Source organism: Rhodanobacter sp. FW106-HT46G03, from assembly GCF_058789895.1.
In genome coordinates this window covers 54,077-109,146 of record NZ_JBYTCC010000002.1, presented here as the reverse complement: position 1 = coordinate 109,146, position 55,070 = coordinate 54,077, and the positions used below count along the sequence as shown (strand labels likewise).

At 62.1% G+C, this 55,070-nt stretch carries 64 protein-coding genes and 1 pseudogene (2 of these 65 running past the window's edge); 49 read left to right on the top strand and 16 right to left on the bottom strand.

The window, feature by feature from the left end:
- From AC3WP6_RS16660 to cydB, 5 genes are all read left to right on the top strand, one after another.
- Positions 1-254, top strand: the final stretch of a protein-coding gene (locus tag AC3WP6_RS16660; RefSeq protein WP_008211455.1) for a superoxide dismutase. The gene continues 397 nt to the left of window position 1, outside the view; the window shows 254 of its 651 coding nt (coding positions 398-651); the start codon falls outside the window, past its left edge; the stop codon is at positions 252-254.
- 123 nt (positions 255-377) lie between these two features.
- Positions 378-533 (top strand): hypothetical protein, encoded by a 156-nt coding sequence (locus AC3WP6_RS16655; protein ID WP_008211453.1) that lies wholly within the window; start codon positions 378-380, stop codon positions 531-533.
- Positions 534-823: 290 nt separating this feature from the next.
- Positions 824-2,797 carry a heme lyase CcmF/NrfE family subunit gene (locus AC3WP6_RS16650; protein ID WP_369501243.1) on the top strand — a complete coding sequence of 658 codons (1,974 nt, stop codon included), beginning with the start codon at positions 824-826 and terminating at the stop codon, positions 2,795-2,797.
- A gap of 113 nt (positions 2,798-2,910) precedes the next feature.
- Positions 2,911-4,347 (top strand): cytochrome ubiquinol oxidase subunit I, encoded by a 1,437-nt coding sequence (locus tag AC3WP6_RS16645; RefSeq protein ID WP_008211449.1) that lies wholly within the window; start codon positions 2,911-2,913, stop codon positions 4,345-4,347.
- A gap of 1 nt (position 4,348) precedes the next feature.
- Entirely contained in the window at positions 4,349-5,374 is a 1,026-nt protein-coding gene (gene cydB / locus AC3WP6_RS16640; RefSeq protein WP_369501245.1) for a cytochrome d ubiquinol oxidase subunit II, read from the top strand.
- An 80-nt stretch (positions 5,375-5,454) separates the two neighbouring features.
- Here the strand turns inward: cydB and AC3WP6_RS16635 are convergent, their stop codons facing one another.
- From AC3WP6_RS16635 to merR, 6 genes and pseudogenes are all read right to left on the bottom strand, one after another.
- Positions 5,455-6,255 carry a hypothetical protein gene (locus tag AC3WP6_RS16635; RefSeq protein WP_492628823.1) on the bottom strand — a complete coding sequence of 267 codons (801 nt, stop codon included), beginning with the start codon at positions 6,253-6,255 and terminating at the stop codon, positions 5,455-5,457.
- Between the two features lie 60 nt (positions 6,256-6,315).
- On the bottom strand, positions 6,316-7,179 hold the full coding sequence (locus AC3WP6_RS16630; protein ID WP_369501246.1) for an FTR1 family iron permease: 864 nt from the start codon (positions 7,177-7,179) through the stop codon (positions 6,316-6,318).
- A 4-nt stretch (positions 7,180-7,183) separates the two neighbouring features.
- The gene (locus AC3WP6_RS16625) at positions 7,184-7,516 is read right to left on the bottom strand and encodes a cupredoxin domain-containing protein (protein WP_008211444.1); all 333 of its coding nucleotides are present in this window, start codon (positions 7,514-7,516) and stop codon (positions 7,184-7,186) included.
- 395 nt (positions 7,517-7,911) lie between these two features.
- On the bottom strand, positions 7,912-8,193 hold the full coding sequence (locus AC3WP6_RS16620) for a DUF4158 domain-containing protein (protein WP_008211442.1): 282 nt from the start codon (positions 8,191-8,193) through the stop codon (positions 7,912-7,914).
- 31 nt (positions 8,194-8,224) lie between these two features.
- Positions 8,225-9,172: pseudogene (locus AC3WP6_RS16615) on the bottom strand (site-specific integrase); the annotation flags it as partial.
- Between the two features lies 1 nt (position 9,173).
- Positions 9,174-9,581: a mercury resistance transcriptional regulator MerR gene (gene merR / locus AC3WP6_RS16610; RefSeq protein ID WP_008211439.1), complete on the bottom strand. Its 408-nt coding sequence runs from the start codon at positions 9,579-9,581 to the stop codon at positions 9,174-9,176.
- A 65-nt stretch (positions 9,582-9,646) separates the two neighbouring features.
- Between merR and AC3WP6_RS16605 the strand changes: the two genes are divergently transcribed.
- The 26 genes from AC3WP6_RS16605 (at position 9,647) to AC3WP6_RS16480 (ending at position 28,858) form a co-directional block, all read left to right on the top strand.
- Positions 9,647-10,246, top strand: coding sequence for a hypothetical protein (locus AC3WP6_RS16605; protein ID WP_369501247.1), 600 nt, complete (start codon positions 9,647-9,649; stop codon positions 10,244-10,246).
- Positions 10,247-10,369: 123 nt separating this feature from the next.
- Positions 10,370-10,591, top strand: coding sequence for a (2Fe-2S)-binding protein (locus tag AC3WP6_RS16600; protein ID WP_008208779.1), 222 nt, complete (start codon positions 10,370-10,372; stop codon positions 10,589-10,591).
- A gap of 214 nt (positions 10,592-10,805) precedes the next feature.
- A complete protein-coding gene (locus AC3WP6_RS16595) occupies positions 10,806-11,090 on the top strand; it encodes a BufA1 family periplasmic bufferin-type metallophore (protein ID WP_037098559.1) in 285 nt (94 codons plus the stop codon).
- 8 nt (positions 11,091-11,098) lie between these two features.
- Positions 11,099-11,974 (top strand): MNIO family bufferin maturase, encoded by an 876-nt coding sequence (gene bufB / locus AC3WP6_RS16590; protein ID WP_492628822.1) that lies wholly within the window; start codon positions 11,099-11,101, stop codon positions 11,972-11,974.
- Positions 11,949-12,698 carry an HvfC/BufC family peptide modification chaperone gene (locus AC3WP6_RS16585; RefSeq protein WP_369501030.1) on the top strand — a complete coding sequence of 250 codons (750 nt, stop codon included), beginning with the start codon at positions 11,949-11,951 and terminating at the stop codon, positions 12,696-12,698. Before bufB ends, AC3WP6_RS16585 begins: the two co-directional genes overlap by 26 nt.
- 143 nt (positions 12,699-12,841) lie before the next feature.
- Complete coding sequence (gene merT, locus AC3WP6_RS16580) at positions 12,842-13,204, top strand: mercuric ion transporter MerT (protein WP_369501029.1); 363 nt, start codon at positions 12,842-12,844, stop codon at positions 13,202-13,204.
- 19 nt (positions 13,205-13,223) lie between these two features.
- A complete protein-coding gene (merP, locus tag AC3WP6_RS16575; RefSeq protein ID WP_369501028.1) occupies positions 13,224-13,502 on the top strand; it encodes a mercury resistance system periplasmic binding protein MerP in 279 nt (92 codons plus the stop codon).
- The gene (gene merC / locus AC3WP6_RS16570; protein WP_439822714.1) at positions 13,471-13,950 is read left to right on the top strand and encodes an organomercurial transporter MerC; all 480 of its coding nucleotides are present in this window, start codon (positions 13,471-13,473) and stop codon (positions 13,948-13,950) included. Before merP ends, merC begins: the two co-directional genes overlap by 32 nt.
- A gap of 303 nt (positions 13,951-14,253) precedes the next feature.
- Complete coding sequence (gene merA / locus AC3WP6_RS16565) at positions 14,254-15,975, top strand: mercury(II) reductase (protein WP_369501027.1); 1,722 nt, start codon at positions 14,254-14,256, stop codon at positions 15,973-15,975.
- Positions 15,976-16,185: 210 nt separating this feature from the next.
- The gene (merD, locus tag AC3WP6_RS16560; RefSeq protein WP_008217379.1) at positions 16,186-16,557 is read left to right on the top strand and encodes a mercuric resistance transcriptional repressor MerD; all 372 of its coding nucleotides are present in this window, start codon (positions 16,186-16,188) and stop codon (positions 16,555-16,557) included.
- Positions 16,550-16,786, top strand: a complete 237-nt coding sequence (merE, locus tag AC3WP6_RS16555) for a broad-spectrum mercury transporter MerE (RefSeq protein ID WP_008217380.1) — start codon at positions 16,550-16,552, stop codon at positions 16,784-16,786. The genes merD and merE overlap by 8 nt, the downstream gene beginning before the upstream one ends.
- A 59-nt stretch (positions 16,787-16,845) precedes the next feature.
- Positions 16,846-17,058 (top strand): DUF3330 domain-containing protein, encoded by a 213-nt coding sequence (locus AC3WP6_RS16550; RefSeq protein ID WP_157618250.1) that lies wholly within the window; start codon positions 16,846-16,848, stop codon positions 17,056-17,058.
- A 14-nt stretch (positions 17,059-17,072) separates the two neighbouring features.
- Complete coding sequence (locus AC3WP6_RS16545; RefSeq protein WP_050984413.1) at positions 17,073-18,080, top strand: CBASS cGAMP-activated phospholipase; 1,008 nt, start codon at positions 17,073-17,075, stop codon at positions 18,078-18,080.
- 204 nt (positions 18,081-18,284) lie between these two features.
- Positions 18,285-18,512, top strand: coding sequence for a heavy-metal-associated domain-containing protein (locus AC3WP6_RS16540; protein ID WP_008217383.1), 228 nt, complete (start codon positions 18,285-18,287; stop codon positions 18,510-18,512).
- Positions 18,509-20,986 (top strand): heavy metal translocating P-type ATPase, encoded by a 2,478-nt coding sequence (locus tag AC3WP6_RS16535; RefSeq protein ID WP_008217384.1) that lies wholly within the window; start codon positions 18,509-18,511, stop codon positions 20,984-20,986. Before AC3WP6_RS16540 ends, AC3WP6_RS16535 begins: the two co-directional genes overlap by 4 nt.
- Before the next feature lie 45 nt (positions 20,987-21,031).
- Positions 21,032-21,259, top strand: coding sequence for a heavy-metal-associated domain-containing protein (locus AC3WP6_RS16530; RefSeq protein WP_008217385.1), 228 nt, complete (start codon positions 21,032-21,034; stop codon positions 21,257-21,259).
- A gap of 198 nt (positions 21,260-21,457) precedes the next feature.
- On the top strand, positions 21,458-21,880 hold the full coding sequence (locus AC3WP6_RS16525; protein WP_008217386.1) for a heavy metal-responsive transcriptional regulator: 423 nt from the start codon (positions 21,458-21,460) through the stop codon (positions 21,878-21,880).
- Positions 21,881-21,895: 15 nt separating this feature from the next.
- Complete coding sequence (locus AC3WP6_RS16520; RefSeq protein ID WP_008217387.1) at positions 21,896-22,165, top strand: thioredoxin family protein; 270 nt, start codon at positions 21,896-21,898, stop codon at positions 22,163-22,165.
- Between the two features lie 83 nt (positions 22,166-22,248).
- Positions 22,249-22,944 (top strand): cytochrome c biogenesis CcdA family protein, encoded by a 696-nt coding sequence (locus AC3WP6_RS16515; RefSeq protein ID WP_008217388.1) that lies wholly within the window; start codon positions 22,249-22,251, stop codon positions 22,942-22,944.
- Positions 22,945-22,980: 36 nt separating this feature from the next.
- On the top strand, positions 22,981-24,210 hold the full coding sequence (locus AC3WP6_RS16510; protein ID WP_008217390.1) for an MFS transporter: 1,230 nt from the start codon (positions 22,981-22,983) through the stop codon (positions 24,208-24,210).
- Between the two features lie 345 nt (positions 24,211-24,555).
- On the top strand, positions 24,556-25,635 hold the full coding sequence (locus AC3WP6_RS16505) for a DNA-binding protein (protein WP_008217391.1): 1,080 nt from the start codon (positions 24,556-24,558) through the stop codon (positions 25,633-25,635).
- A gap of 644 nt (positions 25,636-26,279) precedes the next feature.
- A complete protein-coding gene (locus AC3WP6_RS16500; RefSeq protein ID WP_492628821.1) occupies positions 26,280-27,206 on the top strand; it encodes a hypothetical protein in 927 nt (308 codons plus the stop codon).
- Positions 27,203-27,409, top strand: a complete 207-nt coding sequence (locus tag AC3WP6_RS16495) for a hypothetical protein (protein ID WP_492628820.1) — start codon at positions 27,203-27,205, stop codon at positions 27,407-27,409. Before AC3WP6_RS16500 ends, AC3WP6_RS16495 begins: the two co-directional genes overlap by 4 nt.
- Before the next feature lie 20 nt (positions 27,410-27,429).
- The gene (locus AC3WP6_RS16490; protein ID WP_492628819.1) at positions 27,430-27,735 is read left to right on the top strand and encodes a hypothetical protein; all 306 of its coding nucleotides are present in this window, start codon (positions 27,430-27,432) and stop codon (positions 27,733-27,735) included.
- Between the two features lie 18 nt (positions 27,736-27,753).
- Positions 27,754-28,587 (top strand): hypothetical protein, encoded by an 834-nt coding sequence (locus AC3WP6_RS16485; RefSeq protein ID WP_492628818.1) that lies wholly within the window; start codon positions 27,754-27,756, stop codon positions 28,585-28,587.
- A gap of 61 nt (positions 28,588-28,648) precedes the next feature.
- Positions 28,649-28,858, top strand: coding sequence for a hypothetical protein (locus AC3WP6_RS16480; RefSeq protein ID WP_492628817.1), 210 nt, complete (start codon positions 28,649-28,651; stop codon positions 28,856-28,858).
- A 30-nt stretch (positions 28,859-28,888) separates the two neighbouring features.
- Here the strand turns inward: AC3WP6_RS16480 and AC3WP6_RS16475 are convergent, their stop codons facing one another.
- Entirely contained in the window at positions 28,889-29,788 is a 900-nt protein-coding gene (locus AC3WP6_RS16475) for a DUF6036 family nucleotidyltransferase (protein ID WP_492628816.1), read from the bottom strand.
- Between the two features lie 4 nt (positions 29,789-29,792).
- Positions 29,793-30,080, bottom strand: a complete 288-nt coding sequence (locus AC3WP6_RS16470; RefSeq protein WP_492628815.1) for a hypothetical protein — start codon at positions 30,078-30,080, stop codon at positions 29,793-29,795.
- A gap of 278 nt (positions 30,081-30,358) precedes the next feature.
- Here AC3WP6_RS16470 and AC3WP6_RS16465 point away from each other — a divergent pair, with 278 nt between their 5' ends.
- From AC3WP6_RS16465 to AC3WP6_RS16405, 13 genes are all read left to right on the top strand, one after another.
- A complete protein-coding gene (locus tag AC3WP6_RS16465) occupies positions 30,359-30,694 on the top strand; it encodes a DUF4031 domain-containing protein (protein WP_492628814.1) in 336 nt (111 codons plus the stop codon).
- Positions 30,691-31,065 (top strand): hypothetical protein, encoded by a 375-nt coding sequence (locus AC3WP6_RS16460; protein WP_492628813.1) that lies wholly within the window; start codon positions 30,691-30,693, stop codon positions 31,063-31,065. The genes AC3WP6_RS16465 and AC3WP6_RS16460 overlap by 4 nt, the downstream gene beginning before the upstream one ends.
- Positions 31,062-32,783 carry an SNF2-related protein gene (locus AC3WP6_RS16455; protein ID WP_492628812.1) on the top strand — a complete coding sequence of 574 codons (1,722 nt, stop codon included), beginning with the start codon at positions 31,062-31,064 and terminating at the stop codon, positions 32,781-32,783. Before AC3WP6_RS16460 ends, AC3WP6_RS16455 begins: the two co-directional genes overlap by 4 nt.
- A gap of 31 nt (positions 32,784-32,814) precedes the next feature.
- Positions 32,815-33,732 carry a recombination-associated protein RdgC gene (locus tag AC3WP6_RS16450; protein ID WP_492628811.1) on the top strand — a complete coding sequence of 306 codons (918 nt, stop codon included), beginning with the start codon at positions 32,815-32,817 and terminating at the stop codon, positions 33,730-33,732.
- 1 nt (position 33,733) lies between these two features.
- Positions 33,734-33,919, top strand: a complete 186-nt coding sequence (locus AC3WP6_RS16445) for a hypothetical protein (RefSeq protein WP_492628810.1) — start codon at positions 33,734-33,736, stop codon at positions 33,917-33,919.
- Complete coding sequence (locus tag AC3WP6_RS16440; RefSeq protein WP_492628809.1) at positions 33,916-34,437, top strand: hypothetical protein; 522 nt, start codon at positions 33,916-33,918, stop codon at positions 34,435-34,437. The genes AC3WP6_RS16445 and AC3WP6_RS16440 overlap by 4 nt, the downstream gene beginning before the upstream one ends.
- 57 nt (positions 34,438-34,494) lie before the next feature.
- A complete protein-coding gene (locus tag AC3WP6_RS16435; protein ID WP_492628808.1) occupies positions 34,495-34,686 on the top strand; it encodes a hypothetical protein in 192 nt (63 codons plus the stop codon).
- Between the two features lie 11 nt (positions 34,687-34,697).
- Positions 34,698-35,405 (top strand): DUF7168 domain-containing protein, encoded by a 708-nt coding sequence (locus AC3WP6_RS16430; protein WP_492628807.1) that lies wholly within the window; start codon positions 34,698-34,700, stop codon positions 35,403-35,405.
- Positions 35,402-35,917, top strand: a complete 516-nt coding sequence (locus AC3WP6_RS16425; protein WP_492628806.1) for a DUF6283 family protein — start codon at positions 35,402-35,404, stop codon at positions 35,915-35,917. Before AC3WP6_RS16430 ends, AC3WP6_RS16425 begins: the two co-directional genes overlap by 4 nt.
- 55 nt (positions 35,918-35,972) lie before the next feature.
- Positions 35,973-37,118 carry a tyrosine-type recombinase/integrase gene (locus tag AC3WP6_RS16420; protein WP_492628805.1) on the top strand — a complete coding sequence of 382 codons (1,146 nt, stop codon included), beginning with the start codon at positions 35,973-35,975 and terminating at the stop codon, positions 37,116-37,118.
- Position 37,119: 1 nt separating this feature from the next.
- A complete protein-coding gene (locus AC3WP6_RS16415; RefSeq protein ID WP_492628804.1) occupies positions 37,120-37,647 on the top strand; it encodes a hypothetical protein in 528 nt (175 codons plus the stop codon).
- Between the two features lie 301 nt (positions 37,648-37,948).
- Positions 37,949-39,337 carry a hypothetical protein gene (locus AC3WP6_RS16410; protein WP_492628803.1) on the top strand — a complete coding sequence of 463 codons (1,389 nt, stop codon included), beginning with the start codon at positions 37,949-37,951 and terminating at the stop codon, positions 39,335-39,337.
- Complete coding sequence (locus AC3WP6_RS16405) at positions 39,330-40,751, top strand: hypothetical protein (protein WP_492628802.1); 1,422 nt, start codon at positions 39,330-39,332, stop codon at positions 40,749-40,751. The genes AC3WP6_RS16410 and AC3WP6_RS16405 overlap by 8 nt, the downstream gene beginning before the upstream one ends.
- 110 nt (positions 40,752-40,861) lie before the next feature.
- Here the strand turns inward: AC3WP6_RS16405 and AC3WP6_RS16400 are convergent, their stop codons facing one another.
- On the bottom strand, positions 40,862-43,294 hold the full coding sequence (locus tag AC3WP6_RS16400) for an ATP-binding protein (protein ID WP_492628801.1): 2,433 nt from the start codon (positions 43,292-43,294) through the stop codon (positions 40,862-40,864).
- A gap of 155 nt (positions 43,295-43,449) precedes the next feature.
- The gene (locus AC3WP6_RS16395) at positions 43,450-44,442 is read right to left on the bottom strand and encodes a hypothetical protein (RefSeq protein ID WP_492628800.1); all 993 of its coding nucleotides are present in this window, start codon (positions 44,440-44,442) and stop codon (positions 43,450-43,452) included.
- 225 nt (positions 44,443-44,667) lie between these two features.
- On the opposite strand from AC3WP6_RS16395, the gene AC3WP6_RS16390 reads away from it, so the two are divergent.
- Both AC3WP6_RS16390 and AC3WP6_RS16385 read left to right on the top strand, forming a co-directional pair.
- A complete protein-coding gene (locus tag AC3WP6_RS16390) occupies positions 44,668-45,279 on the top strand; it encodes a hypothetical protein (protein ID WP_492628799.1) in 612 nt (203 codons plus the stop codon).
- A 36-nt stretch (positions 45,280-45,315) separates the two neighbouring features.
- A complete protein-coding gene (locus AC3WP6_RS16385) occupies positions 45,316-46,110 on the top strand; it encodes a FliH/SctL family protein (RefSeq protein ID WP_492628798.1) in 795 nt (264 codons plus the stop codon).
- An 85-nt stretch (positions 46,111-46,195) separates the two neighbouring features.
- On the opposite strand, the gene AC3WP6_RS16380 is transcribed toward AC3WP6_RS16385, so the two are convergent.
- Positions 46,196-49,006, bottom strand: a complete 2,811-nt coding sequence (locus AC3WP6_RS16380) for a DotA/TraY family protein (protein WP_492628797.1) — start codon at positions 49,004-49,006, stop codon at positions 46,196-46,198.
- 300 nt (positions 49,007-49,306) lie between these two features.
- Between AC3WP6_RS16380 and AC3WP6_RS16375 the strand changes: the two genes are divergently transcribed.
- The 3 genes from AC3WP6_RS16375 (at position 49,307) to AC3WP6_RS16365 (ending at position 51,256) form a co-directional block, all read left to right on the top strand.
- Positions 49,307-49,894: a hypothetical protein gene (locus AC3WP6_RS16375; protein WP_492628796.1), complete on the top strand. Its 588-nt coding sequence runs from the start codon at positions 49,307-49,309 to the stop codon at positions 49,892-49,894.
- Between the two features lie 10 nt (positions 49,895-49,904).
- A complete protein-coding gene (locus tag AC3WP6_RS16370) occupies positions 49,905-50,258 on the top strand; it encodes a hypothetical protein (protein ID WP_492628795.1) in 354 nt (117 codons plus the stop codon).
- Between the two features lie 71 nt (positions 50,259-50,329).
- Positions 50,330-51,256, top strand: a complete 927-nt coding sequence (locus AC3WP6_RS16365; RefSeq protein WP_492628794.1) for a hypothetical protein — start codon at positions 50,330-50,332, stop codon at positions 51,254-51,256.
- Positions 51,257-51,396: 140 nt separating this feature from the next.
- On the opposite strand, the gene AC3WP6_RS16360 is transcribed toward AC3WP6_RS16365, so the two are convergent.
- From AC3WP6_RS16360 to AC3WP6_RS16340, 5 genes are all read right to left on the bottom strand, one after another.
- Entirely contained in the window at positions 51,397-52,320 is a 924-nt protein-coding gene (locus AC3WP6_RS16360; protein WP_492628793.1) for a nucleotidyl transferase AbiEii/AbiGii toxin family protein, read from the bottom strand.
- Between the two features lie 32 nt (positions 52,321-52,352).
- Positions 52,353-53,447, bottom strand: a complete 1,095-nt coding sequence (locus tag AC3WP6_RS16355; protein ID WP_492628792.1) for a hypothetical protein — start codon at positions 53,445-53,447, stop codon at positions 52,353-52,355.
- Positions 53,447-54,013: a type IV toxin-antitoxin system AbiEi family antitoxin gene (gene abiEi, locus AC3WP6_RS16350; RefSeq protein WP_492628791.1), complete on the bottom strand. Its 567-nt coding sequence runs from the start codon at positions 54,011-54,013 to the stop codon at positions 53,447-53,449. Before abiEi ends, AC3WP6_RS16355 begins: the two co-directional genes overlap by 1 nt.
- 81 nt (positions 54,014-54,094) lie before the next feature.
- Positions 54,095-54,535 carry an H-NS histone family protein gene (locus AC3WP6_RS16345; RefSeq protein ID WP_492628790.1) on the bottom strand — a complete coding sequence of 147 codons (441 nt, stop codon included), beginning with the start codon at positions 54,533-54,535 and terminating at the stop codon, positions 54,095-54,097.
- 90 nt (positions 54,536-54,625) lie between these two features.
- On the bottom strand, positions 54,626-55,070 hold the 3' portion of the coding sequence (locus AC3WP6_RS16340) for a hypothetical protein (RefSeq protein WP_492628789.1). The gene runs 122 nt beyond the window's last position; the window shows 445 of its 567 coding nt (coding positions 123-567); the start codon falls outside the window, past its right edge; its stop codon occupies positions 54,626-54,628.

Genomic DNA, 55,070 nt, shown 5'->3' with positions numbered 1-55,070 from the left:
CGATCCTGGCATTCGAACTGATGACGGGTGAACTACGCACGGTTTGGTCGGGCCATCACACACAGGTACTCGAAACTGCGCTGCCGCTGTTGGTCATGGACATGTACGAGCACTCCTACCAAATGGACTACGGCGCCGCAGCGCTGAATTACATCGATGCGTTCTTTGCCAACGTGCAGTGGGACGAAGTCAACCACCGCTTCGCGCAAGCGCAGACATTGCACCGCACACTCGTCAAGGAAGCGGGTTCTTGATACCCGAAGCGATCGATGTCGCCTCCATCCCACGCGTCAGCCTCGCGCAAGCCACCCGGGTGTGGGCGAAGATCGGATGGCTGAGTTTTAGCGGCCTCGCTGGTCAGATCGCGGTGATGCATCTTGATCCAGGTGGACATCCCGCGATGGAGCAGGCTGAACCCTGCGGTCCTGCTGCTGGCCGCAGGCGCCCTGATCGCCATGCTGCGCTTCCGCATCGGCATGGTGTGGACGCTCGGCATCTGCGCCGGCCTCGGTGCTGTGATTCGATTCCTATGAGCTGATCCAGTTGTTTGAGACGCCAATAAGCCAATCCATGATGTACCGCTTTCAGAGACCTGACTTGATTCTCATGACCAGAACAGATGAAACCTATATGCCCGAAGAGCTGAATGACGCCACAGCCAAGGCGGCCGCCAACAATAAGATCAACGAAACGGGGAGCGAGGGATGGGAAATCACTAAGACTGTCATCTCTGATCGCCTTTGGTTCGCTGGATCTAGGCCATGCTGATGACCTTGTACTACATCGTTACACGTCACCCATTCCACGCACCCGGCGCGCCCGCATGATCCCCGAACTCGGCCAACTCGCACTGATCCTTGCTCTGCTGCTGGCGCTCGCGCAGGGCGTTTTGCCGCTGATCGGTGCCTGGCGCGGCAATCGCGCGCTGATGGCGGTGGCGCGCCCTGCGGCGGCGGGCCAGGCGGTATTCGTGGCGATGGCGTTCGGCATCCTGGTGTGGGCGTTCCTGCATTTCGACTTCTCGGTGCGCTACGTCGCCGAGAACTCGAACCTGGAGCTGCCGTGGTATTACCGCATCGCGGCGGTGTGGGGCGCGCACGAGGGTTCGCTGCTGCTGTGGATCCTGATCCTCAACGTGTGGACGGTGGCGCTGGCGGCGTTCAGCACCAAGCTGCCCGAGGTGTTCGCCGCGCGCGTGATGGCGGTGATGGGCCTGATTGCGGTGGGCTTTCTCGCCTTCACCATCTTCACCTCCGATCCGTTCGGGCGGCTGCTGCCGATGCCCGGCGACGGCGCGGACCTGAACCCGGTACTGCAGGACCCCGGCATGACCTTCCACCCGCCGGTGCTGTACATGGGCTACGTCGGTTTCTCGGTGGCGTTCGCGTTCTCGATCGCCGGACTGCTCGGCGGCGAGATGGAGCAGGCCTGGGTGCGCTGGGCGCGGCCGTGGACGAATATCGCGTGGGGCTTTCTCACCTGCGGCATCGTGGCCGGCAGCTGGTGGGCCTACGCGGAGCTGGGCTGGGGCGGCTGGTGGTTCTGGGACCCGGTGGAAAATGCCAGCTTCATGCCGTGGCTGGTGGGGCTGGCGCTGATCCACGCGCAGGCGGTCACCGAGAAGCGCGGCAGCCTGCGCGCGTGGACGATACTGCTATCGATCTTCGCGTTTTCGCTGAGCCTGCTGGGCACGTTCCTGGTGCGTTCGGGCGTGCTCACCTCGGTGCACGCGTTTGCCTCGGACCCGCGCCGCGGCGTGTTCATCCTCGCCTTCCTGACCATCGTGGTGGGCGGCTCGCTGCTGCTGTACGCGCTGCGCGCGCCGAAGGTGGCCGGCGGCAAGCCGTTTGCGCTGCTGTCGCGCGAGACCGTGCTGCTGATCGGCAACCTGATGTTTGCAGTAGCCGCCGCGATGGTGCTGCTGGGCACGCTGTTTCCGCTGATCGGCGATGCCATGCACCTGGGTCGCATCTCGGTCGGGCCGCCGTACTTCGGCTTCCTGTTTCCGCTGCTGATGCTGCCGGTGGTGCTGCTGCTGCCGTTCGGTCCGTTCCTGCGCTGGGGCAAGGGCGAGGCATCGCTGCTCAAGCCGGTGCTGCTGCGCGCCGGCATCGCCGCCGCAGCCTGCGCGATCGTGGCGGCGTTCTTCGTGGATGGCAAGCTCAAGGCGATCGCCGGCGTGGCCGCGCTGGTGTGGCTGGGCGTCGGCGTGCTGCTGTATGCGCTCAAGCGCTGGCGCGAAATGCCGCGCGGCAAGCGCTATCCGGCCGAGCTGGCCGGCATGCTGCTGGCGCACCTGGGCGTGGGCGTGTTCGTGGCCGGCGTGCTGCTGACCGAGGCGCTCGGCGTGACCAGCGACGTGCGCATGGCGCCGGGCCAGACCCAGCACATCGGCGGCTACGACTTCCGCTTCGACGGCGTGCAGCGCACCACCGGGCCCAACTGGCGCGCCGACCAGGGCACCATCACGGTGACCCGCGACGGCCACGCGGTGGCGGTGATGACGCCGCAGAAGCGCACCTACCCGCGCGGCCAGGTGCAGACCGAATCGGCGGTGGACGCCGGCTTCTTCCGCGACCTGTATGTGGCGCTGGGCGAGCCGATGGATGCCGGCAACATCGAGGGTGCGTGGTCGTTGCGGCTGTACTACAAACCGTTCGTGCGCTGGATCTGGGGCGGCGGCCTGCTGATGATGCTGGGCGGCTTCACCTGCGCCGCGGACAAGCGCTTCCGGCTCAAGCGGATCGCCGAAGGCGAGCCGCTCAGCGCGTTGCAGCTGCAGGAAACCCGCGCATGAACCGGCTGTAGGCCGCGAACGTCCAGGTCATCCTGCCGCGCACAGCCGGCAGCCCGACCAGCGGCAGTTTGCGCAGGCCGCCAATGATCCACTGCATCCATCGGAGGTCCGTCGTGGACTGGTTGCATGACTCGGAAATGCTTTCTCGCGTGCAGTTTGGCGTCAATGCCGTGTTCCACATCCTATGGCCACCGCTGACGATAGGTCTGGCGCTGGTGCTGCTGGGTACCGAAACGGCGTGGGTCAAGACGCGCAATGTTTTCTATTATCACCACACAAGATTCTGGACCAAGATCTTTCTGATCAACTTTGGTGTTGGCGTAGTCACCGGCATCCCGATGGAGTTTGCCTTCGGCACCAACTGGGCGCCGTTTTCCACCTCATCAGGCGACTTCATGGGCAACATCCTCGGCTTCGAAACGGCGATGGCGTTCATGCTCGAAGCGGGCTTCCTCGGCATCATGCTGTTCGGTTGGCGCCGGGTTGGCCCCAAGACGCATCTGTTTGCCACCAGCATGGTGGCGTTCGGCAGCTCGCTGTCGGCGTTCTGGATCATGGTGGCCAACTCATGGATGCAGACGCCGGCGGGCGTCAAACTGGTCAACGGCAAGTTCGTGATCACCGACTGGTTCGCGGCGGTGTTCAACCCCGACCTGCCGCACGGCTTCGGGCACATGTTCATGGCCTGCATCGAGCTGAGCCTGGTGGTGATGGCCGGCGTCAGCGCGTATTACCTGCTGGCCGGGCGGCACAAGGAATTTTTCCAGCCCGCGTTCAAGTGGGTGGTGCTGGCGTTGTTCTTCGTGGCCCCGCTGCAGATCATTATCGGTGACTCCGCCGGCGGCGCGCTGGAACAAACCCAGCCGGCCAAGCTGGCTGCCATCGAGGCCCACTGGAAGACCAATGCCGCGGGCACCAGTGCGCCGTGGGCGTTGCTCGCGTGGCCCAATCGGGCGCAGCAGAAGAACGACTGGGAAGTGAGTATTCCCGATGCGCTGAGCCTGGTGGTCACGCACACGCTGCACGGCAAGGTGATCGGCCTGGACGACATCCCGCGTGCGGATCAGCCGCCGGTGATGGTGCCGTTCTACGCATTCCGGGTGATGGTGGCGGCCGGCGTGTTTGTCGTGCTGATGGCGTTCTGGACGCTGTGGCGGCTGTGGCGCAAGCGCGAGAGCATGAGCGCCGCCCGCATCGGCGAAAACAAATGGCTGCTGCGCGGCTGGATGCTGGCCATTCCGGCGATCTATACCGCGCTGGAGGCCGGCTGGCTGACGCGCGAGGTAGGCCGCCAGCCATGGATCGCGTACGGCATGATGCGCACCAGCCAGGGCGTCAGCAAGCTTCCCGCCGACGCGGTGCTGTGGTCGCTGGTGATGTACCTGCTGTTTTACGGCGTAATCGGCTTTACCGCACTCAAGTTCATGCGACGCACGCTGCAACATGGGCCGAGTTTTGATCCACCACCGACCCTGCTCAGCTCGGTCTCAGGCCAGCAACCGCCCAAGCGCAGCGCAGCGGACAGCGCGAAACTCAAGAGAGACCATTGACATGGATTTCAGCGATCCGGCCGCCCTGCACCACGTACTGGCCACCGTATGGTTTCTGATCATCGGCCTGTTCCTGGTGTTCTACGTGATGCTCGACGGCTTTGATCTGGGTGTCGGTGTGCTCTCGCTGTTCGTCGGTGATCGCCGCCGTAAGGTGATGATGTCCAGCCTGGGGAGCATCTGGGACGCTAACGAAACCTGGCTGGTAGTGATTGGCGGCACGCTGTTTGGCGCCTTTCCGCTGGTATACGGCACCGTGCTACAGGGGCTGTACATTCCGATCATGCTGATGCTGTTGGGCTTCATGCTGCGCGGGGTGTCGTTCGAGTTTCACGAACTGTCCGAACGCAAGTCGTTCTGGGGCGCCATGTTCGGCGTCGGCAGCCTGCTGGCGGCCGTGGCGCAGGGCTTTGCGCTGGGCGGACTGCTCAACGGCGTCAAAGTGGTCAACGGTGAATTCGCCGGCGGCGTCTGGGACTGGCTGTCACCGTTCAGCGCCATTGTCGTGCTGGGTGTGGCATCCGGTTACAGCATGCTGGGCTCGGCCTATCTGATCATCAAGACCACGGGCGAGATGCAGGACGGATTCTATCGTCGCGGGCAATGGCTGGCGTGGTTGATGCTGGCGGTGGCCGGGGTAGTCACCGTGGTCACACCGCTGCACTATCCGGCCATATTCAAACGCTGGTTCAGCACGCCCGACATCTATTATTTCGCGACGCTGCCGGCCCTATCGATACTCAGTTTCTTCATGTTGCTGCGGGCACTAAAGCGTCAGTACGAACTGGCGCCGTTCGTATGGACCATGATGATTTTTCTGTTCTCGTTCGCGGGGCTGGCCGCCACCTGGTTCCCGTACATCGTGCCGGGCTACGTGACCATCGACGCGGGCGGCGCGGACAGCAGCACGCTGGTGTTCATGTTGATAGGCATCGGCATGCTGATCCCCGTGATGATTACCTACAACGTCTACCAGTACATCGTCTTTCGCGGCAAGATCGATCCCGACGCCGAGCATCTGTACTGACCGCTGACCCGATGGGCTGGCGGCGATCGCAGCGGTCGCATATAGAGGATCGACACTTATACGCCGCTATTCAATCGTGATCAGAAGAACTCGTATTCCACCTGGGCCAGCCACGTTCGCCGCGGCGCCGTGGCATTGAGACCGAGCACCACGCCGAAACGGTATTCGAGGCTGCTGGTGGTACCGGGGACATGCCATTCGCCGGCAACGATGGGACCGGCCTGATACGCACGATCCGCAGGCCGCGCATAGGCTTCGATGCCGGGGCGAAAAGCGGCGGAAACTGCATAGGTGCCCGAATAGCTGTAGCGAAACTCGTACTTGCCAGCGGCGCCCGCGCCGACCTGCTTCTCCCAGATGGCATTGAACCGGTGGGTGAACCGCCCCACCGTTTTCTCAACCAGCGGTCCAAACTCGACGGCGTCGGGTTTGCCGGCAATGATCTGGTGCTCGTACGAGGCCAGAAACCCGAAGTCGGCCCAATATTCACCCGGCTGTGTGAACTGGAACGTGTTCTCGAACTCGTAGCCCAGCAAGCGCCCGCGGCTTCCTGGTGCCCGCTCATACCGCGCAAGATAGATCTCCGGCTTCCACCAATCGGTGAACGCGTGGGAAATCGATAGTTCGGCCGCGCGGCCACCGTTGAAGTCGGCGCGTGGATCGCCATAGCTATAACCGCGCAGCTCGATCTCCGACTGGGTGGCGAGGACGTGCGGCGAATAAACGATGAAGTCGTCTGCCCGGACGACGCCAGTGGCGAGCAGGAGGATGGCCACCACGCCCAGGGTGCGTGAATGCCGAGCGCGGCCGTGACGTCGCAGGGCCGGAGATTTCCGAGCGAAGGATGTATACACGGGATGGTTCCTTGGCTGATGGTTCAAGACACACGCTCCCGTCCGGCGGCAGCTGCCGGACGGGAGCGTGCAACAAAAGGGGATGGGTTAGCGCAACGACTCGGAAGCCGGATCCGGGAGCAGTGAACGCGTCCGTGAAGAGGGGGTTGGCGCGGCGCGGTTCAGCCACTGCATGCCACCAGCCAACAGCAGCAACGTGGTCGCGTAGAAGACCAGCTGGATCCCCGCCGGGCTGGCGTCATAGCCGACGAGGATGCCCAGTGTCTGGCCGCCCAGCGAACCGTTCGACAACAGCCAGGAGGTATCCCACACCTGGGTCCCCCAGGACGGCAGCAGATCGCCCTGCACGAAGAAGCGCGCGGCTGTGGAGGCCAGCCCCGACGCCAACAACACCAGCATCCAGTTGGTGACCTGGAAGAAATGCTTCATCGGTATCCGCAACAGGCCGAAGTACAGCGCGAAACCGAGCAGCGCACCGCCGCCGACGCCCAGCGCCATGCCGCCAGTCAATCCGACCGTGCCGATGCCGCCGATCGCCATGCCATACAGAAACAGCACGATCTCCGAGCCTTCGCGCAGCACCGCAATCGCCACCACCGCCAGCAGCAGCGTCAGCGAGCTCGAGCCCGCCTTGACGGCGCTGCCGACCGCGTTCATCTGCTGCGCCAGTTCGCGACCGTGGCTGGACATCCATACCACGTGCCAGCCGATCATCAGCACGGCCGACAACAACACGCAGGCGTTGAAGACCTCCTGACCAGAACCACTCGCGAGGCGAGAGATGAGGGAAGCTCCCATCGCCACCAGCAGGGCGCCGGCGATGCCAAGCCCGATGCCCGTAGCCACATACAGCCCGCGTCGCGCCACACCGCGTGTGGCGGCACAGACAATAGAGACGATCAGTGCCGCCTCCATCACTTCACGAAACACCAGCAAGGCTACGCCAGGCATCGCGTCACTCCACGATCAGCCGGCCTTGGGCCGTGCTTTGATGGAAGTCGCCGAAGAAGCCGTAATTGCCCGCGCGCAACGGCCCGACATAGACGGTGATGCTGCTGTTCGGCAGCACGATTTTCTCGCGATTGAAATCCGTGCTCTCGAATTCTTCCGGCGTGGCGTCCTGGTTGTTCACGATGAGCCTGAACTTGGTGCCGGCCGGCACCTTGAGCTTGCTGGGCTGATAGACGTGATTCTTGATGACCAGCGTGTATTCCGGCAGGTCGTTGGCTGCCGCCGTGCCGGCGAGAGCCAGCAGCATCGGTGCCGCGACAAGAAAGGGATGCTTCATGGGAAGGGCTCCGCGGAGAGTTTGCAAACGATAACTATTCCCATTTGACATGTCAAACGTATGCTTTGATCTGGGTGGGGTAAGCCCAATCACTAGCGGCAGGTGGTGATTCCTAGCTTCGGTCAGCATCGCTCCCGAATACGGGCGACCATTGCAGACGAAAGGCCTGATTCGCCGTCGCCCTACTGCCTATCGCGTTACATCCAGCCTGGCCGCTTGCCAACAGGGATGGCACGTCACTTATTTCTGCAGCGAGGCATCGGCTCGCGTTTTCGTTGTACTGGCGTGGCGCGCGTCCTCTTCCGCATGCAAGTCCGCTTCCGTTTGCACGCGGAATTTCCCGCTGTTGACGTAGGCGATCGCGCGACGGAAGCGATGATAGGCCTCGCCGCAGTTCAGTGCTTTCTGCCCGGGAAATGCCGTGTGAGAATGTGCAGCACATCCCCACGGACGTCGTCCCGCTCAACATCGAAGAATTGCCGTTTGGCCTTGAAGTAACCCAGCTGCAGCACCAAGTACACGCCGGTCGAACCACGGAGCGCCGCGACCGCGGCCTGTTCGGAGGCATTCAGGTCGAAATACAGCAGGCGCTCGTCGTCGGTGAAACGCGGCCGTCCGTAGAGATCGTCGATCTCTTCGCTGGTCAGGATCGCCAGGCGATGGGTATTAGCCGTCATCGTGTCTCACGTGCAAGGTAACTATGTCGGCCAGCCCACGTTCTATGCGACCCTGCGCGAACGGATCGTTTCCGTCGATGTAGCGCATGGCCGAGTGCACATCTTTCCAACCGACGTATTCCATCAGCGCTTTCACATCCCAGCCGTTGGTATTGGCCCAGCCGGCAAAGCCCCGGCGCAACGAGTGACCGCTGTAGAGGTCCGGGGCGGACAGGCCAGCCAAAGTGAATAAGCGTCGCAACAGCGGAATGATGCTGTTGGCGTGTAGCGGGCGTTCCGGCACGTGTCCCCAGCGATCGACCTGGCGAAATAACGGCCCCTGGATGAGCTGCGCGGCGGCAATCCACTCCATCGTGGCCGTGACCGGGCACCAGCGCGACAGCGCCGGAACGCGAAACGTGGTGCCCGCGTGCTGACGATCGCCCTTCGTGCGTGGAAGGAAGCAGGTCATGCCCTGACCCGGCACGAGCTGAAGATGCTCGACCTGCAGGCCAATCAGCTCGTCGCTGCGGAAGCCTCGCCAGAAGCCGAGCAGAATCAGGGCGCGGTCACGCCGGTACCGAAGAGCGGCGGCACCGTCGCTCCGTCCAAGCGCACCTTCGATGACCAGGTCGAGCCAATCGACAACCTTGGCCAGTTGGGTCAGTTGCAGAGGCTCAGCCCGCTTTTCCATCGCTGGATGCAGGGCCTGGATTCCCTTGAGCACCTGTTTCACGACGGGTGCGCCAGTCGGATCGACAAAGCCCTGCGCAGTGTGCCATTGCGCAAGTGCAGCGAGGCGCTGCTTGAGCGTATTGATCGACAGCGTGCCGGCATAGGCGGCCAGATAGCGCGCCACGTTGTCGGCAGTGGCCGGCAAGTGGCCACCCCAGGTAACTTCGAAATGACGCACCGCCGACGCATAGCTGCGTCGCGTATTGGCGCGCGTGGCGGCCGCGAGGTACCGATCGATCGACGGCGGTGGCGGAGAAGCACTCATCTCAGCCACTGTGCAGTGAGGCAATCAGGGGACAGGCAATCGTGCCGTGATGCGAGTCGCACTGAGCCACCAGTCGGGACAGAACCGTCTCCATGCGCTTGAAGTCTTTCAGGCGCGCGCGCACGTCGACCAGATGCCGCGCGGCGAACTCCGCCGCCTCGCTGCAATGGGTGCCATCCTCCAACGTGAGCAGCTGCGCGATTTCGTCGAGGCTGAAACCCAGCCGTTGCGCGGATTTGATGAATTTCACCCGGGCGACATCCACACCACCATAACGCCGAATGCTGCCATACGGTTTATCCGGTTCCGGGAGCAGGCCCTTGCGTTGGTAGAACCGAATGGTTTCCAGGTTGACCCCGGCGGCTTTGGCAAACGAGCCAATGGTCAATGGCTCTGAACTGCTTCCCATACCGGTTGACTCCGTATATGACTACGGAAGTAGCTTACGCCCGGTTCATCCCTTTGGAGAAGCCCATGTCCGTGTCCGTTGGCATCTACTCGGTGCCGCTTGTGTGCGAGGCGGTGCCGCAGATCGGTTGCGGGTGCCTTGCCAAACCCGTTTTGGCACGCCTAGAGGTTCACCCTGATATTGCAGAGGCTTGGCTGCACCATCGCGGTGACGTGATCGCGATCAAATGGCTGCGTGAGCTTGGGGTCAACCAGCAGGTCGGTCTCCTGCGTGCTGCCCTCGGCGGTGACAGCCAGGTGGCTTTGGTAGCTGCCGCGGCGTCGTCGACGTTGCTTGCCACATTTCCGAACCCTTCGTACTGGTACCAGCGCGAGACGGTCGATCAGCTCAGTCAGGAAGAGGCGCACACCATCGCCGCCCGTCTCATCCAGCGGCTGTCGCAAGCACGCGTTCCGTTGCCCGATGGGGCTGCGCTGCAATGCGATCTCGCGTGTGCGCTGCAAGAGGTTCTTGTGGCGGACGAAGCCATGCCCATCGACGCCCGGCTTGCTCGGCTACTCGGGGTGGCGCGAAACACATTCCAGCAGCATCTCGGATCACAGGCATGGTCGCGGCTGGATGCGTGGTTGACGCCCGCTGCGCTCCTCCCCGAGGGCGCGGGTTGACGTGCCGACTTCGCGCCGTAGATCGTGGATACGACTCCGTGCTTCAGGCTAATGCGGGGCCGACGTCTGCGATCCGCTGCGTCTCAGGTTACGACAGGACGGCTCCGCCACGCGAGCTGGATCATGAATGACATTTGCGTGTGCAACAGCGTGACCGAGGAGGACATTCGCCACGCGGTGGTGGCAGGGGTGCGCAGTTTCGAAGCATTGCAGTGGCTCACCGGTTGCTCGGGTGGCTGCGGAGGCTGCGAACAGGAAGCACGCCGGCTGCTAAGCGACATCATCACGGAAATCGCATGCGCATATCCGACCTTCCATCTCATGCCGGGTCAAGATGGACAGTAGGCATCGGCCAAGGCTCCCGTGGGTCCTGGAATCCACGCTTGATGTCGTACCAAAGTACGGGAGTAGGCTCTGTACCCATAGCGGGCATTGACCGGTCGCGCGATTCGAAGATGAGGATGTCGCTGGTCGACATGGGAAATGTTTCCGCATGAGTTCCGCGTGTCACCTTCTAAGAAGGCCGGAGTGTTTCTGGCCACGTACTGGAGAGTTGAGAATGAACACCGCATCGATTCTGAAATCCGTTCTGGCGGGAGGACTCACGTTGGGTCTGACCACAGTCGCATCGGCTGCAGCCATGCAGAGCAAAACGATGTCGATGAGTCATATGGAGAAGTGCTACGGCATCAACGCGGCGCAGAAGAACGACTGCAAAGCAGCAGGCCACTCTTGCGCCGGCCAGGACACCAAAGCCCGCGATCCAAACTCTTTCGTCGCGGTACCCAAGGGCCTGTGCGAGAAGATCGACGGCGGCAAACTCGAACCGGCACTGAAGGGCTAAGCAACGCGATGATGCACGACGCGAGAACGCTCGCGGCGCGACCGATCTCGGCTCCTTCTGGAGTCGGGATCGGTCTGCGTGCGCCACACCTGCAGCGGGTGTTGAGCGAACGTCCGCGCGTGGCGTGGTTCGAGGTGCACAGTGAGAATTTGTTTGCCGACGGCGGAGCACTGCATGCGGCAATCGAGCATGTGCGCGCCGACTATCCGCTGAGCCTTCACGGTGTCGGCCTCTCGCTGGGATCGGCCGACACCTTTGACGACGAGCATCTGGCGACGCTGTGTGCGCTGGTGCAACGCTTCGAACCGGGGCTGGTTTCCGATCACATCTGCTGGGGCGCGATCGGCGGCATCCACCTCAACGACCTGCTGCCGCTACCGTTCACCCGGGAGGCGCTGGACCTGATGGTGACGCGCGTGCAGCAGGTGCAGGACGCGCTGGGCCGGGAGTTCCTGGTCGAGAACGTCTCCAGCTATCTCACGTTCCAACACGCCGAGATGAGCGAGTGGGAGTTCGTCGCCGAACTGATACGCCGTAGCGGCTGCGGCCTGCTGCTCGACGTCAACAATGTCTACGTCAACAGCGTCAATCACGGCTTCGACGCGCATGCCTATCTGCGTGCGATGCCGCGCGCGGCGGTGCGCGAGATCCACCTCGCTGGCTTCACCCGCAAGACCGATCTCGCGGCACCGTTGTTGATCGACAGCCACAGCCGACCGGTGGATGCCGAAGTCTGGGCACTCTACGCCGAGGCGCTGGACCTGGTCGGCCCCGTGCCCACCCTGATCGAGTGGGATCAGGACATCCCTGAACTGGAGGTGTTGCTGGCGGAAGCCGACCGCGCCGAGGCCCTGCTCAATGGTCACCGCACCCACACTGCTTGAGCTGCAACGCGGTTTCGCCGACGCCATGCTCGATCGTGGCGGCGACCTCGCGCAGTGGGTCGTCGGTGCCGCCCTCACGCCTGCTGCGCGGTTGCAGGTCTACAGCAACGCCATCGCCAGTACGCAGATCGAAACGCTGTGCGCCACATACCCCGCGGTGCGGGCCCTGGTCGGCGAGGCCTTCTTCGAGGCCGCAGCGATGCGCTATCGCCTGCACCATCCGTCGGCGCGCGGCAACCTGCAGACGTTCGGCGGCGCCTTCGCCGCGTTTCTGGCCACGATGCCCGAAGCGGCAGCACTTGCCTATTTGCCTGATGTGGCGCAATTGGAGTGGCTACGCCAGCAGTCCGCACTGGCCGCTGAAGCATCGCCACTGGCCCCGGCCACGCTCGATGACACGCTATCGTTGCCCGTGCGGTTGCATCCCAGCTTGCACCTGCTGACCAGTGCGCATCCGGTGCTGACGATCTGGCGTTACGCCACCGCGCCCGAGGGCGCGCGGCTGCAATTGGATGGTCGCGGTGAACAGGTCGCGCTTTGGCGCGACGGCAATGAGGTGGCGATGGCAGCGTTGGACGCGGCGAGCTTCACCTGCATCGCCACACTGATCGATACGCGCGACTTGGAGACCGCGCATGTGGCGGCGCTGGCCATCGACGCGACATTCGACCTCGCGGTGTGTCTACGTAGTTTGCTGACACATCAGCTGATCGTAACGGGTTGATGTGTGTTCAGACAGAACCCTTTGGCAGGAATCAGTGCAGGCCACAGCGCGGAGGTCACCCACTGAAACCCAGACGCTTGACTCTGTACCTAAGTACGCGAATAGAGTGCTCCCATAGCGTCCCCCTCCATGCAGAGCCCTCCATGAAAAATACCCAAGGCATCCAGAAAACAGGTTCCGGCGCTCTTCTGGCCGGGGGTATCACCGCACTACTGGCGTCGACCTGTTGCCTTGGTCCGCTGGTCTTGGTCGCCCTTGGGTTCAGTGGCGCCTGGATCGGCAACCTGACTGTGCTTGAGCCGTACCGCCCGTACTTTATTGGCGCTGCGCTGATCGCGATGATCTTCGCCTGGCGACGCATCTACCGGCCTGCCACGGCTTGCGCGCCTGGTGACGTCTGCGCTGTGCCACAGGTCAGGACCACCTACAAAGTCTTGTTCTGGATCGTCGCAGCCCTGGTGCTCGTGGCGCTGATCTTTCCCTATCTCGCCCCGCTGTTTTACTGACCCGTCGGAGGATCCACCCATGAAGAAACTTGCCGCTCTCATCGTCCTTGCCACCGCCATTTCCGCGCCTGCCTGGGCGGCTACGAAGACCGCCACCCTGTCGGTGTCTGGTATGACGTGTGCCGCGTGTCCGATCACCGTCAAAAAAGCGCTGTCCAAGGTTCCCGGTGTCGAAAAGACCGAGATCCTGTTTGACACGAAGGAAGCCGTTGTGACCTTCGATGATGCCAAGACCAGCACCCAGGCACTCGTCAGCGCCACGACGGATGCGGGCTACCCCTCCACCGTTAAGCACTGAAGCGTCCAAGGCCATTCCCATGTCCCTTCCTAATCCTCTAACGCGCACGGCCGACAAAGCCGGCGTGATCGGCGCCATCGTCACAGCGATGGGCTGCGCGGCGTGCTTTCCCGCCCTCGCCAGCCTGGGTGCCGCCATCGGGCTGGGCTTTTTGAGCCAGTACGAGGGCGTGTTCATCCGTTACCTGCTGCCGCTGTTCGCCGTCATCGCCTTGCTGGCCAATGTGATCGGCGGACTTCGTCATCGGCAATGGCCACGGATGATCCTTGGCATGATCGGTCCCGTCCTGGTGCTGGCGGCCGCCTTGCTCATGAGCACCATGGGGTTGCCCACGGCGTGGTTGCTCTATCCCGGTCTGGTGTTGATGGTCGCGGTATCGATCTGGGATCTGGTATCCCCGCCGGGAAAAGGTCACGGCGGAGCGAACCGAGACCCCAGCTGTTGCTGAGTGGCCGCCATGACCTTCCACTGGCGGGTTCTTGGATCACGCCCGCGAATAGCCAGCGACCAGCCCCCTCGGCATGACATCCGGAGATGAAACACATGAAGGTGTGGCTGATTGCCAAGAAAACCGACCTCATCACAGCGGCGATCGTCATCGGCATCGTGCTTCTGTTGATCGTCGTAGTGCCCTATTGCTGCTGATCGGGCCATACCGCGACTGCGATGTTGGTATGACCTTTCTATCGATTCAACGGTGGGCCGCTTTGCTCGAAACCGAAGCGGCACACCCCTATCTGCCAGGAACATCATGAACGAACAAACCCTTTCCGTGACCGGCATGACGTGCGCGGATTGTGCTCGGCATGTCGAGAAGGCGCTCAAGACGCTCACTGACATCGTCGTGGCCGACGTCGCCTACCCACAAGGTGTGGCGCATATCCGCAGCATCCAGCCATTGAGTCTGGAGCAACTCAACGCGACCTTGCCGAAAAACTACCGGGTCGCCGCAGCTCCATCAGCGCACGCCGACACACCTGCGGCCAAGCCGTCCAGGCTCAACCAGGCGCTGGACTCGTTGGGCGGTCTGTTCAAGTCCCGCAGCGATGTCGGCACCAAGCCCACCGATGCCGAGCAGCGTCTGCGTATCGCTGTCATCGGCACCGGCGGCGCGGCCATGGCTTCCGCTCTAAAGGCCGCGGAACTTGGCGCTCAGGTGACGATCATCGAGCGCGGCACCATCGGCGGTACCTGCGTCAATATCGGTTGCGTGCCCTCAAAGATCATGATCCGTGCCGCGCACGTGGCGCACCTGCGCCGGACCAGTCCGTTCGATGACGGCATCTCCAGTACGGCGCCAGTGGTTCGGCGTGACCGACTGCTCGCCCAACAGCAAGGTCGTGTCGACGAATTGCGGCACGCCAAGTACGAGGGCATTCTCGACACCAGCCCCAACATCCAACTGCTGCGTGGTGAAGCGCGTTTCAAGGACGCACACACGCTGGTCGTCAAATCGACGGCAGGAGATGAGACGGAGGGTTCCTTCGATCGCTGCCTGATCGCCACCGGTGCCAGCCCGGCGGTTCCGCCCATCCCGGGTTTGAAGGAAACGCCATACTGGACGTCCACCGAAGCACTGGTGAGCGGTGCCATTCCACCAAGGCTCGCTGTCATCGGCTCGTCAGTGGTTGCGGTGGAGCTGGCGCAAGCGTTTGCTCGGTTGGGCAGTCGCGTGACGATCCTGGCGCGCAGCACGCTGTTTTTCCGTGAAGATCCAGCCATCGGCGAGACCATCACGGCCGCGTTCCGCGCCGAAGGCATTGAGGTGTTGGAGCACACGCAGGCGAACCAGGTTGCGCACGTGAACGGCGAATTCGTGCTCACTACCGGGCACGGTGAAGTGCGTGCCGATCAGCTGCTGGTGGCGACCGGTCGGACCGCCAATACGCGCGGTCTCGCGCTGGATGCCGCGGGTATTGCCGTCAATGCCCAGAACGCCATCGTGATCGACCGCAGTATGCAAACCAGTGCGACGCACATCTACGCCGCAGGTGATTGCACCGACCAGCCGCAGTTCGTCTACGTGGCGGCCGCCGCCGGTACGCGTGCCGCCATCAACATGATGGGGGGCGAGGCGGCCCTGGATCTCACGACCATGCCGGCGGTGGTGTTCACCGAGCCCCAGGTCGCAACCGTGGGCCTAAGCGAAGCGGAGGCTCACCTGAAAGGTATCGAGACGGATAGCCGCACGCTTTCACTGGACAATGTGCCACGGGCGCTCGTCAACTTCGACACCCACGGGTTTATCAAGCTGGTCGCCGAGGCCGGCAGCGGCCGGCTCATCGGGGTGCAGGCGGTCACGCCGGAAGCGGGTGAGATCATCCAGGCTGCCGCACTGGCCATCCGGGCACGCATGACGGTGCAGGAGCTCGCCGATCAGTTGTTCCCGTACCTGACGATGGTCGAGGGCTTGAAGCTGGCGGCGCAGACCTTCACCAAGGATGTAAAACAGCTGTCGTGCTGCGCGGGATAGCCGAAAGGAAGGTAGAGCCATGAGCTGTTGCAGCCTGCCAGTGGTCGAGTGCGTTGTTTGCGGTACGTGGATTCCTTACGACTCGGCGTTCGCGTTTGAGGACGGACAGGATTCCGAACCGGTTTGCAGCACGGCATGCCGCGCTGCCTTCCTGAAGCCGCGTTCCTTCAACGAGGAACGCGGCAAGGCGTGTATCGAAGCGAGACGACCGTGACCGCCTACACGATATCCAAACTGGCGCAGGACGCTGGCGTGAGCGTTCACGTAGTGCGCGACTACGTGCTGCGTGGCTTGGTCCACCCAGCGTGGCGCACAGAGAGTGGCTATGGCATCTTTGACGGCCCAGCCTTGGCGCGGCTGCGCTGTGTGCGCATGGCCTTCGAGGCCGGCATCGGCCTGGATGAATTGGTTCGCCTGTGTCACGCGCTGGACCGCGGTACCACCGATGTCGAGGGATGCCTGGCACGCCTACATTTGTGGATTGCGGCGCGACGCGAGACGCTGGCGCTGCTGGACCGGCAGTTGGTGACGATGGTGACTGCTCAGTCTTCGCGTGCTGAAGCGGAAGGCACCCATGCGTAATACCGATCTCAACGGAACAACACACACCTCGCATGGGCGAGCCTACGCCTGGGGTGTGCTCGCCTTGCTGACGTGCCCTTGCCACCTTCCGCTGTTGGCACTCCTCCTGTCAGGGACAGCTGCGGGTGCTGCGCTCAGCAACCACTTCGGTGTTGCCATCCTCGGGTTAGCCACACTATTCATTCTGTCGTTGACGAGCGCGTTGCGCGCCTTGCGGAAGCGGCCATGACCGTGTCACCGGCCGACGGTGCGCTGATCACGAGACCTCGACCGCAGGGGGACCTCCCCATGAATACGCTCCACGCCCCCACCGTCAATTGCGCGATCTGTTGCACAGAGATCCCGCTGAGCGCCGCGCTGACGCCGGAAGGCATGGCCTACGTCGCGCACTTCTGCGGCCCGGCGTGCTTGCAGCGTTTCTCGGCGCGCGCCGAGCACGAAACGGTGCCGGCGGCGACACCTTCTTCGGAAAGTAACAAGACGGATCAGGCTCAGAGCTAAACGCCCTGTCACCCATGAATCCCGTGCCGCCCCCAACGCCACATGCTGATACCGCAACTCCGTTGTTTTCGGTGCTGACGCTGGATGGCGGTGGCGCCCGCGGATACCTGACCCTCAAGATTCTCGAACGTGTCGAGGGGTATCTGAATACGCTGACTGGCGTCGTGCTTCCTTTGAGTGCTCGGTTCGACCTGATCTGCGGCACCTCGACCGGCGGGATCATCGCGCTGGCCCTGGCGCTCGGCCGACCGGTGAGCGAGATATCGGTATTGTACGAGGCACATCTGCCACGCATTTTCGGCTCAGCGATTCGGCGCTTCGGGTGGATCGGGAACTTCCGCCCCCGTTACCGTAGCGATGCGTTACGTGAGGCCATGCAAGCCTTTTTCGGCGACCTGACGCTAGCTGAGGTGCAGACCGATGTCTGCGTTACTGCCGTCTCGCTGATCAACGCTCGACCTCATCTGTTTCGGAGCGACTATGTCAAGCCAGGGGTATGGCACGACGATGATCGCCTCGCCGAACTGGCGCTGGCCACGTCCGCTGCGCCGACCTTCTTCGCTGCCCATTCGATGGAACATCTGACCGACCTCGTCGACGGTGGGCTGTATGCCAACAATCCCGCACTGCTGGGTGTGGTCGAGGCGTTCCGGTTCGGCCGCCCGAGTCGTCGCGGCATCGCACCGCCTTACGATCTTGGCACCACCTGTCTGGAACAACTGGCCGTGCTGTCGGTGGGCACCGGCGAACAATGCGCTATGCCCTACGACCCGGATCGCTTGCGTAGCGGTGGGCGCCTGGCTTGGGGCGCGCATTTCCACAGCGTCGTCAACGAAAGCCAGTCGCAGTACATCAATCTGTTGGCGGCAGGCCTGCTCGGCTCGGCCTACCACCGCATCAATCCTCACCTGGATTTTCCGATGGCCATGGATGAGGTACGCCACCTGCCAGCACTGAAGAACTTGGCGGAACTGTCCGAACTGGATGAGACATTCCTACGCACCCGAATCGCTGCGTTCTGAAGCATGAATGGCCTTCACGCGTTACGGGCAACGATCCCCTTATCGTTAGTTCGATTTCTCTTGACTTTGGAGTTAACCCCAAGGTTTAGCATGGGCATACCGTCATCCAGCTGGCCTTTTGGCCTGCTCCGATTCAAGCGAAGGGGATTTCGATAGAGAGCCTACCCGACGGTCGAACTCAAGCCAAACTGGAAGGAGGATTTGATGACAGAGCGGATTGATTTCACCGTAACCGGTGACGAGAAAATCCACTGCAGCGGCTGCGAGACGCGAATTCGTTTCGCGCTGCAGCGCCTGCCAGGCGTCCAGCACGTGACCGCCGACGCCGGCACGCAGCGCGTGGTGGTCGCGTTTGACCAGGTACTGCTCACCGCCAGCCAGATCCGCGAGAGGCTGAATGAGCTGGGCTTCCATGTCGAGGTGTTGTCATGACTACTGCAACGTCCATTGAATCGGCTCCGCGCTTCTGGAGTGAAGAGCCTTCCAGCCTGCCAGGCCGGCGGCGCATCCGGGCGCGCATCGGTGGCCTGCACTGTTCGCTGTGTACGGGCACGATCGAAAAGGCACTGGGTAAGCGACCCGGCGTCGACAAGGTCGCCGTCAGCCTGACCCATGAACAGGCATTGATCGAGTATGACCCCCAAGTCGCAGACGCCGCGGACTTGCTGCAGACGCTCAAGGACATTGGCTACACGGTTTCCGATCCACGCAAGCTGCGTCCGTACGATGAAGAAGAACGCGCGCTGGTGCGCGAGCGTGGCCGCTTCCTGACCGCCCTGACGGCCAGCATCGCCTCGATGGGTCTGGTCGGCTATCCGGTCGACAGCGCCTGGTTTGTGCTTTGCGTGTTTTCTCTCGTCAGTCTGGTCGCCTTTGCCTTCGTCGTGTTGCGTGGCTACGGGCTGCAGCGGGCGATCGTCGGTACGACCCTGCTCGCAGCGTTCGGCGCGGGCATCTATTATTTCAAGCTGCGCGGCGTGTTCGGCGCGGCCGTCCCGTGGCTGACCGGCGCACTCGCCCTGACGCTCATCTTCGGGGTGGGCCAGCACATTGTGAGAATGGCCTTCATGGCGCTGCGGCGCGGCATCCTCAACCAGCATGTGCTGGTGGAATTCGGGGCGTTCGCGGGCCTCGCCGGCGGGGCGATTGGCCTGGCGCTTCATCCGGTCGCTTATCCGACGGAAGCGTTTTTCGCCGTGACCGTGATGGTGCTCAGTTATCACATCTTTTCCGAATGGCTGTCGCTGATCGTCAAGACCCGCAGTTCGCAGGCGGTCAAGAAGCTGCTGGACCTTGAGCCTGACGTCGCGTATCTCGTCCGGGATGGTCAAGAACACGAGGTGCCGCTCGAACAGGTGCGCGTCGGCGACTTGGTGCGTATCCGCCCGGGCGGTCGCGTGCCAGTTGACGGCAAGGTCGAATCGGGCGAATCGGACGTGGACGAATCACTCGTCACCGGCGAGCCGCTAGCCGTCGACAAACGCAGCGGAGACCGGGTCGTGAGTGGCGCGCTGAACGGACACGGCACGCTGCTCGTGCGTGTCAGTGTGGTCGGGGAAGACAGCTTTCTCAGGCAGGTGATTCGCAGCGTCGAGGACGCCCGCGCCCTCAAACCCGGCCTGCTGCATCTGGTGGATCGCGTGCTGCGCGTGTACACACCGCTCGTGCTGTTCATCGCCGCTGCCGCGGCCCTGTTCTGGCTCGTCGGCCCCCTGCTGGTCGGCGCCTCGCCGGATCTGCAACGGGCGGTGTTTGCTGGGCTCAGCGTGCTGGTGATGGGGTATCCGTGCGCGGTGGGGATTTCGGCCCCGTTGTCGATCGTGCGCGGAGCGGGCGAAGCGGCCGAACGCGGCGTTCTGATGCGCACCGGTGAAGCGTTTCAGGCGCTGCGACGCGTGAACCGCGTGGTGTTCGACAAGACCGGCACGCTGACCGAAGGCCGCCCCGCGTTGCGGCAGATCGTCGCTACGGTCGGCACCGAGGACGAACTGCTCGCGCTTGCCGCAGCGGTAGAGGCCTTTTCTGAGCACCCGCTCGCGCGGGCGGTGGTGGAGGAAGCGTTTAAACGTGATCTTGCGCTGCCCGAAGTCGAGGGATTCCGGGCCATCACCGGCCAGGGCGTCCGCGCGCAGCTGGGCAGCACGACGCTGATGGTCGGCAGCCCGTCGTTTCTCGCGGCCGAAGCCGTGGATCTCGCGGACCACGACGAACGCATCAATGAACTGGAAGCGCGCGGATTGACCGTGATCGGTGTTGCGCGCGACGGCGTTCTGCTCGGTGTACTGGCGCTCGGCGATGCGCTGCGGCCTGACGCGGCCGATACCGTGCGCCGCCTGCACGCGCTTGGCATTCGCACCAGCCTGATCACCGGTGATAACGAGCAGGCGGCACACCATTTTGCACATGCCGCCGGGATAGAGGAAGTGCATGCCCGTGTGCTACCGGCCGGGAAAGCGGCGCTGGTCCGGCAACTGCAGCAGGGCGCACGGGTGGCGATGGTCGGCGACGGCATCAACGACGCACCGGCACTGATGCAAGCCGATGTTGGCATCGCCTTCGGGAGTGGCGCTGACATCGCGATCGAGTCGGCCGACGTGATCATCCTCAACCAGCGGCTCGGCGCAGTACTCGAGGCCTATGCAGTCAGTCGCAACAGCTATCGCAAGATCGTGCAAAACGTCTCGCTTGCCTTCCTGTTCAATGGCATCGGGATTCCCGCGGCCGCGACGGGACTGATTTATCCGATATGGGGCATGGTCGCGATGGCCGCAAGCGTGACCGCGATCTTTATCAACTCGTTATGGGGTCGGGGTGACTATTTCTTCGAAGCCATCCGGGCGGTTGGGCACCCGCCCCAGAGGCCATCCGATGCGGTCGCATCCTTGAAGAAAACCAGTCACGCGTAAAAGCGTCAAGCGGCGCGTGCCCCACCATTACTGGAGATTTTAGCGATGTTCAAGTCCATCACATTCGAGGTCATCGGCGACCAGCGCCTGAACTGCGAGAAATGCGAGCAGCGTGTCACGCGTCTGCTCACGCCGCTGGGAGGCGTACGGCAGGTGCATGCACAGGCCCATGACCAGCGTATCAACGTCCTGTTTGACACGACGGCGGTCGAACCGGCCGCACTCGCCGCATGCCTGGGCGAGGCCGGTTACGAGACCCGGGTCGTCGGTTGAACGGCCGGTCCGCGGCATTTTATTGAACCGGGTATACAGCCTGGAATCGCCGCCACTGGAGAACCATACGTGCGAACACCCATCAATTCGAGCAAGCGAGACCTTGCTGGTGCGAAGGCATCTCCAGAAGGAAGTCCGGCACCCGAGCCTCGGCGCCGGACCGACCCGCGTGGCGAGGTAACTCGGGCGCGCGCCGGAATGACCATCGGGAAGCTGGCGAAGCTTGCCGACGTCAGCACCGATACCCTCCGCTTCTATGAGGATGAACGCCTGCTGATCCCCGCAAAAAAGAGCGAAGCCGGCTATCGACTGTATGGCGAGGACGCGGTGCGCCGCCTGGACTTCATCAGACACGCCCAGCACTGCGGCATGACGCTATCGGAAATCCGCCAACTGCTTGAGATGAAGGCCGACGACCGCTCGTGCTGCAGTGACGTACGCAGCCTTGCGATCCGCAAGAAGCTTCAGCTCGAACAGAAGATCAAGACGATGCAAGCGATGTCCCAGGCGTTGAGCGAGCTGATCGAGATCTGCACGGACGAAGGCAAGCCGGTGGACGACTGCCCCATTCTGGCAGCACTGGAGTCCAGCATGGCAAACCAGCAGCACGAGCCACACTAATTCGGAACGCGAACCATGAGCATCAGGATTGAAGTGTTTTCGACATCGGGCTGCAGCCACTGCGAGCGCAGCCGAGATAGCCTCAAAGCCATCGCCCAGGCGTTCGCGCAGCGGGTGACGTGGCGCGACGTGAACCTGCTCGATGAACTGGATTACGCCGTGCGACTCGGGGTGTTGACCCCACCGTCGATGGCGATTGACGGCGAGCTCGTGTTCCCGAAACTGCCCAGCGCCGCCCAGCTTCATGACGAACTGGCGCGGCGACTTGAACGTGAACGCATGTGAGTCATTGCCACCGCAACGATGACGCGCGAGGTCGGCGTGACAACGGCCCGGGATAGAACCGGAACACCTTCTGGGAGCACCACATGAATATTGAGTCACTGCGTGCGACGCTTGAGCAGGCAAGCCTGGCGTCGCTCGGGATCGGCTTTCTGCTGGGATTTGTGTTCACCTTCAATCCGGTCGCACTGGCCTCCATTCCGGTTTCGCTCGCCTACGTCACGAAGTCGCGCGAACCGAGAACAGCAATCCTCTACGGCGGCCTGTTCGTTCTGGGGATGGTGGTCATCCAGACGTTACTGGGGCTGATTGCCGGCTTTGGGGGACAGTGGGTAGCACACTTGGTTGACCGGAAGTGGGGCCTCGTCCTGGGGCCCGCACTGATTCTGCTGGGGTTGATGTGGCCTGGATGGATCAGGCTGCCGTTGCCATCGATTTCGCTTCGCGGAAAACGGGCCAGCAGTGGCTGGGGGGCTGCCGCATTGGGCGCCGCCTTTTCCGTCGCGGTCTGCCCGTTTTGCACGCCTGCGCTTGTGGTGCTGCTCGGTGTCGCGGCGGGTATCGGATCGCCCCTGTTCGGCGCGACACTCTTGTTTGCGTTTGCGATGGGGCGGGCAGTCCCCGTCATCCTGGGCGCCGCAGCGGTGGGCTGGCTGGAGAGTCTCGCGATACTTCAGCGTTACCAGAAGGCATTCGAGGTGGCTGGTGCGATCACGCTGGTGCTGGCCGGGTTGTACATGCTGAACGCGTATTTTTTTGTCATTCCCCAACTGGCGGGTTAGGCCAAGCTGACCGATTGACGTAGCAAGGAATTCAACGTGAAACATGACACCACCGCCCGGGGCCCCGACCATCACGAACGGGAGCGCCTGCTGCGGATGCTCGCGGCCGCCACGTTCATTATTTTTTTCCAGGCTTACATGGTCGCGCCGATCATCCCAGCACTCTCAAGTGCTTTCGGTACGTCGGTGCAAGCGGTCGGTCTCGTGGTACCGGCTTACCTGATTCCTTACGGCGTTGCCACCCTGGTCTATGGCCTGCTGGCTGATCGAGTGGGCGTTAATCGTGTCATGTTCGCCTCCCTGGCGGCTTTCGCGATCTTGACAGCGTTGACGGCGACCGCGACATCCGTCAGTCAGATCGCGCTATGGCGTGTGCTGACAGGTGTGGGTGCCAGTGGCGTCGTGCCACTCGCGTTGGTTCTCGTCAGCAAGCTGTTTCCTTACGAGCAGCGCGGCCGCCCCCTCGGCTGGCTGTTCGGCGCGATGGCGGGAGGCATGGCCTTCGGCTCGCCACTGGGCGCGATGCTGGTGCCATTCATCGGCTGGCGTGGACTTTTCCTGCTGGCCGGGATCGCAGGGGGAGTTGTCCTTGGTCTGTTTCTGCCCTATCGCCGCATGATCGCCGGGGCGATGCAGCCAATCGGCGGCTCGGTCGGTGAGCTCTTTCGGGGCTACCTGACTCTGCTTGAGACAGCGCGAGGGCGGCGTACGTATGGCTACGTCTTCGTGAATTCGATGTTCCATTCCGGCGTCTTCACCTGGCTCGGTGTGTATCTCCAGCGACACTACGGCCTTGGGCCTATGGGTATTGGCCTTGCGTTGCTGGGTTACGGCGTGCCGGGATTTCTGCTCGGACCGGTCATCGGCCGCGCGGCGGACAGGTGGGGGCGTGCGAAGTTATTGCCGATCGGGCTCGTATTCAGCGCGCTCGCCGCTGCCGCGCTGCTCGTCGGGTTCCCGCTGCTGCTTGCGCCACTCGTGGCGGCGGTGCTGTCATTGGGCTACGACATGACCCAGCCTCTCTTCGCCGGCATTGTGACAACACTCGGCGGCAAGCGTCCGGGACAGGCGATGGGCCTGAACGTATTCACACTGTTCGTGGGCTTCGGCCTGGGGAGTCTCATTTTCGGCGAGGTGTTGCATTTCGGCTTCGGCGCGGCATTGGGCGTATTTTCAGCCGTTGAGCTGACAGCTGCCGTATGCTCCCGCTGGCTATTTCGTACCGAAATTCCTTCTACACCAACAGGCCTGTCATCCGGGGGTTAGTGTTCGACCGGGAAGTGCATCGTTTGCTCGCGCTCGTCGCCGAGCGTCGGCTCTCACTTCTGAAGAAGGGGTGATTACTTTCGAATCTTGAAGACACTGACGAGGTGCGCCGCCAGCTCGCGCGTCTGCTAAACCTTCAAGTAGTCGTCGCACTCGGCGATGAGCTGCCGCACTGCCGAGCCGTTCTGGCTAGACGCTCAATGTCAGGCATCTGTACGGGCGTCGGGCGCCTTTTTCGCGTCTAAGCGGCATCAGGCGTGATAATCCAACATTATCCCGCCTGAGAAATAGCGTGTTTCTGTGGCGTCTTGTGTGATTGATCGGTATGTAATTACATGGTATGTAATGCATTATGAAATCCATCGAGAGACCGATATGGCACGTGGTGGCTTGTACAAGACCGAGGTCCAGAAGGCGCGGAACAGTCTGTTGGCGCAGGGAAAGCATCCTTCGGTCGACGCCTTACGGGTGGCCTTGGGCAATACCGGCTCCAAGACCACCATCCACCGCTATCTGAAGGAGCTGGAGGCCGAGGACGGGCCACGTGTCGGTGCGACGGTGGCGATCAGCGATGCCTTACAGGATCTAGTCGGCCGGCTGGCCGAACGCCTGCACGAGGAGGCCGAGGTCCGGATCACCGCGGCGCAAGAACGCTTCACGGCGGAACGCCAAGCGCTGACTGCCACCGTGGAACAGCACCGCCAAGAAGCCACGGCGCTCAGCACGCAGCTGCAGCGTACCGATATCGCCCTGCAAGACGAAAAGGCTGCCCATGAACAGGCCCAACAAGGGCTTCGTGATCGCGCGTTGCTCGTCCAGCAGTTGGAGGAGCGGGTCGCCGGCATGACCACTCGGCTGACTGAGCACGAAGCGCACATTCAGTCGCTGGAAGACAAACACCAGCATGCCCGCGATGCCTTGGAGCACTATCGGACGGCAGTCAAGGAACAGCGCGACCAAGAGCAGCGCCGGCACGAACACCAGGTGCAGGGACTGCAGGTCGAGTTGCGACAAGCCAACGACACCATCACGAGCAAGAATCACGAGCTACTGCAGCTCAACCGCGATAATGCCCGGATGACCGAGCATATCAATCAGCTCGACAAGGAGTTTCGCCAGTTCCGCACCGAGCATCAGAAACTGCAACACGCCTACGACGCGAATCTGCCGCTGGCCAAGGAGCATCCAACCTTGCAGATGCGTTTGGCCCAGGCCGAACAGGGGCAGGCACATCTGCAAACCCAGCTCGCGGCGGCCGAAACTCTATTGGCCACCGAACGGGATCACCGGCGACAGGCAGAGACCCAGTGCGCCGCCAGCCGAGCACGGTTGGAGGTACTGGAAGAAACATTTGCTCGAATGCGCACAGTCAGTACCTCAGACGCCCATGAAGCTGAAGTGATACCTCGTGGGAATCCGGCGTGATCGAACATCCGACGTTGCTAGTCACGACGAAGATAGATCATTGTTATATAAGCTATTTTAGCGCTTATTTTATACTATCGGGGGATGGCACAAATAGCCATACAGCTAATTTTAGCTAAGTCCAGCTAAACCAATCGGGAGTTCCCCCGGCTCCGTCCGCCGGGTTACCTTTAGTGAAGGCCGATTGTGGCACCTTATTTTTTATAAACAATAGTTTACGGCGTTTTCCGGAAATTTTGAGGATTCCGGCTTAGACCCCCGGATCGGATGGTCATCGAGTTGGCCGCAGTTCGCGGGCAATTGGAAGGGATGGGCACGGCGGTGCAGTCGCTCGAAGCCCGGGCGAAAGCCGCAGAAGCTCGGTTAACTCAGACACCCGCACCGCCTCGAAAACGCCGGCAACATTAGAACATCGAAAGACGCGCTTTACATTTTTGGGGGTTGGGCAAAATTAGCCATCTACGCCTCCCATCCCATAAAAACACGCACCATGTGGGCATGGTACGGAGATTTCCTGCTTTGTCAATCCGTATATGTACGATGTACGTTCTAAAGAGTATCTTTTACTTGACAAACGTCCCATAATTGGGATTATGGGAACAAACAGGGGGTTTCCTCGATCCTGAAATCGGGGAGACCATGAAGTGGAAAATTCCGCCGAGAGTGCTGCTGAAATGAAGCAAGCGATGAGCGAAACCCAAGAACAGGTTGCTGTTGAACGCTTCGACCTGGCCTCCTACCCGACGCTCCTGCGCACGGCGAAAGATCCGACCAGGCTTCGCCGCCAATTCGACGTCCTCGCCGAGGGCGCTGCATCAGGGCAGATCCGTAACGTCGTGTACAACGACGCCCGGGAAATCGTTTCCCGGGCCGTGGAAGTCGCCTGGAAAGCCGTTCGGGGACCGCACACAGACGGCCGCTGGCTCAAGCTTCCGGAGGAGGTCCGCGACCTGGATAGCAAAATCAGCGTCTGGGGTATCCACAACGTCACCGCCGCCTATAAGCGCCTCGTCGGGACCAAGGTGGTCCACCCCTTGATTGCGAACATGCGCGCGCTGGCCATCGAGCTTGTGCCGCTGGCTACCGCGCTTGCCGACCTGAAGACCAAGATTGTCAAAGGCCGGGCGCCCAGCACCGGGCCAAGCAAGCCGGAGAACCCCAACAAGGTCGTGAAGACTTGCCCGTGCTGCTTCCGCAAGATCGCGGTCGTCCGCGGCAAGATGGCTCACCACGGCTACAAGCGTCCGGGCATGGGATGGCAGACCGGCAGCTGCCCTGGCATCCGATTCAAGCCGCTTGAAGTGTCCAACGAGGGGCTGGTCTGGTTAATCGGTACCTATCGGGAGGATCTGGTCAACTGCAAAGCAGCTCTAGCCCGTCGGGACCAGCTCGACGTGCTCATGGTCCGCCGTGGGCTGGGTGTCGCGAAGGTTACGCCAGACATGCCGGAGTGGAAGCAGGAGCTGCGATTCTGGTGCGTCCGGATCGAGAGTGACATCCAGGGCCTTACGGACTCACTCCCCAGGCTCGAAAAGATTCTCGCCGAGTGGAAGCCGGAGAAGCCCGCGTGAACCGGTCATCACCCAAGAAGCCGCTCACCGAGCGAGTGCTTGATGCCGAAACCCGCGGGAACCAGTGGCTCGCCGACGCCAATGAGGCGAAAGAGCGCGGCGACCACAAACGAGCGGAGCATTGCTGGGAAAAGGGCCAGTTCTGGCTGGACCGCGCCAACCGCCTCCTCGGCTACACCGATAAGCCCGCACCGAAGCACTAATTTCCCTGGAGATGACGACGATGGCCAGATTCACCGGAGCTGTGCGGTTCAGCGATGGCTCGCTGATGTACTTCGTCTACAACGGCGTGGTCGACGTCGCTCGCCCGCGGTTGTTTGCCACCGTGACCGAGGCAGAGGCTGCATGGGATGACACGCCTGACTTCGCCGTGCCGTCCCATGTGAGGGATGCGGAACGGGTGGAAGTGATGCCCTACTACGTTGGAGGGGACCAGGAGGTGATGTTCCTGAGCCAGGCCAGCAAGTCGCTGCGCCTGATCACCGGGCCGCGCGATCTCGACAGCGCGATGCGTGCGCAAGATTACTAAATTCGGATTGCCATCCAAATGAAGACCGTTGTCTACCAGCTGGCCGAGCCGAATGGCGCCTATGTGGGACAGGCTGTCATCGGCCCACCTGATCTGGACCTCACCGGCTACGCGGCACGGTACCGGGCCGAAAACTACGCTGCTGCTGAAGCGAATCAGGATGACTACTGCTTCGTCTCCGAGGAAGGATTCCTTGAGTGGCTGATTGCGAAGGGAATCGTTCGCCCCCTGCCCTATCAGACGCTCACGGTCGCGATCGAGCATACCGGCGAGCACGCCTACACGCCCAAGCACTGGCCCGAATGCCCATCATGCGGCCACGGCCGTGGTGAGGAAGAGATGGGCCGAGTGCTCCATGAACTGAACCGGGCGGAATGGTTTCGCAAGTGCACTGAATGCGGGCATACCTGGGGACATCAGGACCAGCCATACATGGGCGACAAACCTATGCTGGAAGACGACGGGCGCTATGTGGAGGCGGGGTGTGTGCCCTACTCCATCAGCAAGGTCGGCGGCTTTCCGATGGAAAAGGTCCTTGAAGTGTGCCGCGAACGAGGCTGGAGCGAACAGCACGGCATGGATGAGCACGAAGGGATCTCCGCCGCACGTTCGTTTGGCTTGAACGTCGAATTCTTCAGGCAACTGCGGCATGTGGAAGGAAGGGTCACGTTGCGCCGCGTCCTCGACATCCTTCCCGCCGGAAAGAACTACATCATCGCGACCAAGAGGCATTGGCTGCCTGTGGTGCGGGGCGAGAACTGCGACCCGGCCAACACAAGCCTACGCAGCGAAGTGCTCAATTGCTGGGAAGTCACCGAAGAAACCCAAGCATCAGTAGAAGCTCCCGCTTGAATCACACTCGACTTTTGCCGGATGTCCAATCCCTAAAACTACTACCAGGTGGAGTTCGCCAATGTCTCAACACGATGATCAACTCACGAACAAAGATCACGACGATATGGATGCATTTCTCGTCGCCGTACTCGACGACTACAAGTCCGGGGATATCAAGAGGAGCGCGGCAGTCAGCGCGCTTGCACACGTCTTTGGCGCACTCGACAAGCGCAACTACGGCGAGGTGCGAAGCTGGTTCCAACAGGGTAGAAAATTCATCCGCAACTAGCGGCACCAACCGTGAAGGTTTGTGCCGCAGCTATTCTCGACCCGCGGTAGGCAATGCCTCTCTACCACCCAAGCGCGCCGCGAAGCGCGCCTGAAGCTCAGGCGCGCGATCGAACACTTCCTTGCGAAGCGCCTCTTGCCGCTCGGTGGTCGTGGCCCCTGGACTCCATTCGCATAGCGTGTCCGCTACATCGTCCGGGGACTGGCCGTGCTCACCGATACTTTCCTCGATGACGGCCTGCTCGATCGCGCCCCAATCGACGTCCTTGGCGGAACCGAAGGAAAGCGCCTGGTTGGCCTTCTCCCACAGTGTGTAGCCCGTGCCTGCGCGCTCGCGCAACTTGTAGAGGCCCTGAACGCGCCTGGCCTCCTCTTCCGCTGAGCGCGCCAACGCAACTGCGTCCCGGATATTGAACTTCAACATCTCCTGGCCGCCGACGAAGTAATCAACGGCCTCGTCGGCGCGCTGCTTGATCGCATCGGCCGTGGTCAAGCCCAGCAGCACTAGCGCGCGGATGTCCTCGCGGTCCATGTCCTGGAAGCGCGCGATCTTGCTCACCGCAAGATCCACAGGCTGCAGCACATGCACGCGGAAATTCCGGAGGCCGAAATCAATGAATTCGGCATCATCCCGGTAACCCGGGTGCATGAGCGCAAAGGTCGAGTTGTAGTTGGTGTCGATGTACATCGGACGTGTCGAACCATCGCCCTGTTCTACATCGACCAGGACGTCGTTCGGGATGGCAATGCGAGCATCGAACTCCGCATCCACGTCCATCGTCATACGGTTCTGCGTGTACAGATGGACGGCCATGCCACCGGCCAGGTAGACATTCACGGAATGCGAGAGCTTCAGCCGCTCTTCAAGCTGGAGCAATAGCGCCTTGAAGGCCTTCGCCTGGTCGGTCTCGGTGTAGTAGCGCTGGGCCATGTCGCTATGCGGCCAGTTGCCGGGTCAGCATGTCCCGCAGGCGCGGCAAGGAAGCAACCCAGCCGCGTCCCACGACTTCAGCCGTGCTCACGCGTTCGCCCGGATGCCGGTCGAGATAGCGATGACTGGCCAGCTGCAGCCTCTCGGCGGCCCGAGGATGGACGCCCCCGACGACGCCTGCCGCCACATGGAAGACATTGGCCTCGCGCGGACCTTCGGCCACGGCCACCTTGCCCCGGGCGGCGTCCACGCATCGGGTCAACAGAGCCGCTTCACGATCGCGCGCATTCATCGCCATATCACTCATTTTCCACGGTTCGGACCCATGGTGCCACTGTACAGCAGACACGGCCAAGGCGTGACGAAAAAGACTATCAAAAAAGCTTGACGTCGTGGTTTTGATGCGTCAATGTAGCCATACATTAAACCATTTTTCTAACATGCCATATTGACGGAATGCGTTCGCCATAGCCGATTCGGCCGTGGCACTGGCACGGATAGGGACAGAGCGTCAATGACTCCAGCCAAGATCCGAAGGCACCTCGACGCTTCCGAACGGGAGCCCGCGTGATGACCGTCTACGTCGACGACATGCGAGCGAGCTTCGGCCGAATGGTGATGTGTCACCTGCTGGCCGACAGCGACGAGGAGCTTCACGCGATGGCCGAGCGGATCGGCGTCGCGCGCAAGTGGTGGCAGGGACCGCCCAAGACCCGGTATAGCCATTACGATATCGCCCTCTCCAAGCGCGCCCTTGCCGTCCAGGGCGGTGCCGTTGAGATCACGTTGCGCCAGGCGGGGGCCATGAGCTTCCGGCGTCGCGCCACCGGGCAGCTGGGTCACCCTGCGGACGCCCTGGAGTGGCTCGCCCAGTTCCACGCGCAGCGGCGCAAGGCCTGCGCATGAGCACGCATCTTTCAGCGATCGCCGGACTGTTCCAGCGTCACACGTTCCGGTTCGCCAACGAGATCATCCTGCACGACGCCCTCGCCGGCCTGCTCTCCGAGGCGGGGTACACGTTCGTGCGGGAGCACCGGTTCGACAGCAAGAACCGTACTGACTTTTTCCTGCCCGTCGAGGGCGTGGTTATCGAGGTTAAGGTCGACGGCACGCTCTCCCAGGCGCTGCGCCAAGTCTCGCGCTACAGCACGCTGGAAGGCGTTTGCGGCATCTTGCTCGCTGCAGCAACCGCCTGGGGTAGCGCTCCGGTTGGAGACATCCCCGAACTGCATGGCCGCGCTTTGCGCATGGCCCACCTCCAACGGAGGTTCCTGTGAACTACGGGACAGTCACACTTGCAAAGGGCTACTGGGAGGTGCGGTGTGACCCTCAAGTGCGCACGCTCTTAAAGCGCGTTTTCCCCAAGGCTCCGCAGCAGGCAAGCGATGCCATCCGCCTTTCCGACAACGCACAGAACGGACGTGACCTGCTGTGGTTTCTACAGCGGTATCCCATGGAGGTGCGCGACATGCCGCATCTCCTGGCCCAGTCCCATCGCCATATCGAGTGCGAACTCTCGATCGCTGCGCTACTCGGCAAGGTGCGCGAACCGGAGACGTTCGAGCTGGCAAAGCCTGCGCGCGACTATCAGGCGTTCGCCGCCACCATGGTCGAGGTCCGCGGCGCGCTGCTGCTGGCCGACGAGTTGGGCCTTGGAAAGACCGTTTCGGGTATGTGCCCTCTCGTCAGACCGGGCCGCCTGCCCGCCGTCGTCGTGTACCCGGCGTATCTCCCGAACCACTGGGAGGAAAAGATCGCCGAGTTCCTCCCGGAACTCAGAGTGCATACGATCAAGGCATCCAAGCCCTACGACCTGATCAAACGCCCTGGCTCGCGCGTGCGCGACCTGTGGGACACGCTCCCTGATGTCATCGTGATCAGCTACCACAAGCTGCGCGGCTGGGCCGAAACCCTGGCCGAGATCGCGCGCTATGCCGTCTTCGAGGAATGCCAGCAGCTGCGCAATAACAAGAGCGAGCTGTATCACGCCGCCGAATACTTCGCCCAGCGTGTTCCGCTCAAGATGGGCTTGAGCGCCACACCCATCTACAACTACGGCGAGGAGTTCTACTGGGTCATCAACGTCCTGATGCCCGGTGTACTCGGTACCTTCGACGAATTCGTACGCGAGTGGTGCGCAACGATCGGCAACGGCAAGCATCGCCTCAAGGACCCTGACGCCTTTGGCGAGTTCCTGCGACGCGAGGGAGTCATGCTCCGGCGTACGCGCAAGGACGTTGGGCGCGAGCTGCCCCAGTGCTCGGTCATCCCGCATCAGGTCAATGCCGACACGCTTGAACTGAATAATGGCGGCGCTGATGCGATCGCGCTCGCCCGGACCATCGTTGCGCACAACGAGCAGTACCGTGGCGAGCGCTTCCACGCCAGCGGGGAGTTCGACCGGATGCTCCGCCAGGCGACCGGCATCGCCAAGGCACCCTACGTCGCCGACTTCGTTCGGATGCTGGTGGAGTCCGGCGAGCGAGTTGTCCTGTTCGGTTGGCACCGCGCGGTCTACGACATCTGGCTCGAACGCCTCGCCGATCTCAAGCCCGTGATGTACACGGGCAGCGAGTCGCCACGGCAGAAGCGCCTCGCCAAGGAAGCCTTCGTCAGCGGCGAGTCCAAAGTCCTCATCATGTCGCTGCGCTCCGGCGCTGGCATGGACGGCATCCAGTACGTATGCAAGACCGCCGTTATCGGCGAGATTGACTGGTCCTCTGGTGTGATGAAGCAATGTATCGGCCGCATCGACCGCGACGGCCAGGAAGAACCCACGTTCGGGTACGTCCTGCTATCCGACCAGGGTGCCGATCCTGTCATGGCTCGTGTCGCCGGCATCAAGTACGAGCAATTGGAGGGCGTCATCAACCCCGATGCTCCGCTCACCGAGCGCGTGGACATCGGTGAGAACTCACTGCGTGAACTAGCCCGCCACTTCCTTGAGCAAAGCGGCATTGAGGCCGACGAGTCCGAGCTGGAGGCTGCTGCGTGAACGTCTTCTTTTGATCCCATGGAGTAATAACGTGTTCTATAGAAATGTCAGCTTGTTCCGTTTTTCTCCCGCCGTTGCCAAGGACCTGAGCCGCCTCGACGAGGCGCTGGCCGAGCACCGGCTGCGGCCCTGCGGCCCGCTGGAAATGTTCACCAAAGGCTTCGTGCCGCCGGTCGGTCGTGGCGAGGCCGAGCCTCTGACCCACACGGTGAAGCACTTCACGCTGCTGACCGTGGGCGGCGAGGACAAGCTGCTGCCAGCCGCGGTGATCAATGACGAACTGCACCGCAAGGTGCAGAAGATCGCCGAGGAAGAAGGCCGCAAGGTCGGCGGCCGCGAGCGCAAGCGGATCAAGGAGGATCTGCTGACCGAGCTGCTGCCACGCGCGTTCGTGCGCAACTCGCGCCTGTCCGGCTATGTGGACACCAAAAACGGCTGGGTGGTACTGGATACCTCCAGCCGCAAGTCGGCCGAGAACGCGTTGACCCAGATCCGCGAGGCGCTGGGCAGCTTCCCGGCGGTGCCGCTGGCGCCCGAGGAAGGTCCGCGCGTGCTGATGACCGACTGGTTGGCCAACGGCAACTTGCCGGCCGGGCTGACCCTGGGAGACGAATGCGAACTGCGCGACCCGGCCACTGCCACCGGCGCGATCGCACGCTGCCGCCGGCAGGACATGGACGCTGAGGAGGTCAAGGAGCATCTACGCAACGGCAAGCAGGTCTTCATGCTTGGCCTCACCTTCGATGAGCGGATTAGTTTCGTGCTGGGCGAAGACCTGGTGATCCGCAAGCTGAAGTTCCTCGACGTGGTGATGGACGAGTTGGGCGACAGCCAGCAGGACGCCCAGGCCGAGCTGGACGCCAGTTTCGCCCTGCTCACGCTGGAACTCGAACGCTTGCTGGGCAAGCTGGAAGAGTGGTTTGCCCTTCCCCGACCCACGGACGCATGAAATGCAGATCGATCCCAACTTTATGACGGTGGTCATCCGCTTGCCGTCTGATCCGGCAGAACGAAAAGCGCTCGTCGAAAGCTTCAACTTCGGGTCTGACCGCGGATACATGGGCGGCGAATGCACCGCCATGTCCATGGGCGATGTCATCACCGAAGTTGAGCGCCTTGAGGCCAACGCGCCGTGATGACCGACGCCAGCCCCCTTTCGATCCTGGCTATCCATCCGTCACGGTCGCCGGCCTACTCATCCAACCTGCACCGCTGGCTGCGCATGCAGCAGCGGCGCGGCTTGGATCGCGCGATCAACGATCAGGTGTTCCGTGTGACCGCCGGCAGCCTGTTGTGCCGGCGCTATGACTTTGCCCCCGGCGAGCTGATGATCGGTCGTGCCTACGAAAACCAGCCGTTCGCCGATGACTTCTCCGGCGCCCAGCTCATGCACGTGCTGACGATGGGGAGCCAAGCCATCCGCATGTGCTACCCGGGCGGCATGGGTGGCTTAGAGCGCATCAACGACTTCTGGGAGCGTTATCACACCATCGGTCGGTGCGCGATCGATCCCGAGCACGGCGTGCATTTCATCGACGACACCAACCGCTTCGAGGTTCAAGGTGACACCCGCGTGTGCCGCTGGTGCGGCGCCAAACAGCACAAGGCACACCGCACCGTGCGAGTTGACATCGAGACCTGGAAGGCCGCCTGAGCAAATGAACACCGTCCCCACCACCAGTTCCCCGGCGTTCCGATAGGCCATTCTCCCATGAGCGAACCAGCCTCTTCTCCTTTGGTCACCCTCGCCGAGCGGCTTGTAGCGATCGACGAACAACTCGTCGACCCTGAACTTCAGCAAGCCTTGGGCCACGGGCTCGTGCGCGAGCTGCGCACCGCCATTGTCGGGTTTCGACAGCGGCACGCCGATCTGTGGCCGTCTCCACAGACCGAACTCTTCTGAAGAGCCCAGCCATGGACCACTCCACTGCATTGCGCCGTGTTCGAGCCTGTCTTCGCCTGGCTGCTTCGTCGAACCCCCACGAAGCGGCCGCTGCACTGCGTCAGGCGCAGGCATTGATGGCTCAGTTCGGCATCGGCCATACCGAGGCCATGAACGTGGACGAGGCCGAGGCGCCGACCCGCTCCCGCGGGGCCGAGGTGCCCACGTCCATCCTGCTGCTGGCCACGATTTGTGCCAGGGGTTTCGGCGCACGATGCGTCCACGTTCAATTGAACGGGCGCACGGTCATTCGCTTCTATGGCGTCGACGGTATCGCCGACGTGGCTGCATATGCCTTCACGGTCTTGCGTCGTCAAATGGATACGGATCGGCTCAAACATGTGAGTCGTGTGCGCAAACGCGCCAATCGCGAAGAGCGCGGAGAGAACTTCGCGAGGGCATGGATCTACGCCATCAAGCAACTTTTCTCGGATGTTGCACCCAACGAGGCGCAAGTCGCCTTGCTTGAAGAAGCCATTCGACATCGCTATCCGAACGCGACCAAAGGCAATGGCGGGCGAAACCTTACCCGGCGAAAGAAGGTCGGCTCGCAGGTCACCGAGTCGGATTGGGTGGCCGGATACAGCAAGGGCCTCGATGCCAAGTTGCACACCGGCATCCAAGGGGGCCGTGCGGATGAATCCGCACAGAATCAGCTGGCACTGGAGTTCCACGCATGATCACGATCGAGGAAACCGCTGCGACGTGGCGCGTGACGTCCGAGATGCTTTCCGTCATCGCCGCGCGCAAACCATCCTTGCCACCACCGCCATCGGAGTCCTCCCGAGCCGTGCAGCTGCGCGTACGCGCAGCGGGTGGTGAGCATCAGGTGGTCACCTTGCAGGGCGGGCCGGGAGGGTACCGCCGAACGCCCTGCACCGAATGCCCGTGGCGCAAGGACTCCACCGGAGTCTTTCCCACCGAAGCCTTCGTGCACTCGGCAGGAACGGCCTACGACATGGCCACGGAAATGTTCGGGTGCCACCAGAGCGGCACAGCCAAGCCCGCGACATGCGCAGGCTTTCTTCTGCGCGGCGCAGATCACAACTTGACGGTTCGCATGGGTCATATGACGGGCAAGTTCAAGCGCGACGTCCACGACGGTGGTCATGCCTTGCATGCCAGCTACCGTGATATGGCAGTCGCCAACGGCGTCGACCCTAACCACCCAGCCCTGAAGCCCTGCCGGTGATGGTTGGTGGTGCACAGCTACAATCACTCACCTGTCGCCGCTGTTGGGTGAAATGATGAACGACCTCGCGCTGATACCTGTCGCCGCGCAACTGGTCGCCCGTGGTGGGCCTTCGGGAGCAAACCCCGCCATCACCGCCCAGAATGATCTGGAGGCCGCTGCAGCGTTCCTGCGGGCGCGTAGCAGCGGCTCCAGCCACACCTTCGAGGCCTATCGGAAGGAGGTCGCCCGGCTCCTGGTCTGGCTGGACGAGCAGCGCCTGACGTTCGCCGGAATGACGGTCGATGACGTCCACGCCTTCTACGATCACCTGGCCGACCCTCCGCAGCACTGGTTGCGCCCGCGCAAGCCGCGGCACGATGAAACGCTCAGGCCGACGCAGCTCCTGATTGGCCCGTTGTCCAATAAGTCGATCCAGTACAGCCGTGCCGTGCTTGGCCACCTGATGAAGTACCTGCAGCACGCAGGCTACCTTCAGCGCAACGTGTTCCTGCTGTCGCTCAGGCCCGCCGTAGTGAAAACCACCGCTCCCACCAAGTTCCTCGATCTGGAATCTTGGCAATGGTTCTGGCAGTGGTTGACGGCTCGCCCCGAGTCCAAGCCCTTCGAGGCTGCACGTGCGGCGCGCCGCCGCTGGGTCTTCGCCCTGCTCTATCACTCAGGCATCCGCCGTGAGGAAGTCGCGAGCGGCGTCATGGGTGACTTCACGCGCACCGATCGCTTCTGGACGCTGCGCGTGCTCGGCAAGGGCAACAAGGAACGCTTCGTAACGGTCAACTCGGCCCTGCTGGGCGAGTTGCGCGGGTACCGGAACAGCCTTGACTTGCCCGAGTACCCGGTCCCGACCGAGCGCCACCCCCTGGTGATGTCGATACATACCAAGCGCCGGTCCCAGCGCCTCACCCCACGCGCGATCGGTGCGCTGGTGGCGAAGACCGCCAAGGAGGCCGCCGTGGACTGCGAAGACGCACACACACGGGAGCGGCTGCTCAAGCTTTCCACGCACTGGATGCGTCACACCAATGCAAGTCAGCGATTGCAGGCGAAAGCGTCACTCGAATCCACGCAAGACGAACTCGGACATGCCGACCCGCGCACCACGCGGATCTACGCCCAGGTCCACGACGATGCCCGCCGCGAGGATGCCGAGAAGCTGGCCAGGCTCGCGGCTCAACCACGTTCACAAAAAAAGGAAGACTGAGATGATCGCGCACATCCAACACTTTGCCGGTGCGGTGTGGTCACCCAAAACCGAGCGCGGCGTGATGGCACGTCTGCTCTCCCTGCCACCGATTATCGGCATCGCATGCATTCTGGCGGCTGTCGCAGCCCTGCATAGGGGGTGGATCGGGCCAGGCGCGACGCCGCTCTCTGGGGTGGCACGCGCCACCATGATCCTGGTGGCGCTCGGCGTGTTCTGGTCAGGAGCCTGCGGCCTCTGGTACGTCTTGGGCGTGGCCTGGTTTCTCTGGGCCACGCGTCAGGCCAAGCTCCAGTTTCGCGTCGAACAGACGACTGACCCCACTCCCTATCTGCTGAGTTGCCTGTGGAAGCTCCCGATCGCCAGCGCAGCGCTCTGCTGGCTACCAATCTTCACGCATGTCAGCGTTATCCCAGCCAACATACCGCGCTGGGCGCTGGCGATCGGGATGATCGCCTCGCAGCTGATCATCACCTACCTATGGATCGGGGTGGCCCGTGGCGTACTGCGATGGAGGCACGGAATCTGATTGACAGCTGAAGAGACAGACTGCAGCACGGCAGGCCACATAGATCGGCACGACCGGCGCCATCCCCTCTCGCGAGCGCGGAACCTTTGACAACTTGGTGCCGCTGACGGAAACTTCGACAGCGGCTGCGGCAGCCGCTGTCGTCGGAGTGGCTTGACCACCATCAGAACCCGAGAGGGGCCGCGATGCAACACTGGCATTCCACCTTCCAGCCTCCCTTGAGCGCGCTCACGAGGCACAGCCTTCGGCAATCCGACCCCGCCGGCTGAATCCACTTCGTGCACGTGCTGGAGACTCAGCAATGAATGCACCTACCTCAGTTGATAACCGGTTTCTGCCGCAGTCGGCGCAGGATTACTCCCGCCGCGCGAAACACTTGGCGTGGATCACTCAGCGGCCATTGCAACTTTGTCAGGAAATCCTCGCCAAGGCCTACGGCTACAGCGGCGCACACGAGGTCCGGGCTCTCATTGCGGCCGGTCGAGTCGAGGGCGATCCCGAATCGGATTGGCTGGCCACCGCCGGACGCCGAATGCAGATGGAAGGTGAATTTGGCAACCGACTGCTCGATGTCCTGGCCGGGGGCAACACACGCGCGGATCTCGCGACGCTGAAACCTCGGGACTGGCTCGCCCGTGACATCGGCCTCGCCCAGCCGTGGGAGGAACACAAGCGCGAATTTACGCGGGTGCAGAACTCAATCCTGGTAGCGTCCATGGAGGAGCCGGAGGCGCTCCGCGGCACCACGCCTCTTGATTACGGCCGGGCCTATCGGACGTCCTCGGGGGATTACACCATCGCGCTGACCGCGGCTGGTCAAGCGGTGAGGGATGTGCTCACGCGTTGGTACGAGGAGGAAGAAGGTTCGCAGCCGATTTCTGCGCGTGCGCAACGCGATAGGATCGCAGCACTCCGAGCACGCCACTCCGGCAATCCTTGGCTGGTCGCCAATGCCGTCCTGTCGACGAGCTACGCACTCTCGTGCGCCGGAGACCATTCCAGCGACGCGTGGCAGGATGTCCTCACCGAGGCTCGTACAGCAATCGCCTTGTTCGAGCGCATTCTGTCAAGTGAGCAGTGCGCCAGGTACGCCGGCGCCAAGTTGATCTCGGCTGGCTTGGGTTTCGGCAACGAAGCGTATTCCTACCCGAGCACGCTCTTTTACGCAGGCGTTGCGGCGCTCAACACCAACCGCGTGAGCGAAGCCATCGGCTTTCTCGAACGGGCCTACCTGACCGATCCACGCGATGGCGCCGGGGCACGATTCTCCCTGAATTATGCGTATGCGGTGCGCGCCGGGCACGCGGAGCCGCCAGCCTTCTGGGACGAACTGACGTTTGGACAGATCCTGCGCGCAATTACACTGATCGAAACGGGCGACCATGAGGCAGGGGTCGACGCCTTCTCGTATGCGCTGGTCGAGCGACTGTGGCAAGAGTTCAACAATGGATACAAACGGGCGCCACGGTCCTTCACAGGGTTGCTTAAGGCGGCGGCGCCGGTCGCCACCAGCCACGCCGAGGCGTGGAGCACCTTGACCGCTGTCGCCAAGGACGCAACGGTCCAGCGGGTCATCCGGGACTTCATGGCGATGGCGCGACGTAGCTTCTACGTTGACCTCGACCACGACTCGGCATTCCTCGCTGAACAAATCAGAGACGCGCTTGATGAGGAGTCCACGAGTGAATGACACCGTTCCGGCCTCGGCTCGCACCGGCCATGTCGCCTACGCCATGGCGCCAGCCGAGGCGCTGATCTGCGTGATGCAGCTCGGCGTCTCGATGCTCGGCGCGTACTTCGCTGCCGAGCATCATGAGGAACGCGAGTTGGCGAACGTCCTCGATCTGGAAAAGCTCTGCAGTGGCCTACACGGGATCGCTTCCGTGGCCGCCCGCAATGAAGTACCGGCGCACATTCAGGAAGACGAGTTCGGCGTCACCAGCTTATTGACGGGCAGCGCCTTGGTGCCGCTTCCTGGCGGTGCCGTCCACATTGACGTCACGGTCATCTGCTCCTCGGACGCCTCCGACTTCGATGCCATGGCCAGCATCGCCATACCGTTGGCAGCTCAGGTCTTGTGGATGGCAGTTGGCGCGGTAGACGTGGACTCGGTGCTCGCCAAGCTCCCCGACTGGTTTGCCAGTATCGGCATGCCAATTGACGAGGACGAGGAGGAGCCCCCGGAGTTGCCCGATTGCCTGGTAAGCGAGGCCCTGGATGCCGTTCATGATCGGGTGGCGTATCGTGATGGCGTCATTGAGCGCATGCACGCCTCGACCCAGGCGCAGGCGGTGCGGGCTGCCGTAGAAGCCCATCGACGAACCGAACGGCAGTTGACGCGGCACGTTAGCCAGCTGCAGACAGAGCTGGAAACACAGCGTGCCGTTACGCAACGCCAGCGTGATCGCGCCGACGCCGCCGAGCGCTCACTCCGCAGCGCCTCCTCGTCCACGGCCACCGCGCGACCTGCCGGCTTGGCGGCTGGCGTTTCGGCCGCGGACCCACGCGACGCAGCGCTGGACCAGCTCCGGCTGGTCTCCAGGCAGCAAGCCGAGGAGTTGGACCGGCTGCGTGCCGAGGCGTTCCGACTGCGGGAAGATCTTGACCGGCGCGATAGTGCCCCAGCGATCCAGGCGCCGAGGTTGCCCGAGCAGCTACATCCCGCCAACCTGCATGGCCTGGCCAGCTGGGCACAGGCGAGTTTGGGCGGCCGCGTCATGGTGCACGTCAAGGCGGCGCGGGCCGCGCGCAAGAGCGGATTCGCTGACCCGGGCTTGGTATATCGAGTGCTGGAAGCTATGGCGACGCACTACTGGTCGATGCGTTTCCGCGGCGACGTTGCCGGACGCGCCGCCTGGGAAGCGTTCCTTGCCAAGGAGCACCTCACCTGCGGCCCGACTGGCGCGGCGGTAAACGACCACCGCACGCGTGCCGCCTACCTGGTCGACTGGCAGCGACGCACGGTCGAACTCGACCAGCATCTACAAGGCAACAGCAGCCGGGACGAGGCGCGTTCGTTCCGCGTGTACTTCCATGTGGATCTCGAACGACAGGTAATCGTAATCGGCCACCTACCCTCGCACCTACCCAACAGTCACACGTAGCGCTAAGCATCGCATTCTCTGGTTCTGGCTACTTCTCGGCCGAAGCGTTGGCCAGCGTCCGACCGCAGAAGCCGGTGTGTGAGCGCTCCTCAAACTCGGTGACGCTGAAGTCAGACATCCACACTGTTCTCGGATCGCCACTTCAGGTAATCCGACACGTCAAAAAAACCGGCGACGGCCGCATTACGCTCCAGCATCCACAGCGTCTCGCCGGGCTGGATGTGCGCGGCTAACTCTGCGGGGTAATGACCCCGTGGATCTACAGCTGAAGAGTGATCATTGTCCCCAGTTTCCTCCTCTTCACTGGCGGCCGCCGCCTCTTCGGCAAGCACCCGTTCGTACGCCTCTTCGTCGAAAGAATGCTCCCATGGCTTATCCAACCACTCATTCCGAAGACGCTCAATCTGCTCGGGTGTGTCCGTAGGAAGACCTTGAAGCTCACACAGTGCCTGCGAATCAATCTCCTCCGGATAGACCTGCAGCACAACCGCAAGGCGAAGACGATCGGCCGCGTCACGTACTTCATCTTCGATTGCCCACTGCTTTTGCGCGTCCTCCCAGGCCTGGTCCAGTGCCTCAATGTGTTCCAACTCCGCTTGCCGGGCCACCGAAAGCTCCTTCTGCGCCTGCAGCGCATTGAGAAGAACCTCCGCCCAGTTATCAGGAGGTGGACAACAACCTGCCTCGACGAGATGAGCATTCACGACTGTGAGCAATGCCATGCTTTCTTCGCTCACCGGTTCGGTCACGACCGGATCGGTGTCCACGTCTTCGATCGCGGGAGGCATGCCCTTCTTGATACGGCCGTTGCCCATGCGGTCGGTCAGGTAGCGGCTCCGCCACACTTCGTTCGTGCGACCATGCTTGCCTTCCATTTCAAGGCTGCGCGCATACCTTGCGGTGAACATGTGGAAGTAGCGCTGCCGCTCTTCGCTGAAGTCAATGGTGAGGTTGTGGAAGCGCTGATAGAACGCTTCGTCATGGCCACAATTGATGCTATCTCCCTCATGGGAGAGTTCGTGATTGACGATGCTGAAGATGCGATTGGCCGTCTTCATGGGCGTCGCACTCAACTGCCGGACGATACGCTCTTCGATGGCGATGTAGCTTTTGCCATCCGTCCATGCATCCGCGGCATTGGAGGTGCCGATGAAAAAGGTAAAAGCACGCCCGCCATAGATGCTGCCATCGCGACGCTTTCTGCCTCCCGTGCATGCCCGTGCGTAGTGGCCAAGTACGCTTCGCAGAGCCGTCCACACGCGGCGTGTTTCGCGATCCAGTGTTTTCTCACTCACCACCTGGGTGCGCTCCAAGAACGCATCGCGCAGCGTGATGAAGTCGATCAGCGTAGGTACGAAAGCCCAATCGGCAATCCAGGCATCTTTTTTCACCCCGGACAGCGCCGCAGCTTTGAGTTGTTCAACGATCCTTTCAAGGCAGTCCACGAAATCGGAGCCGTTGTGGCAACCAAAGCGCTCCAATGTCTGCGGGTGAATCAAAACGGCCAGACGCTCACGGGCAATGGCTTCGGCCTTGGGAATGTCGTGCCCGTTCTCGACCACGGCAAATTGGGGCGATGTGCCGCCCTTTTTGCCGTAGCGGGTTTTCTGCAGAAACTCGAAGAGGGTGACATGCTTCTTGCCCGGCAAGAGCGTGATCACTTCTTCCTTGTTGAAGAAGTTCAACGAGCCATCTTCACCGGCCAGCAAGGCCATCGCGACTCTTTCCCGCCGCGCTTCCGTCTTCCGATGGTCACCCAGACTCGAAGCCAGCGAACTCGCGAGCGTCGTGAGTTGCGCGGAGATGCGCTTCCAGATCGGGCAGGTCTTCCGGAGGATCTCTGTGCGGGAGACATTGAGCCCGATGGCCTGCTTAGTGACCACTAGGCCACCAGCACCCCACAGGTGACTTGAGTCATGCCGCACAAGCACGCCAAGGTTGTAGATCGAAACCGCACCTTCTTCCTTCACCCGGTAGTAGGCAAATTCGTCTTCGAAGTCCCAGCGCTCGGTGCGAGGGTCGCGCGTGATCACCCGCCCGTTCAACTCCACGATGATCGGCGTGTACTTCACGAGATCCCGAACTTCCTGGACGGCCGACATCAGCTCGACCTCGGAAAGCCGCTCGTACCACGTGCCACTGATACCGCAACCACTCTCAGCCGCATCGAGGTCATCCAGGTCGTAGCCATAGCCCATCGTCCTGGTGTCGACGGACATCTGCCAGCGATTGGACGTCCAGACGGTCGACGCGTGGGCCATGATCTGCCCACGTCCAAGGCGAAATCGACCGTACGTCGCATCGCCTTCGTCGTGGGGCGTGCCAAAGCGCCCGAAGTAGCGGAGCACGTCATCGCGACTCGCGAAGCCTTGGCCATCGTCCCGGCACTCGAACCCGTCGCGCGTCATCGTAAGTTGAACGGTGGTCGCATTCGCGTCCACCGAGTTCATCAGCAGCTCGATGACGGCCTTGCCGATCGAACCTGCCTGGCTGTAGATGATGTGGTGAATAATTTGCGGGTCAAGCTCGAACGGAAGGCGCATGTTTTATCTATCTCATTGTTGGCAAGGCGATGACGCCTTTCGCCAGAACCTCGTCTTCCTGTTCGCGCGCCAGTCGCGAAGCAGGAAGACGAGGCGACAAGCGCAGCGCGTCAGTACCTGTTGTGGCCGAGCCGTCTGCCATGGTCGGGCCTTGGTTATGCCGGTTCACTCGCATCACTTGCATGGACCCGGACGGCGTAGTGCTCGGCCAGCTCGGCGCGCGCCTCACTCACATCCATGCCACAGCGCGCCTCCATGTCATCCAGCATGGCGAAGGCCTGCGGCTCGTCTTCCAACGCCACCCGCTGCTCCTGGTCAAGCTCCAGCAGGTTGAGGCGCCGTGCCTCGGCGTTCAACGTTTCGGCCACAGCGCTGAAGAACGCTTCCTTATCGAACGGCTTGGTCACGAGGGGCGCATCGAAGGCAACGCCAATGACATCCCCGATGCGCTGGAAGTCTTCAGCCGTCGGCTCGTGGAAGCCGACCCCGCCACCCGCAAGCTCATGCACGTCGAGCTGAAAGCGCGTTTCGAGCACGCCTTCCACGGTGGGTTTGGACGATACCCACCACACATGCTCGGCGTAGCTCGGGGACGGATACGAGGCCCTGTCGATGCCGAACCGGCGAGCGGTGGCGGCCATTTGCTCGGCCGTCATCCATTCGCGATCGACCTTTGTACCGAAGTTACGCGCTTTGGACGCGTCTGGGCGAAGCTTGATCGCCGGCTCGGTGACGCTAGTCACCGACACCAGATAGCGAGGACTGGCATCCACCTCGGTCTTCGCCACGGGCTCGATCTCGCCCCACGCAAGGTGCAGGTTGGTGAGCGTTTCCCGCACACGCTCACGCGTCTTGGCATCCCAGTCTGCAGGGATCTCGCCGTTGTGCATGAACACCACTGTAGCCACATCGGTCAGGTGAACCCATGGATTGTCATCGCCCAAGGCGATGCTTTGCTGACCATGGAAAAACTCGGCCAACTTCAGACGACTTCCAAAGAGTTCCTCGTACGCGCCAACGTCATCAAGACACTTCCAGCGCGTGATGAACTCGGCCACAGTGAGCGGCTTGACGTTTTCTTGCGCTGCATTTGTGTCGTCCGTGCTTCCGTCGAAGCCAGGCGGGGTTATCTCGTGGGACTTGTTCATGACTCGATTCCTAAACGCAGGGGACCATGGAGGAGCGGCGTGATACCTTGTCAGCTGATCCCGCCCAACCGTGGGATCACCTTTCATCCACGGTGCCGCATCCTTGCGAGCACCGTTTTTTTTGCTCGAAGCTCGCGATGGGGCATTCCGCCCATTTATCAAAAGTCTATGTCAGAAAAGTGTTTTTCGCTATACCATGACAGCGACACCATCCTATGGCCGGTTATGAACCCCACTGCTGAAATTCTCAGTTCGCTGATCGACCACGCCATTACCGAGCATCGCTCTACCGAGCAGCCCGGCTTCATCCAGGTCATGGCCAAAAAGGACAGCCGGTCGATCCAGAACGACATCCCGGCCGCCTTCGAGATGTACGCCCTGCTCCAGCACTATCTGGGCCACCTGCCACTCAGGGATACGGCCCTGAGTGAGGATCTACCGGAGATCGACCTGACCCCGGGCATCCTTTACGACGGGGAGCACAAGCGCGTAGTCGCGCTGATCGCCTGCGAGACCGACACGCTCCCCTACATCGCTCACTACGTGGCCGACCGCATCCCCAGCAGCGAGCTGAAGGGCCGCGCGGGGACGCTGGCCCTATCCTTCACGATCGAGACCCATGGCGAGGTCGAGCACCTGATCCCGGAATGGCATGCGGCCTGGTACGTGGGCCACGACCCGGGCCACTGCATTCCGGTGCTGACCTTGCGATCCGTGCTTCAGGATGAGCAGTTCAGCGGCGACTGGGTGGACGTCGCCATGCAACGCATGGGCGTGTTTCGGCTGCCGCGAGCCAAGGCATTAGAGGCCTTGCAGCCAAGAACGCAGACGAACTAGCATCAAAACCGACAGCGCTTTTGTGAGGACTTGGGTATGGGTATCGGGACTGGCGTTAATAGCAGCAGCAGTAGCCAAAGCGGTTATGAGGCTTACCAAATTGCAGAGACGGCGCGGCTACAAAGCGAAAACGCTCGCCGAGCAGGTCAAGCCGCTGGCTACAACCAGGGCTATGACGCAGGTTTCAACGACGGTCAGCAAACCGGCTACGACAAGGGCTGGGGCGACGGCATTGAACGCGGCAACAAAGAGCTGTGGAAGGCCGACGGCTACATCAAGAGCCACATCGCGGACAAGGAACGTCTGCAGCAAACCGTCAACGAACAGGCCCAGCAGATCGCACAGCTCCTGGCACACATCGCCACGCTGGAAGGCAACATCGACCGCAAGGACGAAGCGATGGGCGTCATCCAAAACAGCTCGCTCCCAGAGATGGCGCGCGGACTGAAAGTGGAGAACGAACAACTGCGGGAGCAGGTGCAGATCCTTCAAGCTGACAGCACTGAAAACACCAGGAAGGTCAATCGCGCCGCTGTCATGGTGAACTCCATGCGCAATACGCTCACCATCCTCACTGCTGACAGGGAGTCGGAGCGCACGCGCGAAGTCGAGTACATCTTCTGCGAGCAGTACAAAAAGGAGATGGCACGCGGCCTGGAGATGGGTGTGCTCAGCGAGGCATTGGAAGATGACCAGACCTTCGCCACGACCATGCCGTCCACTCATCGCTTCCTGACGGCGATCCTGCAATCTGTCAATGAACGCATTGAACTCGACCGTGTTGGCCACCAGACCACCGACGATAGCGACTGGGTGCCGGACGGTAGCTAAGCGACGATGCACTCCGGCGTGGAGAAACAGAAGGGCCGCCAATTTGGCGGCCCTTCTGTTTAGGCTTCACAGAGTGATCCCATGCTCAATCGAGCATGGAGCTACTGGTTTCATCATCTCGAACGGAGCCCTCCGCCAGAGCACCCGCGCTCGGCGCAGGCGAGAGAGCTGAAGCTGGCCCTCCGCCGCGAATGGATTCCATCGCGCCCCTGACACCCATCGAGGCGGCCATGGCACCATCTTGGGCCGCCTGCTTGAAACCACGGCCAGCGATCACGCTTCCGGCCATCACGCCCATGCCTTCGGCGAACGCGCCTCGATTGGCACGCCCGCCCCCCTGAGCCTGACTCGGCGGCGGGTTGTACCCGTCCGGTCCCGCGTTGACCGACGACGACACGCCCTGCGGCCCCACGTTGACGGCCGACGGACCTTGGCCGCGACCACCACCTCCTCTGGGGCCAAGGCCGCCGCCACCACCGCCTGGACCGCCATCAATGCTTCCACCGGGGCTTTTGCCACCATCGTTACCCAGCCGCCTGGGAGACGGCTGTCCACCGCCTCCCAGGTTGCCAAGCGCGCGAAAACCACCCGAACCACCCATCAGCGAGTGCTCTTGATTCAGCCTGCTATGTGCACCGCCAATCTGGCTTTGAGCGTGCGTCTCGCCCAAATCGTCCACACCACCGCCGATGTACTTCAACACGTGGCCTGGCAGTGCCTGTGGCAAGCCGAAGATCATGTACAGCACTGGTATCAGCACGACGCCATACATCTCGAACCACCAGACGAATGTATCGAACTGCGCGATCCATCCGACGGTCCCCGTCGAGCTGACGATGGCCGCGCGCATCGAGAAGAAGCTGGTGGAGATGTAGTCGATGATGGGATCACTGACCAGGAACGCGGCAATGAGGCCAATCACGGCGAGCGCCGGGCGAACGAACAACGACAGCAAGAGAAGGTAGCCCTGCCGCTGCGAGCCAATGAAACTGCGATCCGGTGTCATGTGCACGCACATCCACAGCGGCACAGCCAGGGCTGTCATCAGCACCGACAAGATCCACCCCACCACCACCATCATGAAGAGCAGGTAGGGTAGCGACGGCAGAAAGACGCCGAAGAGGAACGACATCTGATTCGTCTTGGCGTACAGGCCGGTGATCATCGGCACGATCCAGTTATTCACCAGGCTGTCGAGCGCCGTGATCGCGCCTCCAAGCTCCAACCCCGTGCCCAGCACTTTCGTGCTGCCCAGCGCGGCCGTAGCTTCCAGCGCGGCGGCTCCCAGCTGGATAGTCGTGGCTGCTCCACGCAGCACGACACCCGTCGCCGTGAGGTAGTCGCCTACGCACTTCATGCGATTCAACGAGCCGCCCAACTGCCCGGCCGTGCCGCACAGCGGTGTCGTTTTGCCATTGCCAATCCCGTTGGTGTTGGCGCCGGTCACCATGCCCACCATGGTGGCCATCAAGTTGTTCACCCAGCTGCTCATCTTGTTATCGAGGGACGACTGGATGGATGCTACGTTTGCGTCCTTGATCGACTTGGGAAACACGCTCGATAAATCCAGCCCCCACGTATTCGTGGAGCCATTCGCCGAGGCGTGAATTTCGGCCTTCATGTCGATCGCAGCGTTCACCGCTGCGACGCTGTTGATCAGCTCCTGCGTTCCCCAGTTGCCTGCAGGAAATGCATTGAGTGCAGGCGGCGTCACGGTACCTACAGGGTCGGTCATGACGCCTGTGATCTGCCCGCGGAGCAACCCCACTCGCTGGAACCAACCTCCTGCGGTCGCCCACCCTCCAACCGTCAGGGCCTTGGCATAGTCCTGGAGCTGATTGTTCGTGGTGCCCGCCGTGCTCTGCATGGCCTGCATCATCTGCGTAGCCACCTGGGTTTCCGCCTGCGTCACGTAGGTATTGAACTGGCTCGAATCCACGGCCGACCAGCCAGGGTCATTCGCCGTTTTCGGCCAAGTGTCTACCCATGCGTCCAGATTCTTCATCAGCGACTTGGCAGCCTCCACCTTGAGGCTCTGCACCGTCTGATGAAGGCTCTCCAACGCCAGACCCATCGCATCATTGGTCGTGGTGGTGGTGCCGTTGCTTGTCGTGCTCGACTGCGCGTTCTGCGCCTGCGCCGTGTAGGTGCTGAGCGTCACAATGCCGCACGCCCCTTGCCCCGCATCAGTGAACCCCGGTCCGCGGTCCATGATCTTCGTCACGGCGTTGCTGTAGCCGCCGCTGACGGAGGTGTAGTCCGCCGCGTTGTATGACGAGTAGTTTTCGAACCTGACGGAGGGCGTCGCGCCCGAGCTGGCGCCCGACGGGTTATAGATCGCATTCGCGGCATGGGCGCAGTAGGACGTCTCCAGGTAGTGCTTCGCGAAATCGCGCATGCCGAAGAACGCACCAGGCGCATTGACGCCGGAGACCAGTCCATTCGGCGTAATCACGCTCATCGTGAAGGCAGCGTTGTAGATCGTGTTCGCGAACCCGACCCCCCAGAGCGCCATGGTGAACACGACGATCTGCGCGACGTTGTAGCCACTCCCGGTGGGGAGCAGCATGCCGCCGCCGTAGAGAATGCGTGCCGGCGTCCACCAGGTGGACCACTCCTTGCCGAAGGCCTCGCCATCGTTGGCGGTGTTGGCCACGCCCATCAACGACACATAGCCGACGATGAGCCCCGCTACCGCCAGCAGCCCGGTGTTGAACGCGGAGAACATCGTCGCAAGAATGTTCGCCGCCATCTGCTGGGAGTTGGGGTCACCCCCATGCGTCAGCGTCGTGATGACCGGGCCAAAGATGTGCTCCAGTATCTGGACGGATTGGTCCGAGCAGGCCGCACCGTTCGCGGCAGAGGCTGGGCATGGCGAGAACGGCATCGCTGGCATCGGGAGAATGTCCTTCACAAGAGCACGATTAGCGTATATAAAATAGCAGCGAATTGAGCGGGCGAATACTGTATTTCTCAAAAAGCCATGATGACGTATTTTGAGTGAGTTGGAGGCAGGCTCCCTGACTGGATCTGGTCACAATGCTCAATAGTTGCAGGATGGGCTTTTGCGCTACTAAAGCTGCTTGTAAAGTAGACGCTGCAGAAAACGTACTTGTGTCACTCACGGAAGAGGACCTGAGAGGCCTAAAAACCTAGACGCAGCCATGCCCGATTCTACGGAAATGTGAATAAAAACATGCAGATGCTAACTATCCGCGAGGCCAGTCGCTTCACCATCGGCGCAGAGATTCTGCGTCGCGAAGCCATGCGCCATTCCGAAGGCCAACTGGTCACCTTCGACCATGTGGCCGGCGCCATCCTGCGTCCGGATGCCGACGGGCAGAAATTGCGGAGCGCGCTGGACACCCTGGCGGATCAGGAATCGAACTGGCTGCGCAACACGCCGCCTCACACGCTCAAGACCGATCGCGTGATGCAGAGCCGTGAGGCGGAGATCCACATGTTCAAGGGCATCGGCGCCGCCGTGATCGCGACGATCGAGCATGCGGAGGCAGCGTCCATGCAGGACAGCAACGCCCAGCGCGCGTTACACGAGGCTTACCTGGGCGCCCTGGAAGCCATCGACCACTCGCCCGGCTCCGCGCAGGACAAGCTGGCCATGCAGGAATCGCTGAAGCAACAGGCCACGGCCGCCACTGAATACGGCAACGAAGTAATCGCTGCGCTCAACCTGGCCGAAACCGCGTACCTGGAAGCCGAGGCGGAACAAAGTATCAACCGCTGGAACAACACCCTCTCGCGAAGCAACGACTTCGAACTGTAAGGAGAACGACATGACCCTCGCACAGGACTTCCAGGGCTTCACCGCCTCCGTGCTGCCCACGCAGGACTTCGAGGTCATTCTGCGCAAGCAGGCACCGCTGGCCGACCACGGCCGCGAGGTGCGTCTTGTGTTGACCCAGATGCCACCTGAGATCAGCCGGGAGCTTCTTGGCGATTACGGCGCCCCGAAGGCCGAGATGGTGGCCGCAATCGAGGCGACCGTCATTACTCGTGAGCTGTCGATCGAAAACGCTGCCCAGGAGGTCAACCTGGACAAGGATTGGCTGACGGGCGGCGGCATGTCCCGCCGCATGGATGAAGTCGGCCTGAGCGCTGACGACAGCTGGAACATCCCCGAGTTGTAACCGGGGAACCTCGACAAAACGAAGGCGCCCGCGTGGCGTCTTCGTTTTTCAAACAGTGCAGGACCGAAGCCATGTCGACGCCCCAGAACACTCCACTCCACCAGGAGGTCTTTCTGCTCCTGGCCGCCCGAGGCAACCCGGATCTCGGACAGAACCCGGATGAGATTCCATACGGAACACTCGCTGCCGATCAGCTTGTCCAGTGCAGCATGGACAAGGCCGGAGAGGTGACACGCAAGTTCTGCGAGGATAACGGACTGGGCGGCGGCAACTGGGTTGGTGGCGACATCTGGGAGAACGGCGAGCACATCGGGCATGTTGCCTACAACGGCCGCTTCTTTCCCGGAGAGAAAGGACCGCTAGTACGCGACGGCAAATTCGTTTTCCTCGCGGGGCCGATGAACGAACCGTCCAACACAAGACTGGCAAGCAAGCCAGAAGACGGGACGGGTGTGTTGCTTTCGGTGGTCGAGACCTGGACAGACGACGACTGGTACCACGTGCTTAGCCTCCGCCCGGATCTCGCTGACCGCCTGCGGGCGGTCTTGAATCGCGTGGCTCCGGAAGACGATGCCGAACCCTCGGCCGAACCGGGGACGGCAAGCGGAGATCGAACGCATGAACTGGGTGTGGTGTCAGCGCTCGAAGCCATCAAACACCAGTTGACGGTGGGTGAAGCTTCCGAAGGGAACCCGCGCGATATCGCGTGGTGTGCTCGCACGGCCAGCGCTGCGCTCGACGCGTTTCGTGCACAAACGTCGACCGAGCGTGCACATGAACAGGCTGTGCATGAGGCGCTTGCCTCGGACCTTCGCGAGGCACTGCCGGACAACGATCGCTACACCGTCGGTTTTCGCGACGCCACCGAGTCACTGACGCTTGCACTGCGAGAGCACGTGGCTCCTGACGTACTCCGGGAGTCCGTACAGACAGTGCTTGACGCCTATGGAAACAACGCTCCCGAAGCCGAAGCCGAGCAGCATGCACAAGGCCTGTGACTTCGGCATGTTCGGCATGCGCGACGACGCTTCGCCTCCGCTTTCGCCTGCCGCATCGCGCAGAAGCGCTCATGTGTGCGGCTAAACGATGCCGTGCTTTCGCAGCTCGGGCACTCCAGCGGCCTCATGCTGCACGCCGATCAGGGCTCGTGATTGTCAGCCGATGGAGCTGAATCGATAGCAGGTGCTTCATGAAGCGTACGGGCCGCATCTGTCGCTGTCTTGGCGGCATGCTCCAACCAACTGCGCCCAGGCGGGTCTTCCCGCAGCATGGCTGCAGCGAGTGACGGCGACACGAAGCGCTGCATCTCGCTGACGAAGGCGCGGCCTGTGCTTGGATCGCGCAACCGCTTGATCGCCGTATCCAGCTTGGTCGACACATCCTCCATCCCGTAGTCCGATGCCTTGAGCCGAACCAGGTCGATATCGACTTGATGGCCACGCTGCATCAGCCAGCGGATGTCCCAGATGTCGCGTGCCTTGAGGTAAGGGCGGCCGGCGAGAGCCACCATCTTGTCGGCAAGGATTTCGGACTCTGACTCAGCCTGCAGCACAATACCGCCGTACCGGTCGGCCAGGAAGCCGTACCGCGGCTGCAGGAGGACGGGGCTGGCGTCATACGCCGGCACGTTGCAGAACTCGACGTGGATCTTCTGGGCCGCGGCAAAGCCAGGCACTTGGATGTGGTAGCGCCACCGCTTGACGGTGATGCCATCATCATCAAACGACTTGTCGGCCCCGGGTGGATGGATCTCCGTGGCCAGTCCGTAGCGCTCCTGGATCTGCTTGACCAGGATGGCGTTCATGCTCTCCAACAGGAACGGCTCGCTGATGTCGGTGCCACACACAAAGTCCAGATCCTCACTGAACCTGGAACCGCCATAGCACAGGCGCAGGGCGGTACCGCCCTGGAAGACGACGTGCGGAGCGATCTCGCTCTCAGATAGGGCCATCAGGATGTCGTAGTGCAGCAGCTCCTTGACGACGGCCGGGCGCGTCTGGGCGTCAAGGCCGCCACTTTCGGCGGCGGCGAGATCCAGCAGTTCGGCGAAAGTATGGCGCATCAGTTCATCTCTACGGTGGAGGGTGCGTGTGATCAGAACGAGTACGGCCTGTCCTGCCAGTCCTTCAGGACGCGGTAATCGCGTTCGGGTAGCACGATGGTGCCCTCCTCGGCAGCCCGGATGACGCGTTCACCGGCTTCCGACTCCACGCGGTTGCCGTGGAGCATGTAGAAGTACCAGGCGAACGGCACGCCGACGCGGCGATCGAGCTTCTGCAGGGCACCGTAGAACTCATAGTCGCCTCCCTTTCTGGCGTTGACCTTCGCCAGCGGTTTAGCGAACGTCCACTGTGGAATGAGCATCATCGTGCGTTTGCCCTTGGCGTCGGTGTAGTCGCTCAACTCCAGGAACCAGTGATCGCATAGCGCCGCGGTGCTCCCTGCGCTGGAGCGCTTCCAATCGTCGAAGAGACGACGGTAGCTGGGTGGATAGCGATCCCAGCCGGGATTGAGTTCGTCGAAGGTCATCGTGGTCTCCGATGGACCGTCTGGCGACGAGGAGGTGACGGTGTAGATCCGTTTCCGGAGTTGAGCGCGCTCTTGGGCTTCCATGGCATCCGCCTCTTCGAGCCAGCGTGCGACGTCGATCACCCGGCGGAGCCGGTAGGTGTCGGGTCGCACCGCAACCTTTTCGGCATCAGCAAGCCCAAGCCCATGTTCGGAGGCTTGGACCAGATCATGGAGATCATCCGGCACATGCCACGAATCCGTGCCCAGCTTGCGGTCGAGGACTTCGTGCTCCAGGAGTACCTCGATCTGCACCTGCTGATCCGGATCGCTGCCGCGTGCTGCCGTGAGGTAGAGTCTGACGAGGCTGCATTGGGTGAGGTGCAGGCCCTCGCGTTGATTGAGCTGCTGCATCGTGCGCAGCGTGCGGACGGCATTGCCGTCGTGCATGGCCAGCAGGGCGGCCAACCAGACTTCGTGGTCCTCCGCAACCAGAGTGCCGTCTGCGCGTCGCACTTGGCGTGCTTGTCGCCAGGTGTCTCCGCGCGAGGCGGTATGACGCAGATCGCCCCATGCAGGCGCGTGGCGGATCAGCGCGTCATGCAACGCGTTATGCCGCTTGTCCGGCTTGGTGTTGGCGACAGCCTCGGGCAAACCTGGAATGTCGATGGCGTAAGTCATCATCGTGCTCCTTGGATGGATGCGCTGACTCCGGCTGGGAGATCGGCGTCTTCTGGCACCTCGACAAGATCCAGATTCCGGCCGACGTTCTTGAGGTCTTCAAGAGCAAGTTCGGGCGAGGCTACATAGAGCTTGCGATCGCGATCAAACGCGACGCGCGATCGCCACGTCGTCATGTCCCGCTGCGTGTGCGTGAATTCGATGACGCCGACCGGCGTGGCGTAGACCCAGCTCGCCCCTGTCGTCATGAAGGTGAGCCGGTTGGGCACCTGCGACAGCCACCCGTGCTCATGCAGGGCAGATTCCAGCGAGAGGTAGGCGAAATCGTCCGGCCGTAGATAACCTGCCAGGCTCTCGGCGGCGGACGCTGGCGGTCGGGCGTACGGGTTGAGGTACAGTCCTGGCGTGACGCGCCGAAGCGTCCCTTGTCGCACCTGGCGACTGAGCGCCGTGTAGAAGGTGTTGCGCGGTTCGGGGAACAGCCCGCGCAGCGTGGCATCACTGACGCACCAGCGTTGCCGGCGTCCCAGGGACTGCAGTTCATGGTGGAGGGCGGATGCTTTCATGGTGTTGTACATATTTGTACAACTAACCATAATTCAAGGCAAGTGCTTCCACCCCACCTGCGCACCGATCCCTATAACCGCTCAGCGGCGCTTGGGCGCCTTGGCTGCCTTCGGCGCACCACGCCCAGCCTTGATGCGGGCGAGGGCCTTCTTGGCGGCGGGCGGCGCCTTCTTGGCCCCGCCGACCAACAGGGCAGATTCCGGGACGCCTTTGTTGATCGCATTGGCGAACCAGCGGGGAATCCGCCCGCCGTAGCCCGACCAGGTTTCCTGCGGGTTGTCGGGATTACGGAATTTCGGCGGCTTCTTGCTCTTGGTCGCCAGGCTGCGCTTGGCCGACTTGCGACTTGCACCGACGCCATACAGCTCATTCAGCGTGAAGCCCGTGTCGGCCAGGATCGCGTCGACGCGAGCGCGCGCCTGCTGTTTCATCTCTTCGTAGGCCTGCTGCTTGCGTTGCTGCGCCTGGGCAATCACATCGTCCAGTTCTTCAACGGACAATTTTTCGAGCTTCAAAGCCATTGCAAGGACTCGGGTGGTGATCGAACAAGATATGTCGTATGGAACGGGCTTTCCCCCATTCTTTTTCTACATTTCGTAAAAATATATACACTAAAACCAGCGCGAAGCATCTTGCTGTCGGACCCGCTCCTGCGCTTGTTCACGCAAGTCGTTTACCACATCTCCCGGTCGAATGGGGAATCCAAGCCCGAGGGGGCGCTGCACGTCCACCACGCGGCCGTCCGTCGCTCGCACCGGCACGACCTGGACATACTTGGCGCTGCGCATGCGCGCCCGCTTGACCTCATCGTCGATGAAAAAGCCCAGCACCAGCGCATGGAGATTGGCGTCCATGATCTTGGTGCTGTTGACGGACAGGTACAGACGATCGGACACGTAACCGGCATCCCAGGGCATCGTGTTCATCCACACGCCCTCGAAGTCTTGTGTACCCAGGAGGATCGTGTCGCCCTCGATCGCGAAGGAGAAACGTCCGGATTGCACCGGCGAGAGGAGCTTCACCGCCCGGTGTTTCGGGTGTGCCCGAATCTCGTCC

What these genes read in the sequence shown, in the direction of transcription:
- AC3WP6_RS16650 (WP_369501243.1), top strand. Translation starts at nt 824, where the DNA reads ATGATCCCCGAACTCGGCCAACTCGCACTGATCCTTGCTCTGCTGCTG.
- cydB (WP_369501245.1), top strand. Translation starts at nt 4,349, where the DNA reads ATGGATTTCAGCGATCCGGCCGCCCTGCACCACGTACTGGCCACCGTA.
- AC3WP6_RS16630 (WP_369501246.1), bottom strand. Translation starts at nt 7,179, where the DNA reads ATGCCTGGCGTAGCCTTGCTGGTGTTTCGTGAAGTGATGGAGGCGGCA.
- AC3WP6_RS16625 (WP_008211444.1), bottom strand. Translation starts at nt 7,516, where the DNA reads ATGAAGCATCCCTTTCTTGTCGCGGCACCGATGCTGCTGGCTCTCGCC.
- AC3WP6_RS16620 (WP_008211442.1), bottom strand. Translation starts at nt 8,193, where the DNA reads ATGACGGCTAATACCCATCGCCTGGCGATCCTGACCAGCGAAGAGATC.
- merR (WP_008211439.1), bottom strand. Translation starts at nt 9,581, where the DNA reads ATGGGAAGCAGTTCAGAGCCATTGACCATTGGCTCGTTTGCCAAAGCC.
- AC3WP6_RS16605 (WP_369501247.1), top strand. Translation starts at nt 9,647, where the DNA reads ATGTCCGTGTCCGTTGGCATCTACTCGGTGCCGCTTGTGTGCGAGGCG.
- AC3WP6_RS16600 (WP_008208779.1), top strand. Translation starts at nt 10,370, where the DNA reads ATGAATGACATTTGCGTGTGCAACAGCGTGACCGAGGAGGACATTCGC.
- AC3WP6_RS16595 (WP_037098559.1), top strand. Translation starts at nt 10,806, where the DNA reads ATGAACACCGCATCGATTCTGAAATCCGTTCTGGCGGGAGGACTCACG.
- bufB (WP_492628822.1), top strand. Translation starts at nt 11,099, where the DNA reads ATGATGCACGACGCGAGAACGCTCGCGGCGCGACCGATCTCGGCTCCT.
- AC3WP6_RS16585 (WP_369501030.1), top strand. Translation starts at nt 11,949, where the DNA reads ATGGTCACCGCACCCACACTGCTTGAGCTGCAACGCGGTTTCGCCGAC.
- merT (WP_369501029.1), top strand. Translation starts at nt 12,842, where the DNA reads ATGAAAAATACCCAAGGCATCCAGAAAACAGGTTCCGGCGCTCTTCTG.
- merP (WP_369501028.1), top strand. Translation starts at nt 13,224, where the DNA reads ATGAAGAAACTTGCCGCTCTCATCGTCCTTGCCACCGCCATTTCCGCG.
- merC (WP_439822714.1), top strand. Translation starts at nt 13,471, where the DNA reads ATGCGGGCTACCCCTCCACCGTTAAGCACTGAAGCGTCCAAGGCCATT.
- merA (WP_369501027.1), top strand. Translation starts at nt 14,254, where the DNA reads ATGAACGAACAAACCCTTTCCGTGACCGGCATGACGTGCGCGGATTGT.
- merE (WP_008217380.1), top strand. Translation starts at nt 16,550, where the DNA reads ATGCGTAATACCGATCTCAACGGAACAACACACACCTCGCATGGGCGA.
- AC3WP6_RS16550 (WP_157618250.1), top strand. Translation starts at nt 16,846, where the DNA reads ATGAATACGCTCCACGCCCCCACCGTCAATTGCGCGATCTGTTGCACA.
- AC3WP6_RS16545 (WP_050984413.1), top strand. Translation starts at nt 17,073, where the DNA reads ATGAATCCCGTGCCGCCCCCAACGCCACATGCTGATACCGCAACTCCG.
- AC3WP6_RS16540 (WP_008217383.1), top strand. Translation starts at nt 18,285, where the DNA reads ATGACAGAGCGGATTGATTTCACCGTAACCGGTGACGAGAAAATCCAC.
- AC3WP6_RS16535 (WP_008217384.1), top strand. Translation starts at nt 18,509, where the DNA reads ATGACTACTGCAACGTCCATTGAATCGGCTCCGCGCTTCTGGAGTGAA.
- AC3WP6_RS16530 (WP_008217385.1), top strand. Translation starts at nt 21,032, where the DNA reads ATGTTCAAGTCCATCACATTCGAGGTCATCGGCGACCAGCGCCTGAAC.
- AC3WP6_RS16525 (WP_008217386.1), top strand. Translation starts at nt 21,458, where the DNA reads ATGACCATCGGGAAGCTGGCGAAGCTTGCCGACGTCAGCACCGATACC.
- AC3WP6_RS16520 (WP_008217387.1), top strand. Translation starts at nt 21,896, where the DNA reads ATGAGCATCAGGATTGAAGTGTTTTCGACATCGGGCTGCAGCCACTGC.
- AC3WP6_RS16515 (WP_008217388.1), top strand. Translation starts at nt 22,249, where the DNA reads ATGAATATTGAGTCACTGCGTGCGACGCTTGAGCAGGCAAGCCTGGCG.
- AC3WP6_RS16505 (WP_008217391.1), top strand. Translation starts at nt 24,556, where the DNA reads ATGCATTATGAAATCCATCGAGAGACCGATATGGCACGTGGTGGCTTG.
- AC3WP6_RS16490 (WP_492628819.1), top strand. Translation starts at nt 27,430, where the DNA reads ATGGCCAGATTCACCGGAGCTGTGCGGTTCAGCGATGGCTCGCTGATG.
- AC3WP6_RS16485 (WP_492628818.1), top strand. Translation starts at nt 27,754, where the DNA reads ATGAAGACCGTTGTCTACCAGCTGGCCGAGCCGAATGGCGCCTATGTG.
- AC3WP6_RS16480 (WP_492628817.1), top strand. Translation starts at nt 28,649, where the DNA reads ATGTCTCAACACGATGATCAACTCACGAACAAAGATCACGACGATATG.
- AC3WP6_RS16475 (WP_492628816.1), bottom strand. Translation starts at nt 29,788, where the DNA reads ATGGCCCAGCGCTACTACACCGAGACCGACCAGGCGAAGGCCTTCAAG.
- AC3WP6_RS16470 (WP_492628815.1), bottom strand. Translation starts at nt 30,080, where the DNA reads ATGAATGCGCGCGATCGTGAAGCGGCTCTGTTGACCCGATGCGTGGAC.
- AC3WP6_RS16465 (WP_492628814.1), top strand. Translation starts at nt 30,359, where the DNA reads ATGACCGTCTACGTCGACGACATGCGAGCGAGCTTCGGCCGAATGGTG.
- AC3WP6_RS16460 (WP_492628813.1), top strand. Translation starts at nt 30,691, where the DNA reads ATGAGCACGCATCTTTCAGCGATCGCCGGACTGTTCCAGCGTCACACG.
- AC3WP6_RS16445 (WP_492628810.1), top strand. Translation starts at nt 33,734, where the DNA reads ATGCAGATCGATCCCAACTTTATGACGGTGGTCATCCGCTTGCCGTCT.
- AC3WP6_RS16435 (WP_492628808.1), top strand. Translation starts at nt 34,495, where the DNA reads ATGAGCGAACCAGCCTCTTCTCCTTTGGTCACCCTCGCCGAGCGGCTT.
- AC3WP6_RS16430 (WP_492628807.1), top strand. Translation starts at nt 34,698, where the DNA reads ATGGACCACTCCACTGCATTGCGCCGTGTTCGAGCCTGTCTTCGCCTG.
- AC3WP6_RS16425 (WP_492628806.1), top strand. Translation starts at nt 35,402, where the DNA reads ATGATCACGATCGAGGAAACCGCTGCGACGTGGCGCGTGACGTCCGAG.
- AC3WP6_RS16420 (WP_492628805.1), top strand. Translation starts at nt 35,973, where the DNA reads ATGAACGACCTCGCGCTGATACCTGTCGCCGCGCAACTGGTCGCCCGT.
- AC3WP6_RS16415 (WP_492628804.1), top strand. Translation starts at nt 37,120, where the DNA reads ATGATCGCGCACATCCAACACTTTGCCGGTGCGGTGTGGTCACCCAAA.
- AC3WP6_RS16410 (WP_492628803.1), top strand. Translation starts at nt 37,949, where the DNA reads ATGAATGCACCTACCTCAGTTGATAACCGGTTTCTGCCGCAGTCGGCG.
- AC3WP6_RS16400 (WP_492628801.1), bottom strand. Translation starts at nt 43,294, where the DNA reads ATGCGCCTTCCGTTCGAGCTTGACCCGCAAATTATTCACCACATCATC.
- AC3WP6_RS16395 (WP_492628800.1), bottom strand. Translation starts at nt 44,442, where the DNA reads ATGAACAAGTCCCACGAGATAACCCCGCCTGGCTTCGACGGAAGCACG.
- AC3WP6_RS16390 (WP_492628799.1), top strand. Translation starts at nt 44,668, where the DNA reads ATGAACCCCACTGCTGAAATTCTCAGTTCGCTGATCGACCACGCCATT.
- AC3WP6_RS16385 (WP_492628798.1), top strand. Translation starts at nt 45,316, where the DNA reads ATGGGTATCGGGACTGGCGTTAATAGCAGCAGCAGTAGCCAAAGCGGT.
- AC3WP6_RS16380 (WP_492628797.1), bottom strand. Translation starts at nt 49,006, where the DNA reads ATGCCAGCGATGCCGTTCTCGCCATGCCCAGCCTCTGCCGCGAACGGT.
- AC3WP6_RS16375 (WP_492628796.1), top strand. Translation starts at nt 49,307, where the DNA reads ATGCAGATGCTAACTATCCGCGAGGCCAGTCGCTTCACCATCGGCGCA.
- AC3WP6_RS16370 (WP_492628795.1), top strand. Translation starts at nt 49,905, where the DNA reads ATGACCCTCGCACAGGACTTCCAGGGCTTCACCGCCTCCGTGCTGCCC.
- AC3WP6_RS16365 (WP_492628794.1), top strand. Translation starts at nt 50,330, where the DNA reads ATGTCGACGCCCCAGAACACTCCACTCCACCAGGAGGTCTTTCTGCTC.
- AC3WP6_RS16360 (WP_492628793.1), bottom strand. Translation starts at nt 52,320, where the DNA reads ATGCGCCATACTTTCGCCGAACTGCTGGATCTCGCCGCCGCCGAAAGT.
- AC3WP6_RS16355 (WP_492628792.1), bottom strand. Translation starts at nt 53,447, where the DNA reads ATGACTTACGCCATCGACATTCCAGGTTTGCCCGAGGCTGTCGCCAAC.
- abiEi (WP_492628791.1), bottom strand. Translation starts at nt 54,013, where the DNA reads ATGAAAGCATCCGCCCTCCACCATGAACTGCAGTCCCTGGGACGCCGG.
- AC3WP6_RS16345 (WP_492628790.1), bottom strand. Translation starts at nt 54,535, where the DNA reads ATGGCTTTGAAGCTCGAAAAATTGTCCGTTGAAGAACTGGACGATGTG.